At 60.3% G+C, this 57,671-nt stretch carries 43 protein-coding genes and 2 tRNA genes (1 of these 45 only partly in view); 27 read left to right on the forward strand and 18 right to left on the reverse strand.

Annotated elements, in window-relative coordinates; all coding sequences use genetic code 11:
• Positions 1-9 precede the first annotated feature (9 nt).
• From CLV45_RS20500 to coaE, 4 genes are all read left to right on the forward strand, one after another.
• The gene (locus CLV45_RS20500; RefSeq protein ID WP_100338360.1) at positions 10-537 is read left to right on the forward strand and encodes a DUF1573 domain-containing protein; all 528 of its coding nucleotides are present in this window, start codon (positions 10-12) and stop codon (positions 535-537) included.
• A gap of 162 nt (positions 538-699) precedes the next feature.
• Positions 700-1,035 (forward strand): preprotein translocase subunit YajC, encoded by a 336-nt coding sequence (yajC, locus tag CLV45_RS20505; protein ID WP_211289982.1) that lies wholly within the window; start codon positions 700-702, stop codon positions 1,033-1,035.
• Positions 1,036-1,047: 12 nt separating this feature from the next.
• Positions 1,048-2,007, forward strand: a complete 960-nt coding sequence (locus CLV45_RS20510; RefSeq protein ID WP_100338361.1) for a YbbR-like domain-containing protein — start codon at positions 1,048-1,050, stop codon at positions 2,005-2,007.
• Between the two features lie 114 nt (positions 2,008-2,121).
• The gene (gene coaE / locus CLV45_RS20515; protein ID WP_100338362.1) at positions 2,122-2,718 is read left to right on the forward strand and encodes a dephospho-CoA kinase; all 597 of its coding nucleotides are present in this window, start codon (positions 2,122-2,124) and stop codon (positions 2,716-2,718) included.
• Positions 2,719-2,913: 195 nt separating this feature from the next.
• Here the strand turns inward: coaE and CLV45_RS20520 are convergent, their stop codons facing one another.
• Positions 2,914-4,083, reverse strand: a complete 1,170-nt coding sequence (locus CLV45_RS20520; protein ID WP_100338363.1) for a GNAT family N-acetyltransferase — start codon at positions 4,081-4,083, stop codon at positions 2,914-2,916.
• Positions 4,084-4,126: 43 nt separating this feature from the next.
• The gene (locus tag CLV45_RS20525; RefSeq protein WP_100338364.1) at positions 4,127-5,743 is read right to left on the reverse strand and encodes a hypothetical protein; all 1,617 of its coding nucleotides are present in this window, start codon (positions 5,741-5,743) and stop codon (positions 4,127-4,129) included.
• A 156-nt stretch (positions 5,744-5,899) separates the two neighbouring features.
• On the opposite strand from CLV45_RS20525, the gene CLV45_RS20530 reads away from it, so the two are divergent.
• Positions 5,900-7,195: a hypothetical protein gene (locus CLV45_RS20530; protein WP_100338365.1), complete on the forward strand. Its 1,296-nt coding sequence runs from the start codon at positions 5,900-5,902 to the stop codon at positions 7,193-7,195.
• Positions 7,196-7,277: 82 nt separating this feature from the next.
• Here the strand turns inward: CLV45_RS20530 and CLV45_RS20535 are convergent.
• A tRNA-Val gene (locus CLV45_RS20535) sits at positions 7,278-7,352 on the reverse strand.
• Positions 7,353-7,373: 21 nt separating this feature from the next.
• A tRNA-Val gene (locus CLV45_RS20540) sits at positions 7,374-7,448 on the reverse strand.
• Positions 7,449-7,721: 273 nt separating this feature from the next.
• On the opposite strand from CLV45_RS20540, the gene CLV45_RS25515 reads away from it, so the two are divergent.
• Complete coding sequence (locus CLV45_RS25515) at positions 7,722-8,654, forward strand: TerB family tellurite resistance protein (RefSeq protein ID WP_100338366.1); 933 nt, start codon at positions 7,722-7,724, stop codon at positions 8,652-8,654.
• A gap of 77 nt (positions 8,655-8,731) precedes the next feature.
• Here CLV45_RS25515 and CLV45_RS20550 read toward each other — a convergent pair whose 3' ends face one another.
• Both CLV45_RS20550 and CLV45_RS20555 read right to left on the reverse strand, forming a co-directional pair.
• The gene (locus CLV45_RS20550; RefSeq protein WP_100338367.1) at positions 8,732-9,877 is read right to left on the reverse strand and encodes a mechanosensitive ion channel family protein; all 1,146 of its coding nucleotides are present in this window, start codon (positions 9,875-9,877) and stop codon (positions 8,732-8,734) included.
• A 43-nt stretch (positions 9,878-9,920) separates the two neighbouring features.
• Complete coding sequence (locus CLV45_RS20555) at positions 9,921-11,150, reverse strand: Glu/Leu/Phe/Val dehydrogenase dimerization domain-containing protein (protein WP_100338368.1); 1,230 nt, start codon at positions 11,148-11,150, stop codon at positions 9,921-9,923.
• Positions 11,151-11,388: 238 nt separating this feature from the next.
• Between CLV45_RS20555 and CLV45_RS20560 the strand changes: the two genes are divergently transcribed.
• A complete protein-coding gene (locus CLV45_RS20560; RefSeq protein ID WP_086594744.1) occupies positions 11,389-11,697 on the forward strand; it encodes an ArsR/SmtB family transcription factor in 309 nt (102 codons plus the stop codon).
• A 288-nt stretch (positions 11,698-11,985) separates the two neighbouring features.
• Here CLV45_RS20560 and hemA read toward each other — a convergent pair whose 3' ends face one another.
• The gene (gene hemA, locus CLV45_RS20565) at positions 11,986-13,257 is read right to left on the reverse strand and encodes a glutamyl-tRNA reductase (protein ID WP_100338369.1); all 1,272 of its coding nucleotides are present in this window, start codon (positions 13,255-13,257) and stop codon (positions 11,986-11,988) included.
• A 363-nt stretch (positions 13,258-13,620) separates the two neighbouring features.
• Here hemA and CLV45_RS20570 point away from each other — a divergent pair, with 363 nt between their 5' ends.
• Entirely contained in the window at positions 13,621-14,829 is a 1,209-nt protein-coding gene (locus tag CLV45_RS20570) for a sensor histidine kinase (protein ID WP_100338370.1), read from the forward strand.
• A 5-nt stretch (positions 14,830-14,834) separates the two neighbouring features.
• Here the strand turns inward: CLV45_RS20570 and CLV45_RS20575 are convergent, their stop codons facing one another.
• The 3 genes from CLV45_RS20575 to CLV45_RS20585 form a co-directional block, all read right to left on the reverse strand.
• Positions 14,835-15,938, reverse strand: coding sequence for a lipocalin family protein (locus CLV45_RS20575; RefSeq protein ID WP_100338371.1), 1,104 nt, complete (start codon positions 15,936-15,938; stop codon positions 14,835-14,837).
• Positions 15,939-16,327: 389 nt separating this feature from the next.
• Entirely contained in the window at positions 16,328-21,544 is a 5,217-nt protein-coding gene (locus CLV45_RS25240; RefSeq protein WP_211289983.1) for a DUF6443 domain-containing protein, read from the reverse strand.
• Between the two features lie 354 nt (positions 21,545-21,898).
• Positions 21,899-25,453: an RHS repeat protein gene (locus CLV45_RS20585; protein ID WP_157807684.1), complete on the reverse strand. Its 3,555-nt coding sequence runs from the start codon at positions 25,451-25,453 to the stop codon at positions 21,899-21,901.
• 456 nt (positions 25,454-25,909) lie between these two features.
• Between CLV45_RS20585 and CLV45_RS20590 the strand changes: the two genes are divergently transcribed.
• From CLV45_RS20590 to CLV45_RS20605, 4 genes are all read left to right on the forward strand, one after another.
• Positions 25,910-26,740 carry a helix-turn-helix domain-containing protein gene (locus tag CLV45_RS20590; protein WP_100338373.1) on the forward strand — a complete coding sequence of 277 codons (831 nt, stop codon included), beginning with the start codon at positions 25,910-25,912 and terminating at the stop codon, positions 26,738-26,740.
• Between the two features lie 153 nt (positions 26,741-26,893).
• Positions 26,894-27,508, forward strand: coding sequence for a hypothetical protein (locus CLV45_RS20595; RefSeq protein WP_100338374.1), 615 nt, complete (start codon positions 26,894-26,896; stop codon positions 27,506-27,508).
• Between the two features lie 54 nt (positions 27,509-27,562).
• Positions 27,563-27,802, forward strand: a complete 240-nt coding sequence (locus CLV45_RS20600; RefSeq protein WP_100338375.1) for a hypothetical protein — start codon at positions 27,563-27,565, stop codon at positions 27,800-27,802.
• 217 nt (positions 27,803-28,019) lie between these two features.
• Complete coding sequence (locus CLV45_RS20605; protein ID WP_100338376.1) at positions 28,020-29,678, forward strand: ELWxxDGT repeat protein; 1,659 nt, start codon at positions 28,020-28,022, stop codon at positions 29,676-29,678.
• Positions 29,679-29,845: 167 nt separating this feature from the next.
• On the opposite strand, the gene CLV45_RS20610 is transcribed toward CLV45_RS20605, so the two are convergent.
• The 3 genes from CLV45_RS20610 to CLV45_RS25625 form a co-directional block, all read right to left on the reverse strand.
• On the reverse strand, positions 29,846-30,589 hold the full coding sequence (locus tag CLV45_RS20610; RefSeq protein ID WP_100338377.1) for a carboxypeptidase-like regulatory domain-containing protein: 744 nt from the start codon (positions 30,587-30,589) through the stop codon (positions 29,846-29,848).
• A 48-nt stretch (positions 30,590-30,637) separates the two neighbouring features.
• On the reverse strand, positions 30,638-31,075 hold the full coding sequence (locus tag CLV45_RS20615; protein ID WP_157807685.1) for a hypothetical protein: 438 nt from the start codon (positions 31,073-31,075) through the stop codon (positions 30,638-30,640).
• Between the two features lie 103 nt (positions 31,076-31,178).
• Positions 31,179-31,976 (reverse strand): PKD domain-containing protein, encoded by a 798-nt coding sequence (locus CLV45_RS25625; protein ID WP_100338379.1) that lies wholly within the window; start codon positions 31,974-31,976, stop codon positions 31,179-31,181.
• Between the two features lie 154 nt (positions 31,977-32,130).
• Between CLV45_RS25625 and CLV45_RS20625 the strand changes: the two genes are divergently transcribed.
• The 4 genes from CLV45_RS20625 (at position 32,131) to CLV45_RS20640 (ending at position 41,018) form a co-directional block, all read left to right on the forward strand.
• Positions 32,131-33,876 (forward strand): amino acid permease, encoded by a 1,746-nt coding sequence (locus CLV45_RS20625; RefSeq protein WP_100338380.1) that lies wholly within the window; start codon positions 32,131-32,133, stop codon positions 33,874-33,876.
• 544 nt (positions 33,877-34,420) lie between these two features.
• A complete protein-coding gene (locus CLV45_RS20630; protein WP_100338381.1) occupies positions 34,421-39,217 on the forward strand; it encodes a DUF3320 domain-containing protein in 4,797 nt (1,598 codons plus the stop codon).
• A 151-nt stretch (positions 39,218-39,368) separates the two neighbouring features.
• The gene (locus CLV45_RS20635; protein WP_157807686.1) at positions 39,369-40,001 is read left to right on the forward strand and encodes a hypothetical protein; all 633 of its coding nucleotides are present in this window, start codon (positions 39,369-39,371) and stop codon (positions 39,999-40,001) included.
• A gap of 24 nt (positions 40,002-40,025) precedes the next feature.
• Complete coding sequence (locus tag CLV45_RS20640; protein WP_100338383.1) at positions 40,026-41,018, forward strand: lipid A deacylase LpxR family protein; 993 nt, start codon at positions 40,026-40,028, stop codon at positions 41,016-41,018.
• A gap of 29 nt (positions 41,019-41,047) precedes the next feature.
• Here the strand turns inward: CLV45_RS20640 and CLV45_RS20645 are convergent, their stop codons facing one another.
• From CLV45_RS20645 to dusB, 3 genes are all read right to left on the reverse strand, one after another.
• Positions 41,048-42,013: a DMT family transporter gene (locus CLV45_RS20645; protein ID WP_100338384.1), complete on the reverse strand. Its 966-nt coding sequence runs from the start codon at positions 42,011-42,013 to the stop codon at positions 41,048-41,050.
• 68 nt (positions 42,014-42,081) lie between these two features.
• Positions 42,082-43,218 (reverse strand): hypothetical protein, encoded by a 1,137-nt coding sequence (locus tag CLV45_RS20650; RefSeq protein WP_100338385.1) that lies wholly within the window; start codon positions 43,216-43,218, stop codon positions 42,082-42,084.
• A gap of 56 nt (positions 43,219-43,274) precedes the next feature.
• Positions 43,275-44,264, reverse strand: coding sequence for a tRNA dihydrouridine synthase DusB (gene dusB, locus CLV45_RS20655; RefSeq protein ID WP_100338771.1), 990 nt, complete (start codon positions 44,262-44,264; stop codon positions 43,275-43,277).
• Positions 44,265-44,334: 70 nt separating this feature from the next.
• Between dusB and CLV45_RS20660 the strand changes: the two genes are divergently transcribed.
• From CLV45_RS20660 to CLV45_RS20675, 4 genes are all read left to right on the forward strand, one after another.
• On the forward strand, positions 44,335-45,390 hold the full coding sequence (locus tag CLV45_RS20660; protein WP_157807687.1) for a CPBP family intramembrane glutamic endopeptidase: 1,056 nt from the start codon (positions 44,335-44,337) through the stop codon (positions 45,388-45,390).
• Positions 45,391-45,441: 51 nt separating this feature from the next.
• Complete coding sequence (locus CLV45_RS20665; protein WP_100338387.1) at positions 45,442-46,428, forward strand: phosphatidate cytidylyltransferase; 987 nt, start codon at positions 45,442-45,444, stop codon at positions 46,426-46,428.
• 605 nt (positions 46,429-47,033) lie between these two features.
• Entirely contained in the window at positions 47,034-48,320 is a 1,287-nt protein-coding gene (locus CLV45_RS20670) for a Glu/Leu/Phe/Val family dehydrogenase (RefSeq protein ID WP_100338388.1), read from the forward strand.
• 283 nt (positions 48,321-48,603) lie between these two features.
• Positions 48,604-49,290 (forward strand): phosphatidylserine decarboxylase family protein, encoded by a 687-nt coding sequence (locus CLV45_RS20675; protein WP_100338389.1) that lies wholly within the window; start codon positions 48,604-48,606, stop codon positions 49,288-49,290.
• 156 nt (positions 49,291-49,446) lie between these two features.
• Here CLV45_RS20675 and CLV45_RS20680 read toward each other — a convergent pair whose 3' ends face one another.
• Together CLV45_RS20680 and ribD are read right to left on the reverse strand one after the other, a co-directional pair.
• Positions 49,447-49,929 carry a GAF domain-containing protein gene (locus CLV45_RS20680; RefSeq protein WP_100338390.1) on the reverse strand — a complete coding sequence of 161 codons (483 nt, stop codon included), beginning with the start codon at positions 49,927-49,929 and terminating at the stop codon, positions 49,447-49,449.
• A 144-nt stretch (positions 49,930-50,073) separates the two neighbouring features.
• Positions 50,074-51,108: a bifunctional diaminohydroxyphosphoribosylaminopyrimidine deaminase/5-amino-6-(5-phosphoribosylamino)uracil reductase RibD gene (ribD, locus tag CLV45_RS20685; RefSeq protein ID WP_100338391.1), complete on the reverse strand. Its 1,035-nt coding sequence runs from the start codon at positions 51,106-51,108 to the stop codon at positions 50,074-50,076.
• Between the two features lie 91 nt (positions 51,109-51,199).
• Here ribD and prmC point away from each other — a divergent pair, with 91 nt between their 5' ends.
• From prmC to rfbA, 7 genes are all read left to right on the forward strand, one after another.
• A complete protein-coding gene (gene prmC, locus CLV45_RS20690) occupies positions 51,200-52,063 on the forward strand; it encodes a peptide chain release factor N(5)-glutamine methyltransferase (RefSeq protein ID WP_100338392.1) in 864 nt (287 codons plus the stop codon).
• Between the two features lie 140 nt (positions 52,064-52,203).
• Positions 52,204-52,794 carry an acyltransferase gene (locus tag CLV45_RS20695; protein WP_100338393.1) on the forward strand — a complete coding sequence of 197 codons (591 nt, stop codon included), beginning with the start codon at positions 52,204-52,206 and terminating at the stop codon, positions 52,792-52,794.
• A gap of 16 nt (positions 52,795-52,810) precedes the next feature.
• A complete protein-coding gene (locus CLV45_RS20700; RefSeq protein ID WP_100338394.1) occupies positions 52,811-54,109 on the forward strand; it encodes a nucleotide sugar dehydrogenase in 1,299 nt (432 codons plus the stop codon).
• 102 nt (positions 54,110-54,211) lie between these two features.
• Positions 54,212-55,237, forward strand: a complete 1,026-nt coding sequence (gene galE, locus CLV45_RS20705; RefSeq protein ID WP_100338395.1) for a UDP-glucose 4-epimerase GalE — start codon at positions 54,212-54,214, stop codon at positions 55,235-55,237.
• A gap of 120 nt (positions 55,238-55,357) precedes the next feature.
• Entirely contained in the window at positions 55,358-56,410 is a 1,053-nt protein-coding gene (gene rfbB / locus CLV45_RS20710) for a dTDP-glucose 4,6-dehydratase (RefSeq protein ID WP_100338396.1), read from the forward strand.
• A gap of 106 nt (positions 56,411-56,516) precedes the next feature.
• Positions 56,517-57,524: an SDR family oxidoreductase gene (locus tag CLV45_RS20715; protein ID WP_100338397.1), complete on the forward strand. Its 1,008-nt coding sequence runs from the start codon at positions 56,517-56,519 to the stop codon at positions 57,522-57,524.
• 69 nt (positions 57,525-57,593) lie between these two features.
• On the forward strand, positions 57,594-57,671 hold the beginning of the coding sequence (gene rfbA, locus CLV45_RS20720) for a glucose-1-phosphate thymidylyltransferase RfbA (RefSeq protein ID WP_100338398.1). The gene runs 801 nt beyond the window's last position; 78 of the gene's 879 nt are visible here — the first part of the coding sequence; its start codon is at positions 57,594-57,596; its stop codon lies off the right edge, out of view.

A 57,671-nucleotide genomic window follows, 5' to 3' on the forward strand; every position in this document is an offset into this window, starting at 1 on the left:
TCTACTTCTATGAAACGTACCCTGTTCTCTGCTCTGCTGCTTTCCAGCGCCCTCCTGTTTGGGGCCTGCAACAACGACAAGCCCGCCGAAGTGGGCACGGAAGGCATGAATGCCGCTGCTACCGCCGCTTCCGACGCCGCTAACCCCACCGTGGACAACCCCAACGTGGCCAGCGAAACCGAAGCGCCCAACCCCAACGCCCCGGTGATGACCTTCACCGAGAAGGAGTTCAACTTCGGTGACATCAAGCCCGGCGACGTGGTAAAGCACACGTTCGAGTTTACCAACACCGGCAAGTCGCCGCTGCTGATTGAAAACGCTACGGCTTCTTGCGGCTGCACCACCCCCAACTGGACCAAGGACCCCATTGCTCCCGGTGGCAAAGGCACCATTGAAGTGCAGTTTAACAGCCAGGGCAAAGCCGGCTTGCAGAACAAAGAGGTAGCCGTGCGGGCTAATACCCAGCCCAACATCACCCAGATTGCCATTCGCGCCAACATTCTGCCCGAAAGCACCAACGGTCCGGTAAAGCAATAACCGGCTTTCCTCGCTTTATTTCTCCTTTTGCCTCTGTCATCCTGAGCAGAGCGCAGGACCTTACCACGTTCGAACAACTCGTTCAACTTTCATAAGGTCCTGCGCAAGCTCAGGATGACAGGCGTTTTTTAGGCTGGCACTTCCTACTGCTTTTTCTTTCCCATGCTGACAACGCTTCTGTTACAAGCCCAAACCGGTGAAGGCCTGACCTCGCTCATATTCCCGGTTCTGATTGCCGTAGTGGTTTACTTTTTCATGATCCGGCCCCAGCAGCGCCGCTCGTCCGAAGCCAAGAAGTTTCGGGAGTCGTTGGTGAAAGGTGCCGCGGTGGTCACCATTGGCGGCCTGCACGGCAAGGTGCTGGAGGTCCACGAGGAGTCGGTTATTATCGAAGTCGACAAGGGCGTGCGGCTCAAGTTCGACCGGACGGCCATTGCCCGGGAAGTAGCGCCCAAGAATGCGCCGGCCGCTGCACCCACCACGCCGACCGATTCGTAAGCTTACCTCGTCATGCCGTTTGTCCGCGCGTATCGTCTGGCCCGCTGGTTTACCAGCCCGTTTTTCGGGCAGGAGCGGAGCTATTGGCGGGCGGTAACGGCGTGCTTTTTGGCGGCTTCCACGTTCTGGCTGCTCAACGCGCTGAACAAGACCTACACCACGCGCATCACGTACCCGCTCACCTGGGTCTATGATGAGCAGCGCTACATTCCGGTGAAGCCCCTGCCCACGGAAGTAGCCGTAAACGTGACGGGCCGGGGCTGGAAGTTGCTGCGCAAAAACCTGCTGCTCGACGTGAAGCCCGCCGAGGTGCGCCTGCGCCGCTTGCCAGCCACGCGCTTCGTCACGGGCCAGTCGCTGCGGCCGGCCCTGCAGGCGGCTATGGAAGGCTTGCAGTTCAACTACGTGCTGGCCGACACGCTTTGGGTGGAATTTGACCGGCTCGTGACGCGGCGGCTGCCCCTGGCCCTGAGTCCCAAGGCCGATGGGTCGGCGCTGCCGTACGCGGCCGTGTTTACGCCCGAAAGCGTGGCCTTTCACGGGCCGGCCCGCACCGTCAACAGTCTGGCCAGCCCCTATCCGGTGCATTTGCCCCAGGCCCCGGCCGGCAGCAGCGAGGGTGCCATCATCGTGCCCATCGGCGGCCCCGATTTGGTGCAGGCCCAGGTCCAGGACGTGAAAGTGCGCCTGCAGCCCCGCCCCCTGATTTCCTTCCCGATGCACGTGGTGCCCGAGCTGCGCGACTTTCCGGCCGGCCAGCACTTCACCCTGCACCCGGCCACGGTGCAGCTGCTGGTGCAGTGCTTCCCCGAAGACTCGGCCCGCCTCGACCGGACCCAGGTGCGGGTGCTGCTGCACTACGGCCAGTTTCACTCCCCCGATTCCAGCCTGCAGCCCGTCGTATCCCAGGCGCCTACCCTGGCCCGCGGCGTACGAATCCTAACCTCGCTAGTCCGGGTTTCACAGCGGTGAGATAGTGAAATGGTGAAATAGGGAGTTCGTTGTTCTTACTGCGCAGATGGCACATATTGAACGACAACTCACCATTTCACTATTTCACCAACTCACCAACTCACCATTTCACAGATGCTTCGAATTGGAATAACGGGCGGGATTGGGTCGGGTAAGAGCGTGGTGTGCCGGCTGTTTGCGGTGCTGGGCGTGCCCGTGTACGACGCCGATTCCCGGGCCAAGTGGGTAATGGCCAATGACGCGGTGCTGCGGGAGGCGCTTGTGGCGGCGTTTGGGGCGGAGGCCTTTGAGGCCAGCGGGCAGCCCAACCGGACGTACCTGGCCCAGGTGGTGTTCAAGGACCCCGAGCAGCTGACCCGGCTCAACGGGCTGGTGCACCCGCGCGTGGGCCTCGACTTTGAACAGTGGGCCCAGGCCCAGCAGGCCACCGGGGTGCCCTACATTCTGAAGGAAGCCGCCCTGCTCTACGAATCGGGCTCCTATAAGCAGCTCGACCGGATTATCACCGTATTCGCGCCCCAGGCCGTGCGCCAGGCCCGGGTGCTGCGCCGCGACCCGCACCGTACCCCCGACGACATCCTGGCCATTATCGGTAAGCAGATGAGCGAGGAAGAAAAGCTTAGCCGCGCCGACTACGTCCTGCGCAACGACGACGAGCACCTGCTCATTCCGCAAGTGCTGAAGCTGGACCGGCAGTTTCGGCAAGGGTAAAAATCCCCGGGTCATTGCAAGGCCGGAGGCGTGGCCATCCGCCCTCTGAAATGTGCGGAGTATTCTTAAGTGAAAAGCCCTTTACTCCAGCTGGAATAAAGGGCTTTCCGATAAAAGGAAGTTTGTCACGAGTAGAGGACGGATTGCTTTGGCTCACGCCTCGCAATAACACAACTTCACAAACTCACCATTTCACTACTTGATAATCGGGCAGCGCTCGAAGGGGCGGGTTTCGTCGAAGAGCTTGCGGTAGGTGACGTGGGTTTTGTGGATGCGGGCCCCAATGGAGCGAGTAACGGCCAGCATGCGAGGGTTGAAGTCGCCAATCCAGTTCATCTCGCAGTCGGTGTAGCCGGCGCGCAAGAATTCCGCACGGGCGTGCTCCATCAGGGCTGATTCCACCTTTTTGCCCTGCCAGGCCGGTACCACCCCGAAGATGACGCCGAACATCTTTTTATCGGGGCGTTGGTCGTATTTGCGCTTTTGCCAGAGGAAACGCAGCTTGTCCCAGAGGTTGAAGCGGGCTCCGATGTGCTTGAAAATCTGGTTGAGCTCGGGCAAACTCACGAAGAAGGCAATGGGCTCGTCGTTATGATAGGCAAACCAGAGCAGCCGCTCATCGGCCACGGGCTTCATTTCCTTGACCAGGCTGCGGGCCTTTTCCAGCGACATGCCCGCTACGCCGCTGTGGTTGGCCCAGGCTAGGTTATACACGTGGTGAAAGTCGCGGGCCAGCTGCTCGGCGTTGCTTTTATCAGCGTGGCGGAAGCTGAACTCGGGCTGGGCGGCGTAGGATTCCACGGCGCGGTGGAAGACCTCGTGCAGGGGCACGGCCACTTCGCGGTAGCAAGTATACTGCTTGAAATACACCTGAAAGCCGTAGGCTTCGAACAGCTGCTGGTAGTAGGGCGGGTGGTAGAACATACCGTAGTTGGGCTCGGTGAAGCCCGCCACGAGCAGGCCCCAGTACCGGTCCCGCTCCCCGAAGTTGATGGGGCCGTCCATGGCTTGCATGCCGCGCTGCGCCAGCCAGCTCTTGCCCGCCTCAAAGAGTGTATTGGCTGCTGCCTGGTCGTTGATGCACTCAAAAAAGCCCAGGCCGCCGGTGGGCAGGGTGGGGTCGGTGTGGGCCGTCTTCTGGTTAATAAAGGCCGCAACCCGGCCAATGACCTCGCCGCCGTTGTCGGTCAGAATCCAGCGGATGGCCTCCCCGTGCTGGAAGTTGATGTTCTTCTGCGGATCGAATACGGCCTCGATTTCGTGGTCGAGGGGGGAAATGTAGTTGGGCTGGTCCTGGTAGATACGGCGGGGCAGGTCCAGGAACTGCCGGATGCGTGGGGCGTCGGTTACTTCGAGTAAAGGCATTGGCAACAAAAAGCAAAGGCGAAAAACGGGCCGCGGCGGGGCATCAGGGCCGGCGAAATACCGACAAAATCTTGACTCCATTTACCCGGATGCAGTACACCTCCGGGCCGTAGCGGGCCGGGTAGGAACCCGGATGCCAGCGGTAAGTTGTCAGAAAGTAGCGCGCCTGGGCCCCGGTAGTAAGCACGAGGCGGGCCCGCTCGGCCGGAGGCAAAAGTAAGTGGTTGTTGTGAAGCATGAGTGCGGCGCGCGGGTCGGTGCCCACCATGACGCGGGCCCCGGGGTCGTGGGCCAGAATCCACTCCAGCCCGCGCCGACCCGACAGGCCCCAGTAGTCGCGCTCAAACAGCCGCTCGGCCACCGGCCCGGGCAAAAAACTGAAGTACACGTTCTGGTAGGGATGGTCCCGGATAATGCGGTACGAGGCCGTGAGCATGCCCCCGGCCAGTAGCACAAGCAGCCCGGTGCCCAGCCCGCGCCGGATCCGCCTGGGCTCCAGCTGTAAAAGTCGGGCGCTGCGGACACCGCGCAAGGCCAGCAGCAGAAAGGCCGGGTAGATAAAGTAGAGGTGGCGCCACCCATCGTAAATAACCGAGTGGAGCACGATAATGGCGCCCAGCGGGGTAAAAAACCAGACGGCGTACAGCAGGTCCTGCCGGCCGGTGCGAGTCCGCAGCCAGACCCGGGGCTGCCGGGCCGCCGCGGCCAGCAGCGCGCCGGTTCCCGTCAGAAACAGAACCGTGTAAGCCACTGGCGTGGTAATGAGCAGCCACACCGGGGCGTAGTGCCAGGGCAGGTGGCGCACCGAAAGCTGCCGGCCCCAGTACTGCACCAGCATATCGGAGCGGTAGCGGCTAAAGCTCTGGAAAGCCGCCAGAAAATGGTCGATGGGGTGTTCCCAAAGATAGGGCCAGCCCGCCACCACAATGGTCGCCGCCGCCGGCACGTACAGCAGCAGGGCCCGCAGCAAACGGCGGCGGATGGCGGGCCGGTACCACATTTCCAGGCCGGCAAAAACCGCGGTGAGGCCCAGCAGCAGTACGCCCATTGTGCGCACGTCGAGGGCCGCGCCGGTAGCCAGAGCGTGCAACAGCGCCCCACCTGCCGAGGGCCGGCGCAGCAGCCGGGTCAGGGTGTAAATGCCGAACGTGAAAAACGCCAGGAACACGAGGTCCTTGTAGTTGTAAAAGGCTTCGGCAAACAGCCGGGGCGACAACAGCAGTAAGGCTGCGCCCAGCAGCCCGAGACGCCAGCTGCGGAAGCGCCCGGCGGCCAGGACGTAAAACCCGTAGAGGCCCGCCATCACCGTGAAAAACGTGACTAGGTGACGCAGAAAGTACACGTCGCGTGGGTCTTCGGCGCCCACCAGCTTTTCCAGCACCACCAGCGGCATCTGAAAAATGACGCCGTGGTCCACATCCTCATTCTGGCTCATGTCGGGAATAGCGGCAAAGCTTTCCTGGCGCCGGGCCAGGTCCGGCGCCAGGCGCAAAGCCACGTACTTCACGCTGATAATGCCGTTGAGCCGGTCGAGCTGCTCATCCCACGACAGGCCATAGTCGCGGTGCAGCAGGATGCCCAGCAGCGTCAGGAGCGCGAAAAAGCCCAGGACTAGGGGCCGGCGCAGCGAATCGGGCAGTAGGGGAGTAGGCCGCAGCAACGGGCAGGCAGATGAGGTACAACCAAAGCGTAACAGTCCGAAAGGTAACACCGCCGCTCCAATGCCCCGGACTTCGGCCGGCGTACTTCCAGACCCGGCGTAAAATCGTAACCTTTGGCAAACCGGCCGCTCGTCCGGCCTTTAACTCTGCTGGCTGTGCTGCGTTCCGTCCCTCGTTTTTTCTGGCCCCTGGTTGTCGCGCTGCTGCTGCTGAAGCTGGCCCTGCAGCTGAGCCTGAATCCGGGCCTGGAGTGGAACTACGACGAGCGTCGCAACGGCCGCATTGCCGACCACTACCTGGCCGGCCGCGGCTACGTCAGCCTCGACCCGGAGCGGCAGCTGCTGCGCCCCGACTCGTTTCACGCCAGCTTTCCGGTGTTCATCTACATCGGCTGGCAACGAGCCGGGCTGCCCAAGCACTACTTCACCCTGCTGGTTTACGCCCTGAGCCTGGGAGCCTACGCCCTGGGAATTCTCTACGTGCAGCGCACCTTGGCCTACCTGGGCTGCCCGCCGCGCTGGGCCTGGGGCGGAGCCCTGGGCTGGGCCCTGTATCCGTCGGTGGTCTACTACGTGGGGGCCTACATGTGGTACGAAAACCTAGCTTTGCCGCTGCTGATTCTGGTCGTCTATAAGCTGCTGCGCCACCTCGGGGGCCGGCCGTTACGCCTCGCCGACGCGGTGCTTGTTGCCGGCAGCATCACGATTTCCTGCCTGCTGCGCGGGTATCTGCTGGCCGTGTACGGGTTGCTGCTGCTGGTGTGGCTTGGCCTGACATTGCACAAGCCCGCTCCAGTGCGCCGCAGCGCTGGGCGCACGGCCCTGCTGACGCTGCTGCTGCTGGCCGCCACCCACGCGCCCATCTTTCTGAAAAACCACCGCCTGTTCGGGGCCTGGACGCTGAGCAACCAGGCCGGCTTCGAGCTGCTGCAGGGGCACAATCCGGTAGCCCAGGGCCGCTTTCTATTCGGTTGGGACGAGCGGACCGGCCCGTTCGATCAGTACGTGCGGGCCCACATTCCCCAGCTCGATTCGCTGAACCAGTACCAGGAAAGCCGGGCCCGGGCCGCGCTGGCCGGCCGCTGGGTGCGCGAAAACCCCGGGGCTGAAGTCCGGCTGTGGCTGCGCAAAACCCTGCTGTTCTTTTCCCCCGAAAACTTTATTGCCGACGCTCCCCGCACCGGCTACCATCCCGTCACGGCGCTGGTGCACCTGGCCTTTGGCCTGGCCCTGCTGCTCAGCCTGGTCCGCTACCGGGGCTTGCGACTGCACCGCGCGGACGTGCTGCTGCTCATCCCGCTGCTGGCCGTCTGGCTGCTGAGTCTGGTGTTTTTCGTGGGTTTTCGCTGGCGCTACTTTGCCGAGCCGGCCCTGCTCATGTTCCCGGTTGTGGTGGGGCAGCGGCTGCGCGGCCGGAAGGCGAAGGCCATTGAGGCTACCGAGGTTTCCTAAAGTCACGGGCAGCGGAATATTCCGACTGGGCTTAAAAGCAAAAAAGCCACTTCGCTGCGAAGCGAAGTGGCTTTTTTACGGGTGGGAGATACTGGGTTCGAACCAGTGACCCTCTGCTTGTAAGGCAGATGCTCTGAACCAGCTGAGCTAATCTCCCGAGGGGTAATGCAAGAAAAAGTGGGAGATACTGGGTTCGAACCAGTGACCCTCTGCTTGTAAGGCAGATGCTCTGAACCAGCTGAGCTAATCTCCCGGGGTCCCGTTTGGGAATGCAAATATGGCGGGTGGTTTTTGATTACGCAACCATTTAGGCAAAAAACCACGCAGAAATTTCTATAAAAAAGCCGGCGGAATGCCCAACTGTTTTACAGTCAGAATTTTCCAAAACTGCGTAATAGTGCTGCCGTAGCCACTCTTTGGCGGCCCGGGCGCGGCTGGTTTTGCCCGCAGTGGCCGGCGCTTCAACCTAATCAGCCGGTTGACGTTAAGCTGTCCGGTTTGTTCTCTCACCCTTTCTCCTCTATCCATGAACGATACCCAACTCTTGCAAAACTATTCCGACCAGGAAAAGGCCGCGTATCTGAGTGTAATTGCCAGCCTGGCCTCCGCCGACCGCGAAGCTTCGGCGGCGGAAGTAGAATTCCTGCAGCAGCTGGCCCACACCGCTGGCCTCTCCGGCGCTGCTACCCAGCAGGTGCTGACCTCTGCCAAGGACTCGTCCAACGAAAGCATCAAGCAGAACCTGGACGCCCTGCGCGGCAGCGACCTGCGGTTCTCCCTCATCACCGACCTGATTAGCTTCGCCCGCGCCGACGGGGCCTATTCCAACACGGAAGAGGAAATGGTAAATAAAATGGCGGCCTACCTGGGCGTCAACCAACAGCAGACCCAGGCCCTGGAAAGCGTGGTGGACCAGGCTGCGGCCGTACCCCACGACCCCCAGGACCCCGGTAAGCAGGGCTTCCTGAGCGGCGTGACCAGCAAGCTGGAAAGCGTCGGAATTCCAAAAGGTGCCCTAATGGCCGGCTTGCTCGGTGTGGTGGCCCCGATGGTAATTTCGGGCGTCATGAACCGCGGCGGACAGTCGTCGGGTATGGGCGGCACGGGCGGTGGCCTGGGCAGCGTGCTGGGCGGTAGTGGCTCAATGGGCGGCCTGCTCGGCGGCGCGGCCAGCAGCGTCATGGGCGGCGGCTCGATGGGCGGTCTGCTGGGCGGCCTGCTCGGCGGTGGCCTGCTGGGCGGCGCTATGGGCGGCGGTGGCAATACCGGCGCCTACGGCAACTATCCGCAGCAGGGCAGCCACGTGGGCAGCGGCGGCCTGGGCTCCCTGATGTCAATTCTGGGTGGCCTGGGCGGCCAGCCCAACTCGGCCCCGCGCAGTGCCGGCGGTGGCGGCCTGGGCGGCCTGATGGGCGGCGGAATGGGCTCCTTGCTCGGCGGCCTCTTCGGCGGCCGCTAGGCTCCAACTTTCTTCTGAAAAAGTAAAAAGCCCCGGCAACACGTTGCCGGGGCTTTTTGTAAGGTCACCAACCGAGTCTACACAATGTGCTGCTCCGCTGACTGCAAGCCGCGCAGCCGGTCGGGGCTGCCGAGCTGCACGATGGTCGTGCCGGTGCTGGCAAACGTGCCGCCGTGCTTTTCGACCAGCTCCACCAGCCGGTAGTTCAGGGCTTCCTTCACGTCCAGGTATTCGTCGTAGTTCGTCGTTTCCACAAAGTACTGCACCGTCACTTCCTTGGCTGCCGGCGTCAGGGCCGAAAACTTGATCTGCGCCCCGTCCAGCGTGAGGGGGTGCTGCTGCACTTCCTGCTGCATATCGTCCACGATGCCGCGCAGCTGCTCACTGGTCGTGGCGTGGCTCAGGGCCAGCGTGAACGTGACGCGCCGGGCGGTGCGCAAGCTCAGGTTGTCTAGAGGCTTGTCAATCATGGACTTGTTGGGAACCGTCACGTAGCTTTTCTCGGCCGTGCGCAGGCGGGTGCTGCGGAAGCCGACTTTCTCCACGGTACCCGTTACGCCGCCTACTTCCACCAAATCACCCACGGCGAAGGGTCGGTCGAGGAAGATGGTGAAGGAGGCAATCAGGTTTTCCAGGCTTTCCTTGGCGGCAAAGGCCACGGCCAGACCGCCAATGCCCAGGCCCCCAATCAGGGCCGTAACGTTGACGCCAAACACCCGGCTGAGCATCACCAAAAAGGCCATTGTCAGCACCAGCACCTTGAGCAGGTCCTTGGCAAAGGGAATCAGCTGATCGTTGAGCCGGGACACGTTGGTTTCGGCCCGGCGCCGGAACACCAGCACCAGAAAGTCGACCAGGCGCAGGGCTATCCAGGCCACGCCGAAGATAATGCCCATCTGGTAGAGCCGAAACAGGGCCACCTGGGGCCAGGGCTCATTGCGCTTCAGCTCCGAGCTGTGCACCGGGTAATCAAGCACCTGAAACGCCAGGTACACCGTGACCAAAAACACCACGATGGACACGGGCTGAATCAGCAGGGCCTGAAACTGCGTCTCGCTCACGCCCTCGGTCTTACGACGGATGAAGCGGAACACCAGTCGGGACAGCAGCTTGGAGAGCAGCGTTTTGAACAGGTAGCCAAACAGCAGAATACCCACGCAGGTCAGGTAGGCCCCCACATTGTTGCCCAGAAAGCGCAGGTTCAGAATTTCGGTAACGCTCATCGGAATTTACTAGATAACAAACCAGACCGGCCGGCCCGCGGCTCTACACGAGCTGGCGCAAAGCCATTTCGAACGACTTCTGGGCAACGCCGGTCGTGTCGCTGCTTTGCTGGCGGGTACGCTCCAGGGCCCGGCGGATAATGCGGGACGTGTCGCCGAAAATAGCCTGATCGGTGATTTCAGCGTTGGTTTCCATCAGGTAGGCAAACACCCGGGCCATGCCGCAGTTGGCAATGAAGTCGGGAATGACGCTCACGTGCTGGTCGGCGTACTCGCCGGTGGCTCCAAAGAAGATTTCGGGGTCGGCAAACGGTACGTTGGCCCCGCAGCTGATGACTTCCAGGCCGTGCTGCATCATCAGCTCCACCTGCTCCCGCGTGACGAGGCGAGAAGCAGCGGCCGGAATAAAGATTTCGGCGCCCGAAGTCCACACCTGGGCGTTGATCTGCTCAAACGACAGCAGGTTGTTGGCCGTCAGCGCGTTGCCCTGCCGGTCGAGGAACAGCTGGCGGATTTCGGCCAGCGAGAAGCCCTCGGGCTTAAGCAAACCCCCGGCCCGGTCGATGATGCCCGTCACCAGGGCGCCCTGCGAAGCCAGGTAATAGGCCGCTGCGGCCCCCACGTTGCCCCAGCCCTGAATAATGGCCCGCTTGCCGGCCACGCTCCGGCCGCCCCACAGCTCGTAGTAGTGGCGCACGGCTTCGGCCACACCGTAGCCCGTAATCAGGTCGGCAATGGTGTATTTGCGGCTCAGCTCGGGCGTAAAGGCGGCATCCTCGATAACCTTAATCACGCCCTGGCGCAGCTGGCCCAGCTTCTGAATCTTCTGGGGCTCGGTGGCCCGGTAGTGCCCGTTCACAATGCCTTCCTGCGGGTGCCAGAGGCCGTAGTCTTCCGTAATTGGAATCACGTCGTGGATTTCGTCCACGTTCAGGTCGCCACCAGTGCCGTAGTAGTTCTTCAGCAGCGGAATGACGGCCCGGTACCAGCGCTCCAGCACGCCGCGCTTGCGCGGGTCCTGGGGGTCGAAGTTGATGCCCGACTTAGCCCCGCCGATGGCCGGCCCCGACACGGTAAATTTCACTTCCATCGTCTTGGCCAGGCTTTCGACTTCGCGCTTGTCGAGGCCCTTGCGCATGCGGGTGCCACCGCCGGCCGCCCCACCCCGCAACGAGTTGATGACGACCCATCCCTCGGCTTCAGTTTCAGAATCTTTCCACTCAAATACGATTTCTGGGCGTTTATTTTCGAATTTGGCCAGCAGGTCTTTCATCGGCAGCAATACGTTGGGTGAAGGGTGGGAAATAATCCCCCAAAGGTAAGCAGCCCTCAACAAGCGTTTGGAGTCTTTGGGCTCCGTCAAGAAAAAAGCGTTTCTTCTAGCGGAAATACTGTTTTAATCAAATTTTCTCCGTAAAATCCTCGCAAAGCGGAACTCTTGAAGCTAGGAATATCGTATTACGCATATTCCTGCCCGACCCACCCGCAGGATCACCGTTGTAACTTCCCCCATGAAACCATTGCTCTCGCGCGTAGAATCCAAAAAAGTAGACAAGGCCGCAGCCATGCTCAAAGTCCTGGCTCACCCGAAGCGCCTTGCCATTGTCGACTTGCTCGGCAAAGAGGATAAAATGACCGTAACGGAAATATACCGTTCGCTCGATTTACCTCAAGCTATTGCTTCGCAGCACCTTATCACGCTGAAAGACCGCGGTATCTTGTCCTCCTTCAAAGTAGGCACCAAGATCTATTACTCCTTGTCGATTCCCAAACTGCTCGACGTGATTGATTCGCTCGAAGACTGCTGCGACACGCTGTAGTGCTCAAGCCGTTTTTTCCGCCGAAAAAATGAAAAAGGACCGCCCAACGACGGTCCTTTTTTCGTGGGCAATGGAAATTAATGTGCGAATGTGGGGGAATGTGCTGATGTGCTAATACTCGTCTGTCACTGCGAGGTGTAAGCCGTAGCAACCCGTCCGCTGAAATGTGCTGAAGTGCCCTTAAATGAAAAGCCCTTTCCCACACAAGTAGGAAAGGGCTTTCCGGTAAAAGGACGAGACTACCGCCGCAGAGGACGGATGGCCACGCTTCGCTCGCCGTGACGGAGCCTAAGCGTGCGTCGTTTGATTTTCTAGATCAAACAGGTCGGTGAGGACGTCGATGAGCTGGTCGGCTTCGCCACGCTTGCAGGCGGCTTTGAGCTGGAGCACGGGCTGCTTCAGAATCTTCTGCATCAGGGAGCGGGTTACTTCGTCCATGCGCTTGGCTTCCTCGGGGCTCATCTTCTTCTGGAAGCGGTCCATTTCTTCCAGCCGAATCTGCTCCAGGGCATTCTTAAGCTTCTGAATCGTGGGCGAGACCATCATTTCCTTGGTCCAGTCGGAGAGGCCGGCAATGCTTTCGGCAATGATGGCCCGCACGTGGGGCACGGCGGCCAGGCGCTGCTCCAGGGCTGCCGAAGCCTTGCTCTGGATGGCGTCGATGTTGTAGACCAGCACGCCGGGCACATTGTCGACCTCGGCTTCGATGCTGCGCGGCACCGAGAGGTCGATGAAGAACTTGTAGCTCAGCACGTCCAGGCGCTCCACCATGTCGCGGGTGAAGAAGGGCGTGTCGCGGGAAATGGAGGAAATAACGACGTCGGCGTCCTTCATGCCCTGCACCAGATTCTCGAAATCGAGGATGGGCAGGCTGCACTCGGCGGCCAGGGCTTCGGCTTTGCCGCGGGTGCGGTTGCAGAGCGTCACGTCGGTAAAGGCTTTGCTGTCGGCGAAGTGGCGGCACACGTCGGCCCCAATTTCGCCCAAGCCCACGACCAGCACGCGTGGGTTGGCAATGTCGGCGGTCAGCTCTTCGACCAGCTCCAGCGTGGCGTAGGAAGTAGACGCGGCCCCGTCGCGGAAGCTGGTCTCCTGCTGCACGCGCTTGTTGGTGAAGAAGATAGTGTGCAGCAGGCGGTGCAAAAACGGCCCGGCTGCGTCTTCGTCGGCCGACCACTGGTAGGCCTGCTTTACCTGATTGCTAATCTGCAGGTCGCCGACGACCTGGGCGTCGAGGCCCATAGCGACTTCAAACAGGTGCTGAACGGCGTCGTGGTAGGTATCGAGGATATCGAAGTAGGGAAAGTAGGGCGCTACCTCCGTCAGGCCTTTGAGCTGCCCGAGGGCTTCAATGATGCCGGGGCTCTGGTCGCGCGGGGCGGAATAGTAAATTTCCGTGCGGTTGCAGGTACTGAGCACGAGCAGGTCGGTGAGGCCCAGGTCGTGGTGCAGGGTGTGGAGGAAGCGGCGGCAGGCGGCCTCATCCAAAGAAATCAGCTCCCGAATTTCGAGCGGCGCTTTCTTAAAGGATAGACTAACGGCCTTAAATGGATGGAGCATAGCTGGGGCTACGGCGTATTGTAGAAGGCAAAATTACAGTGTAATTCGATAGTCTGAAACAGCTGATACCGATTGGAGGTTCTCTCAAACCCGCCATCAGTTTAGAAAGTGGCTCTGTGGCCTCCCAAAGGCATGTTAGCTGCCGACTACCTGATAAAAATCATCCTAATATTTATAGCACTCAAGGCCCGTTAATAGTTAGTGCCGGGCTTGAGCGGGCTAATATAGGAGAAGTACCGTAAATAAAAACAACCGGAAGTCGAAAATAACTCCGCCCAAGTTCCTGCGTTAGGACGGCACACGCGCCGGGCAGCCCGGTGCTGCTTACCTTCGCCAAGGAGAGTTTCTCCGCTTTCTGCAGTCATGGCCTTTTTCTCGTTTTCCCGGCAAGTGCTACCCATTTACGACCAAAAATCCCGGATCAAGCTCGGCATTCTGGCCGGCGCCATTCTGATTGCCGCGGCCACGGTGGTGTATACCAACATCCTGGTTAAGCGGCTTTCGGAGCGGGAGCAGCAGCAGATTGACCTCTACGCCAAGGCCCAGCGCTTTATCATCAACTCCGAGGTGGACTCGAATACCAACTTTGTGTTCGAGGAAATCATCAACGCCAACACCACTATTCCCATCATCTTCACCGACGGCGACGCCAACATTCTGGGTACCCGCAACGTGGATATTCCCAAGAAGGTATCGGAAAAAGCCGCGCTGGAGTTTCTACACCGCGAAATTGCCGTCATGAAGCTGCAGCACCCGCCCATTGTGGTGGAGCTGGGCGCTGGCCTGCGCAACTATATTTACTACAAGGACTCCCAGCTACTGACCCAGCTGCGGACCTACCCGCTGGTGCAGCTGGCCGTTATTGCCTGTCTGGGCGTTATGGCCTATTTCTCGTTTAGCTACTCCCGCCGGGCCGAGCAAAACCGGGTGTGGGTGGGCCTAGCCAAGGAAACGGCCCACCAACTGGGTACCCCATTGAGCAGCCTGATGGCCTGGCACACTTACCTCAAGGACTCAGAAAAGTGGCAGAATGAGCCCATCGTAGACGAGCTGGGCAAGGACGTGCGCCGCCTGGAAATCATTACGGAGCGGTTTAGCAACATTGGCTCGGTGCCGGTGCTCAAGGATGAAAACATCCTGCAGGCCACCAAAAACGCCATTGCCTACCTCCAAAGCCGGGTGTCGAAGAAGGTGGTATTCGAAATCAAGACTGACCTGCCCACCGATACGCCGGCCCAAATCAACGTGCCGCTGTTCGACTGGGTTATCGAGAATATCTGCAAAAACGCCGTGGACGCTATGGACGGCAAAGGTAGCATTACCCTGCACCTGCGGCGGGCCACCAAAGGCAAGCAACTCATTGCCCTCGACATCACCGACACGGGCAAGGGCATTCCCAAGAGCAAGATTGAAACAGTATTCCTGCCGGGCTTCACCACCAAAAAGCGGGGCTGGGGGCTGGGACTAGCCCTGGCCAAGCGAATTATCGAAAACTACCACCAGGGCCGGCTGTTCGTGCGCTGGTCAGAAGTGGGCAAGGGCACCACGTTCCGAGTGGTGCTAAACGGCTAGGGCTTTTACTTGGCCTCGGCGGTAGCGGCCACCTTGCGGGCTGCCGAAGCCCCGGCCGGATTGGTGATTTCCACGTAGCTGTTGCCGGTCACGGGCCGGCCGTTGTGCGTGCCCGTCACTTTGCACATGCCTTCCCAGTAGTTCAGGTTGATGGCCTTAAACAGGCGCAAACTCAGCTCCTGGTTGGGCATGACGGGCTCAATCAGCAAATCGTAGCCCTGGCTGGGAATCCGCAGCCGCCACTTGACGGGGTAGCGCTGCTTGGAGCGGGGACTCAGCCAGTACTCCAGGGGCTCCAGCTGAAAGTCGGTGCCGGCTAGGTGCACGTTCTGGTTCTGGGCCGAGTAGTGGGAGCCGCCCCGCAGGTTTTCCCCCGTGATGTTGTTACGGAGCTGGTAGGCCATAATCTCGGTGCGGGGCTCATCGAGTTGAATGCTGAGCCAATCCCAACCGGTGTCTTTACTCATCACTGAGTTGCAATTCCACTGCCGGTCGTACCACAGTTCGCCTTCCACCTGCCGCTGCTTGCCGCCTATTTCGATGGTGCCGGCCGTGGCGAGGCGGGAGTAACTGTAGTAGCCGGCCTTAGCTACGGGCCCGTATTGCTCATAACCGGTGCCGCCGTGGAGCAGCACCGGTTTGGCAGGGGTTGTAATCAGGTTGATGGCGTGCCCGGCCTGGTCGGCCATGCGGGCCTGCAGGTGGTAGGCACCTTCCTGCCCGCTCAGGCTCCACTGCTGGCCTTTCTTCTGCATCGAGAGGTTGAGCGGCAGGGTAGCGGGCAGCAGTTCGGGTAGGCTCTCGAGCTTGTAGTCATAGCGAAACTGCTTCTGCTGCGGGTCGGTTAGGGCGAAGTTCACCATCTGCCAGTCCTTCTTGCCCGTGGGGTTGAAGTGAAAGAAAACGTATTCAACCCCGTACACTTCCCCCGTGGCTTTGTCTTTCAAATGGCCCGTGAAGTACCACCATTCCAACGAGTTGCGCAGGTGCGGGGCTTCTTCCTGGGGCAGCTGGGCCTGGGCTTGAAAAACGTCGTGCTTGTTAGTAGGCTTGAAGGCGCAGGACGTGGTGAGGCAGAGAAGGAGAGAGACTAGCAGAAGGTTCTTCATACCCCAGGAAAAGTATTTCCTGGGGTAAAAGGTTTGTACATTGAGATCAAGCCTAGCAAGATAGTGCTAGTTATTTTCTTCTATACAAGCGGTTGATGTGTCCTATTTCTGTCAAAAAAACTAAGCTGTCATTATCTAACTTCAAAACCTTGTTTTTCTTTATAAATCCCTTATATATAATTTTTAATGTATCACTTTTGAAAGTGTAATATACTTTTTCGTCGGGATGACTAGGGTAGTATATTGCATTTCTTTCAATCGAAAAGAGTGCGTCATTGTCAGGGGTATAAGCCCATACTCCCTCTATTAGGGTAGGCTTGGTGTTTCTTTTGTTTTTAGAATAATTTGCGCAATTTGTAAAAAATATGATAGCTATTAATAAAGTGATGCTACCTGTTTTTTTGAGGAATTTCAACATGGAATGCAGGGTCTGAACTATTAAGAGGCGAGAATAATCTGGAAACTCCTTTGTTGCTACTCAAAGATCTGTGAAGTGCTTTGTCTTTGCTCCCAACAGCTCTTGCTGAAAAGTCTATTACATTTACTGTTGATGGATCCGCAGTGTGTCTGGAAACTTTCGATGGCCCAACCAATAATATTTTAGCTGTCATTGCTTGAATAGTCTCCTGTTTTGAATCTCCATTCTTTTTTGACTTCTCATATACATTAATTATTTTATCTCCTGCAGCTGCATATAAATCGTATGATTTCTGAGCTCCTTTATTTTCGGCATTTGTATACATAGCGTTAGCTTCTTCCTGAGGTGTCCGCTGTGTACTTGTTACTTGCATTGTACTAACTTTGGCTTCTCGCATAGACTCTGATACAACTTCTGCGCTCTTATCAGATATATTATCTAAGTTTTTCTTAGAACCATTCAGCGAAGTTGTTTCGGATTTTGTTTCTGCATACCTATTAGTTTCTGTTTCTGTTACAGATATACTTGAGTTATCTCTCGTTGTAGTTGTACCATCTTCTTTATTTATGTGATTGGATGAGTGTTCTGGCCCAACTGTTGCATTTGGCCCTAATCTATCCTCGCTTACTCTGCCGTCCGGGTCTATAAATCTTGTTGGGTCATCAAATCCATATACATATGGGCTGAATCTACGCATCAAATCCGCCAGCGGATCAACAGCATGCCAACGTCCTAACTGTGCATCATACATACGGGCGCCGTAGTCCTGCCAGTTAAGACCTAGTTCTAGCTGTTTCTCTTTGCCATTATACTGAAATTTATTCTCAAAAGCACCACCACTCCGCTCGATTCCGGCTAGGTTCAGGCCCCAGGGGTCGTAGTGGTTCTCTTGAACTAGTAGAGCGGGCTTGTGTTTTATTTCCACGTCGTCGAAGCCTACGTCGACGTCACTTTCGTTGCCGACGTAGGCCTGGATGTAGCCATCGGTGGGGGAGACGACGCTAAGGTGGAGTTCCTCGTAGTTATTCTGGGCGGCACTGGAGAGCTGCTGGGTGCGGGAGTCAACCAATACGGAGTCCTGATTGAAAACCAGCAGGCGGACGTAGCCTTTAGGAACCCGACCGAATTGCTGCAGCGTGGGCAGAACCGATAGGCTGAGGCCCAGGAACGGCACAGGGCGGAATTTGCGCGGAGATTCGGGATTAGTGGATGTGGTGCCCGAGGATTGCTGCTGGAGCAGCGTGGCGACGAAGCCTATCATGGAGAAGCCGAAGTTGAAATTCCGGACTTCTTGCTGGTAGATACCCGGGGCCGTAACCTGCACTGTGTCGCCTTTTTGGACCCGTAGAATTTTCAGGGGGCCCAGGGGCTGACCCGAGGCAGCATTGAGGCGGGACACGTAGGAGCCGGTACGGGCCACGGGGCCGGCCAGGAAGCGGGTGCTGGCAATGCTCGCCGAATCGAACTGTTGCTCCTCACGGTGGGCCCGGCTGGCGGGATCTACTTCCATAGTGGCCCTAAAAGTGGCTGGCTCACCGGTGCGGTAAGCGACCCGCAAATTGCCCAAGTGGTCTTTCAAGCTAAATTCCCGGCTGTAGCGAGTATGCGCCTGGCCATTACCGTCGCGCTGCACAAACTGTAGCACCCGGCCCTCGGCGTGGGGGAAAAAGCGCAGGGAATCCTGCTCGTACTGGAAGCTACCGGCGTAATCTGTTTGCTGAACGGGCTTGCTAGCTTGGTACACCAGCTTAGCAACCTTCTGGCCAGTGGCGCTGTAGCGGAATACGATAGAATCGTTGCCGAAAGCAATACGGCTGGGTAGGTTCAGGTGATTGTAACCAATGGCCGTGATACCCTTGTTGCGGTCGGCGGTGAGGTTGCCGTTGGCATCGTAGATGTATTCGTCGGAGCTAGTTTTGACGGCCGTAGCGGGCTGGTCCTGAAAGTCGCCGGCCAGGGAAGGGCCACCGGTGGCGGATCGGTTTGCAGTAACGCCGTCGTCGACGGTGGTCAGTTGGTTGCCTTTGTAGGAATACGCCAAGGCATCAATGGGACCGTACTGCTTGGGGGTGGTGCGGGTGGCAGCGGCCACCAGGCCACGGCGCTGTAGGGTAAGAATATTGCCGTTTTCGTCGTAGCTGACGTAGCGCAGGCCGAAGTTTTGCTTTTCGGCCGTCCAAGTGCCGGTGGTGGCGCGGGCCACGTAGTCGCCCTGTAGCAGGCGGCTGCTTTGGTCGTAGATGTAGCCGTAGGCGCGAGTTACGGAGTCTGCTTTGCTGCGCCACTTTTGCCCCGTAATGTTGCCGCCGTACTGATTATAGTCGCGGGTGAAGCCGTGATTGTAGTACAGTTCCATACCCCACAGGTCGTTGGGGTCATGCTGTTCGGTATCGTTGACGTGGGTTAGCCAGCCGCGAATGTTATACCGATAATCTACGCTCTGAGAGCCCAGAGCCAGCTTTTTCTGCTGTAGCTGGCCTACTTCATTATACTGCAGCGTGGCCAAGACCGTCGGCTGAATTTCGCCGGGCAGCTGCTGAGCATCGGTGAGCAGACGGCCGGCATGGTCGTAAGTGAAGATCTCGGCCACGGTTACGGGTGCTGGCAAGGAGCGAGGGTCGGAATGGACAGTGTAGCTTTTGAGCACCTTACCGGCGAAGTCCAGCTGGGAGGTGCTTACGTCTTCTCCACCCCGAGCATTGGTGCTGCGTACCTGAATAGGCCGCCCTTGAGCGTCGTAAAAGCTGGTGGTCGTGAGCCAGGCGCCGGGGACTGATTCGGCCACATCCAGTACCCGCACGCACGTACGCGTTATCAAACCCGCCACGCGAAGATCGGGAGCCGGAGCCGCTCCCTGAAACTGGCTGTTGTATTGGGCGTCGTAGGTGGCGTCGGGCTGGCCTGCTAGGTCGCCATCGAAATTATAATCATCATAGTAAGAAGCGGTTAAAATCTGATAATGAGTAAACTGGCCTTGGGTCGAGAGCTTTGGATAAGCTTGATGCAGAGTATAATGCTGAGGGCTTGTGGAAGCCGCCGTGCGCTGTTCAAATTGGGTGGGCGTTTGGTTGGCTTCAGCCTGCAAAACCTCCCGGTCGGCCGGGTGGGTGCACAGGCCCGTAACCACGGGACGGCCCAGGGCATCATACTTTGTGAAAGACCATTGATGCTGTTGGCGTTGGGCCGCGTCCTGGCTCAGAACCACACGGTCCAGCTGGTCGTACACCAACTGGGTTTCGCCTTGGGTGCCTGGGGTTTGCTTGGCTATTAGCCGGCCGCGGTCATCGTAGCGGTATCGGAAAAGTAAGTTGTCGAGGGCTGCCGTGACCTGCCATTGTTGCTGGCGAAGCAGAGCCACGGCTTTAGGCGGTATCACGGCCCGTAAATGGTTGAGCTCATCATAGACGTAGTACGTGTCCAGCCATTGCGGCTCTGCCTGGCCCTGCTTCGGAATTCCGGTCTCCACCCGCTTCAAAACGACTTGGTTTTGTTTGTCTTCAAACTCGAGGGTGCGGGCGTGCTGCTCGTTGCGGGTTTCTTTTACCCAGAGCTCACCGGCTGCATATACTCCGTGCGGTAGGAGGTCGGTGGAGCGGCTGCCGTAGCCGGCCGAGTAGCGTTGCACGGCATCCGCGGCCGTGCTGGGCCGCTCAGTCAGCGTCACCACATGGTCGGTAGCCAGCTGCCAGGCTTCTCCGGGAGCGGCCTGGGCTACAACTCGGTTCAGAGGTGAGGCCTCAAAGGCCGACTCGCTGTAGGGGACTCCGGTGCGCGCTACCGCATCCATGGCGGTACCGGGCCCGGATGGGCTGTCGTGGTAAAAATCGTATTGTTCCCGCAGAGCATTAATTCGGTAGCTGCCTAGGTTGTTAGTGGAATTTGCCGCCGTGTAGGGCAAGTACAACTTAGGTTGCCGCCCCAACGCGTCATAGGTCACGGGCTGCACAATGTCACGGCGCTGGGGCGACTCCTGCCGCAGCACCATCTGCATTGGTCGCGCCAAACCATCTAGGTATTCAGTCTTGATTTGGACCGAATCGACACGGGCAGTGGTCAAATCCCGTGGCGTCCGTATTGCGACGCGGGCCTGGTAGGTGCGTACATAATTCAAATACAGGGAATCCGACTGACCACTAAAGAGGCTAGGGGCTAACAGGCCGGTCAGTGGTGCGTCCTTTTCCGCATCCACCGGTAGATTTTCGGCTAAGGGCTGATAGGGTAGAATGGCCAGGTATTGCGGGCGGGTATAGAGCGAATAGTAGTGCCCCCAGGAGGTGACCAAGTCGTTCCAAACCCGAATACGATACATACCACCTTGGGCCGTAGAGAGGTGGGGTATAAGCAATGTGGTGTCGGTGGCGCCGGGAATCTCAACCCAAGTGCTACCAATCTGCCGCTCCCACTGATAGTGGTTGCGGGTGCCGGCCATACTTCTATGGAGAACTTTCGTGGTTCCGGGTAGGCCGGCGAGAGTGTCGGCTGGTAGGCTTTGCTGATTACTGTACTCGAATTGAGCAGACCAAGGCTGGCCCACATCCCGGAAGTTTGGCTCCAGGGAGCCAAAATCCAGAAAGTTGTCTTGTACGCGTAAATAACCGGGAATATTGACTTGTCCAGCCCAGGAGGGAATTGCGGTTAGCGCATTATGGTCGACAACCAGATGGCTGAGCTGCGGGAGAGCCGCTAGCTCTACCGGCAGCTTACCCCGCAGTTGGTTGTGGCTCAAATCAAGCTGCGTTAGAAATTGGCAGCGACCTAGTTCGGCGGGAATGTAGCCACTGAGTTGGTTATTGTCTAGGTAGCAATAAGTCAGGTTTTCAAGTAGGCCTATTGAATTCGGTACACGGCCGGATAGCTGGTTTTGTCGTAGGCTCAAGAGGGAGAGAGTCGTCATCCGACCTATTTCATCGGGAATGGAGCCGCTAAGCTGGTTGTCGCCTAACAGGAGGTGGCTGAGCGGTAGCGCTGTCAGCCCAACGGGGATAGAACCTGTAAGCTGATTAGAGTTAAGATTGAGCCCTACAAGATCATGGCAATAGCTCAGTTCACGTGGCACGCTCCCGGAAAAGTGGCAGGCATTTAATTCTAAAAGGAATAATTCGCTTTGCCCCAAAGCAGCTGGAATAGGTCCGCCCAAGTCCTTATTGCCACTTAGAATCAAGTAGTGCAGCTTGGTAAGCTGACCCAAACAGGCGGGCAAGGAGCCAGCCAAACCATTAGCAGGCAAGCGTAGGCTTACAATGTCACCATTGCCTACCTGAACCCCATGCCAAGTACTAGCCGCCGCCAGCGTGGTTCCCGTGAGCCACTGGTCATGACGGTCCCAGCCCGGACCGTTGGTGGCGTAATAAAACTGGCGAAGCACTCGTAATTCGGTGCTGTCGGCTACCTCTCCCTCGTAGGGAGTGGCTTGGGCTAATGCGTGCTCAACGCCCATAGTCAGGCTGAGCAAGGTTAGCAGAAAAACGAAAGTAAAAGGTATACGCATACAGGCCACAGATTAAAAGGAGGCGATAAAACCGAAAAAGAAGGGGCTGAATAGCTACGGCCGGGCGTAGTGATACTCTTGCTGCGTCAGGATATTGCCTTGCTCGTCCCGAACGCGCTGCAGGCGACCCAAGGCATCGTACTCGTAGCTGGCAGTGCGGCCGTTGACATCGGTTTGGGAGGTCATTCCCGTGAGCGGGTCGTGAGTGTATGTCGTGAGTTGAGATCCTACAGGGTGTAGCCGAAGCTCATCCAGGCGTGTCGTTGGCGTGCCAGATACTGCTACCCGGTTGCGCTCTGCCATCATTTTCAGGATTCCAGAATACTGTTGGAAACCACTGGGGTCGAGAGGCCCTACTGGGCTGACGGCATTGGGCACTATCAGGCTGTTGAGGTAAATGTCGGGTTTGGCGGTGGCCCAACAAGAGAACTGATACTCGCCGGCCGGCAGCGAATCACAGGCCACAGGGCTGAGCAAGGGGTAACACTGCTGACCGGTGTGGCCGCCCGGCGTCGGGTTGGTGAGAGGATGCCGCCAGCGGCTGGGGCAGTTTGGTTCAAAACTGGTATAGGCCAGCTGGTTGTACTCGGCATTCAGAGCCCGGGCAATGGGCTGCGTGGCTGAATAGCCCCACAAGAAGCTTTGCGGGCCAGCCCGGTAGTGCCGCGCCTGCAGAATATTACCTAGCCCATCAAACAACTCATAGCCTAGGGTGGGGCGGTAGCGCGAGTCCTGCAGGAAGCTACCGTCGCTGATAGCAGATGCCGTAAACTGTGCCGCTGGAATCGGGCTGGCCGGCTGCAACACAAAATCGTGGGTGGGCAAGATGCCGCGGTACTGCGCTATTCTTCCGCCCAGCAAGTAGTTGCTGCCCTGTTTGGTCAGCCACTGCTGCTGCTCAACGATATTGGTTAGGATATGGCGTCGGGCAAGCGTGGTGAGCCCGAAGGCTACGGCGCTTGAAGCCGCGGCCGTGTCGTAATCCAGGGCGTAGCGCTGTTGGAGAGTGAGTGTGTCGCCGGCGCTGGTCAGGGTTTGGGTGCGCGTCAGCTGGGCGTGAGTGGGGTTATCGTATTTATAAAAGGTCCTGACTACCCGATACTTCGTACTATCAGAAGGGTTGTAGGCATATTCATCTTTCTGGTATAAATAGCTCCAAGTGGATAGATACTTAAATGACTGAATAACAAATTCGGAAGGAACTACCGTGGGAATTCTGGCACCGGGGAGAAAAAACTCGGGTCGTAGAATAACGATATTAAGGCCCACGGCGTGGGTTTCATTCGGCCGGTTTGGCAAGGTAAAGTTGCTACAGTCCTCGCACTGCCCCCGGCCCGGTGGGGTATAGTTGTGGTAGTAGTGACTGACCGTCCGGGCCAGGGGCTGATAGACGGCCGCACCAGTCTTACGGCTATACTGCGTCACCTGTAGTGGGAGCCCGCGCTGCCAGTCGAAGCTGGTGGCCGGTGTAAAGGGGAAGCCATGACCGTACGGTGCCTCGTCTTCCTTCCAGGAGAAAGTGTGGTGCGTCAGGCCATGCTCGCCGGTCTTGTCTTTAAACACCAGCACGGAGGTGTAAGCTACGTTGCCACCCTGAATGTTGCCCAGGGGCTCAATGCTGTTCGACGACTGGGCAATGTAGCGGCACTCCCCTTCAACGGCTGTTTGATTCAGATTGGAATAGCGGTTCTCAGTCGTGTAGTACGAGTACGACGGCAGGGACTGAATGCGGCCACTGGACTGAGTAGAGTCCTGCAAGGGGCTGTAGCGGTAGTATTGCCGCAGGGGCTCCGGGTCATTTTTGCTGGCGAAGCTGCGGATTTCCCGGATGCGTAGGCCCCCGGCTAAGCGGGTGGTGTCCGGGGTTTGTTTGGTAACCACTTCCGTCCACATCAGGCGGAAATAGTCATCGGGACAGTAGCCATAAGTGGTAGCCGTCAGGGTGTACTCGCCCGGCGCTAGCTCCAACTTCTCCGTAAAGTCTACCTTTGGATCAGTAGTGCCACCAAAGGTTCTGCGAAAATTATCCGGCCCTTGCAGTTCCACCCGAAACTGCGGGGTGACTTGGGGTGTGCGGAAGCCGCAACCCGTACGCAGAATAGCCTGGGTAGAATAGGGTTGAATGTTGTGGGGCACGGTGAAGGTTATCGTCGTATCCTTGCGGTCATTCGGACCCGGCGTTAAGTCACTGTCGCGGCCCGCGAAAATCGAAATGGGCTGTTGCTTAATTTCGTAGCTGGTGGTACCGGCGGCGTGGCGGTACGTGTTGGGCTCAAACTCGTACTCCGTCCAGCCCCCGGTAGGATAGCGCAACGATTGAATAATGCCCGTTTGCATCATTTCTACGTGGGGCTCCCGGTCGCCGCCGGTATAGAAGCCTTTGCTCAGGTCCTTCGGGAGCAAGGTGCCAGTTTGGTTGTTGAAGTAGCCCCAGTGGTCCTGGGCCTGGCTCAGGCGGGAAGGAAACGGCAGGTCCTCCCGGTATTTGATAACGTAGCTGGGCTTCCCGCTTTCGGTGACGCTGGCCAGCTTGAGGCGGCATTTCGGCGGACCTTCGACGAAAGTGGCCCGGTCGCAGTCGGAACGAGCTTCGGGGATGTTGAAATACCCAAAACCTAGATCAAAACGCTGAATGGTGCTGCCCTTATGCACCAGAATCTGCTTGAGTGCCTTGGTGCGGGGCAGGTCGGTTCGGTCGCAGGAGCTGTAGCGAAATTCTACAAAGTCGCCACGGCTGGAGCGAATGGCGCTCAGGCGCAGGCCCTGGACCCGGGTCAGGTTTTCGGTATGTGTTTCTACCTTATCGGCGCAGCCCAGCGTGGAGCCCGAGGTGCGGTAGCGGGTATAGCTGCCTAAGCTATTGTAGCCGTAGGTGAGCGTGTCGTAAGAGAGCGTAATACTTTCGTGGGTGGGTGTCTCGACCCGCGACAGATAGAATACCGTGGAGCGGGGCGCATAGTCATCTTGAGGTGATGAATGGCCGCCGTACCGGATAATGTAGGTGGTAGCTATTTCCTGCTTTTGGAAAAAGAACTGGTTGCCTTTCTCATCCACGATGGTGTAGCCATTGCCCCGTTCAATGGCAACGGGCTCGTACGGTACGGGATGCGCCTTGCCTTCCTGGGTGTGGAAAAACTTGCCGCTTCGGCCGCACATGCTGTAGTAGTACAAATCAGGCTGGGTGTCGAAGCTGGACGTGTACACGTAGGCTGGAGTCCCCGCCGGCGACGTACCAGTAGCCCGCATGCAGTACAGGTAGTCGTTGCTGGTATACAAGGGGCTCAGAGGCCGGTCGTGCGGAACGGGCCAGGCCCCGTTAGCGTAGCCCGTTGGCGCAAAATCATCCTTGCCCAGGACCGTCGAGGAAATACTGCCGCCCGCTTGCAACGCCCAGCCCAGGCCCACGGAGCTGGCTATTTCCGAAACCCGTACCCCGCCGGCGTGATAATTCAGGCTGATGGGCAGCGTCAGGCCCCGTAGCTGCACGTCGTAGATAGGAATTGTGATGCTGGGAACACCGGAGTATAGGCTTACCGGGATTTCGGCAAACTTGCCGAGCGCCGCTGCTTCAGGCGGCGGGGGCGTACCGGCACTGAGTCGCTCCGTCATTTGGGCTAACGCCGGGTGCTCGAAGACAGCAAGCAAGAGAAGAAGGAGCCAAAAAGGTCTGGCTGTGAATCGGTTGCGGTAGAAATGTGTGCTCATAAGATGCTGTAGTAAGGACAAACTGATTTGGCCTAAGGCTTATGCCAGAGGAATAGCTGCAGGTAGGTAAAGCGGGAGGGAGCAGGTACGACGCACGAATCGTCGCGGGGCCCGGCTGGCCAGGCCGGGGGGATAGGGTATGATTATTTATCTGCTGCCTCAACAGCTGAGCAGATAAAGGAAGGGCGATAGAAAAGGCCTTGGTGCAGCAGACCTTTTCAAATAAAACACCTAGCAGTAGCGGGCTAACACTTGCATAGGGGTAGGGGGATAAGCATATTTGTTAAGAGTAATGGATACAATTTTATTCTTAATTTGAATAGTATCCAAATTTTCAATTCTTTTTTTGAATAAATTTTAATGGACTGGATTCCGGCCAAGCTGCGCACTATTCGTCAGGAGTTCAACATGACGCAGCTAGAGTTGGCCCAAGCCAGCGGATTATCCCAGCGCGACATCAGCCAACTGGAGAACGGACGCAAGGAAGGACTGCCCAAAGAGTTTATTCATTTTCTGCATAATCGGGGTGTCGACCTGAATTGGCTCTTCACGGACCCGGAGGCCGCAGAGGTCACTACTACGGTGGCGGGGGGAAAGCCGAAAAAATATCTGACCCAGGAGCCTTCGGTAGCGCTGGCCGCCGAAGAGCCGGCCGGCTACGGCCTGAGCCGCCCAAGTCGCCCGGCCGCCGAAGCTGGGGCCACGCTGCGGCTGGTGGCCCGGGAGCAGCTGGCCGAGTACCCGCGGCGCTGCTCCGAGCAGGTCTTTCAGCAGCAGCTACCGGTCTGGAGTTTACCCTTACCGCAAGTACAGCAGGGCCTGTTTCGGGCGTTTCAACTACCCGACGCGGCGCTGGAACCCGCTTTTGCTTCGCTCGACTGGGTTATTGCCCAGGCCGAAGCTCCTGATGCCGCGCTGCCAAGCGGGGCCCTGTACGTGGTAGTCACCCGGCAGCAGGTGTGGGTGCAGTACGTGTTTGTCGTGGCTGAGCAGCCCGGGCAGCTAGAGCTACGAGCCGCGCCTGATGCTGCCCCGACGGTTCTAGTACCCCAGGCTGCAGTGCTTGAGCTGTGGCGGGTAACGGGCCGGTTGAGCTTTCAGCTGCCCCCGGCGGCGCCCAAAGCCACTACCGTAGAAGCCAGCCTGCAGGACCTGCTCAATCGGGTGCAGCGCCTGGAGCAGGGCCGCTAGGGGGCTAGCTGTTCTGTCTTAACTTACCGGACAGAGCGCCAAACCAACTCCGGACCGGTATTTCCGGATGGGTCTGTCTTCTTCGTCGGAGGGCGGCGTTTTGTGCTTCCCGCCCGATTTCTATTTCCATTGCTCCTTTTGCTTTGTCAACGCATGAAGCTGCCGCCGATTCTGCTCTTTGTCAGTAGCTTGTTAACGGCAGACTACGTGCGGGCTCAGCCAACGGTAAAAAGCACGCCCTTGCACCGGTTCTTGCAGCAGCACTACGACAGCACCAGCATCTACCACAGCGGCTCGAGCTGGAACAACTCTCCCAACTATCTGATTCTGGCCAAGCACCAAAACCAGGTGGATTTTTTCACCTACACCAGCCCGTACCGGGGAATAAAAGGGCGATACTACCCCGGCCAGCTGGCCAGAAAGTTTGCCCGAGAAGACCACGCCTTCCGGGCCGCCGCTCCTGATACCAACCGCTACCTGCAGCCGCAGCCGGCACGCCCCGCTGCCCTGCAGCAAGCCTGGCAGCAGCTCGACGCCCGCCAGCTGTGGCGGGTGAAGGACGACCAGGAAACGATAAGCAAGCCCGGAACCTGCGTTGTGGAAGATGCCGACGACAACGTTTTCTACCTGATAGACCGGCGCACCATTCGAGTAGCTTCCTTTTACGCGCCCGATTTGCAGCAGTGCCTGGGTCCGGACTCGGGTCGGCGACACGCCCTGGCCGCCCGTAAGATTCTGCGCGCCCTGCTCACGAGCCGCCCGCAGTAGCCGTTTTGCGCGCTGCCGCGTACCTGCCTGTTAGACCTTTAGTTTGTAACCGCTATGCTTTATTTCCACGATACCCTGCTTCGCTACGGCTTTATCCAGCAGCGCCCTGGCTTTTATAAGCGCCCGACCAGCGCGGCCATCGGCGGCACCATGTTTTGCACCACGGGCGAAGACGGCCGGCCCCGCAAGATGCTGCTCTGGCAGCGGGGCCGCATCCTGGCGCAGGGCGACGTGGTGACCCTCGATGCCCTGGAGCAGGTGCTGCGGCGGGTGCTGGGCAATACGGTAGCCTGAGCCGGGAAATAATCCGCGTGATTGAATCATCTTGCCGATGGTGCCAGCCGGGCGTGCACGTAGGGCATCGGCCTGTAAAAATGGCCTCGTCGGCGGGCCGTATTCGAGTCAAAATACCTAGTTCCGGGTATTGCCGACCTCTGCAAAGGTGTGGACCTTTGACTACCTGAGTCGTCTTCGGCCACAGTTGTTTTTCTACACGTTTACCTTCTGATCTTTGAAAAAAACGGCTACCCTACTTCTGGGCCTTTGCACGCTGCTTGGCCAGGCTGCTTCGGCCCAAACCCTTCTTAAGGACATTATTCCGGGCGCCAATGGCGGCTACCCCAGCAGCTTTGCCGCCGCCTCGGGCGGGCTGCTCTTTGCCGCCCAGGACCCTTCCCTCGTTTTTGGCGACAATCAACTATGGAAAACCGACGGCACCTCCGCCGGGACGACGCTGTTGAAAGCTTTCAAGGTTAATCCAAATGGAGAAGACCGTTTCGTAAGCATGGGCGGCAATGTCTACTTTTCGGCATATGAGGCTGCCACCGGCTGGGAGCTGTGGAAAAGCGACGGTACTGCTGCCGGCACTGTGCTAGTGAAAGATATCTGGCCGGGCGGCGGCAGCGCGGCGAGTAGCACTCCCAGCAATCTGGTGGTGATGAACAACAGCCTGTATTTCTATGCCGCGGATGGCGTCAGTGGCCGGGAACTTTGGGCGTCGGATGGCACGGCGGGGGGCACGCGCCTGGTAAAGGATATCCGACCGGGCAGTCTGCCCGCGCTTACGGCTACCCACCTCGATGACATAGCCGTCGTGGGCAATACCCTGTACTTCAATGCCCAGGATGGGGCGGGCGGCAACGAGCTGTGGAAAAGCGACGGCACCGCCGCCGGTACCGTGCTGGTCAAAGACCTGCGGGCCGGTAACAATACGGGCAGCAATCCTCACCACCTGGCGGCGTGCAACGGCAAAGTCTTTTTTACGGCCGACGACGGAACTGTAGGAGAAGAGCTCTTCGTCAGTGATGGCACGGTAGGCGGGACCGGACTAATAAAAGACATTGCTGTTGGTGGGAATGCTTATCCGAGCGGTATGACGGCCTTAGGCAATACGCTGTATTTCACAGCGTACACCCAAACCGAAGGCTCGGAGCTGTGGAGAACGGATGGTTCCGCGGCCGGCACCATGCTGGTGAAAGATCTTAGGTCCGGAACGGGCAGTGCATTCGGGATTGTCGGGTCGTCTAATCCGGAAATGATGCCTTACAAGGGCAGCTTGTATTTTGCCGCCTTTGACGGAGTAGACTATCGACTCTACAAAACCGATGGTACCGCTGCGGGTACGGTGCTGATGACTCCCAGCACTAAATACAATGAGTTTGACTACATCGGAGCCTTTAGCGTGGTAGACGATTACCTTCTCTTTAGCGCCGGCAGCCAGTATGATCAGACGGTTGGCGTCGAGCTGTGGCGTAGCGACGGGACCGTAGCCGGTACGACTCGCTTTAAAGATCTGAACACGGGTCGGGGAAGCTCCTATCCCTCCCGGATGGTACCCTACAATGGCGCCTGGTACTTTGCTGCCGCCGATGACGCCCATGGTGCTGAGCTCTGGCGCTATGCTGGCACATCTAGTAGCGTGGCCGCCTCGCAGCAGCAGTTGGCCACCGCCTGGCCCAATCCCGTGACGGACCGGCTCTACCTGACGAAGCGCCTGCCGCAGCAAGCAGCCCTGACCTACGAGGTGCGCAATGCCATTGGGCAGGTAGTAGCCCAGGGCACCATGGGCGCAGCCACAAGTATTGGGGTTAGCCACTTGCCGGCCGGGGTATATTTCCTGCACTTGCAGGCGGCCGCCGGGCAGCAGACGGTAAAGTTTATGAAGCACTAAAGAAGCAGCTGCCCAGCTTTGCTCAGGCTGCACAATGTGCCCGTTGGCTTCGGCTGGCGGGCACATTGCTGTATATGGGTCGTCCGGGTGCAGGCTGCTTCCCACGGGGCGAATGACGCGTTGGGGCACTACTGACGGCCCGGTAGGCCCACTGCCGGGCCGCCGGGCTAACGAAACTTGCCGGCGAGTACCCGCCGCCGGCCCCAGCTTTTCAGGAACACGTGGTAGCGGTGCGAATCAGGGCTGGCTACTTCTACCCAACTGCTCCGGTGCCCGGGGCGGCTAACGCGGAGCTTGGTTGATCCGGCAACGGCCGAAGCCGGGACTTCCAGGTAAAAATGCCCCAGGGCATTCGTCGTCGCCTTAAGCTCCGGCATGTCCACTACGACAACTCGGGCCTTGCCCAGGGGCAGACCCCACCTGTTGTGAACCGAGCCGCGCAAGATTACCCGCCCCCCGGGAGCGGCCATTTCCTCGGCCTGCTGCTGCCGGGCTTCCTGCTGGGCCAGCTCGTCGGGAGCCGTATAGGTGTAGGGGGTAAACCGGGCGGCCGCTTCGGGCCGCGGAATGTCGGCTACTTCCTGATTAACTTTTTGAGCCCGGCTTTCCAGGGCCGTAACTTCGCGCAGGCCCAGTACGGTAGCGGCCGCGGCTAGCCAGGTGCGCCAGCGCGGAGTAGCCTCCGGGGCCCGCCGCAGTTCCCGGTCGAGCTGCTCTTCCGTGAAACGCCCGCAGGATACGGCCGGGTTATGCCGCAGAAACCGCAGGATTTCCGCATCGGTCATCTGAGTGAAGTCGGTGACTGTCTCGCGGCAGGCGGCGCAGTGCCGGCCGTTGGGCACTGGCGTCATCTGCTGCCACAATTCGGCGCAGGGTTTGGCAATAGTGAGCGTGGTAGCGGTGCGGGGCATAGGCAGCGGGATGAAGCGACAAAATAGCTGGTTACAAATGAATTCCGGCTACGGGCGGCTCCGGCTTCTGCGGGCTTCCTGGCGCAGGCGGCGGGCCCGCTCCTTACCAAAGATGTCTTCGGCGCTACACTCGACCCCAACCGGCGACGACTCGCACACCATAATGTGGATTGGGCCCGCTGCGAAAAGATTTACGGCTTTGCGGTACTGCCCGCAGTTAGGGTGCGTGAGCAGGAGCTCGTCTTTAGTAATCCGGCCGGCGCGGCGGAGCGGAATAGCAAAGAAAAACTCGCCGTTGGAGTCGGTTTGGGCGGCCAGCCCGAGGCGACGGAACGCAAGGTGTAGCCCGGGCTGCTGCTCGCCGGTAGCGGTGTGCACGGTGCCCCGGAGGTAAAGGGAATCGGGGGGCACAGGAGCAGGGTGCGCGGTAATAGCTGCCGCTGGCTCGGCGGCCCCGCCGGGCAAGGGCGGTTCAGTAAGCAGCATCGTGGCCACCAAGCTTGCAAATCGGCACACGAAAAGCATCGGGAAGTGAAAAAGGCCGTTTGGCAGGATGATATTGGGGTGCTTTACTCGGAGTTAGGCCAGGTTACCGCTGCCGGCCCCCAATATATACTTGCTCTTGATAAGGCGCGGTAGGTCCGTTGCCCAAAGAGATGTTGTTCGTGATTTGAATACTGTCGCCCGGATACTGAATTCTTAAGTGATTAGAACGCCGGGACGGAGAATAATATAAATGACCAGGGCCATGAATGGTGCCGGCGGACTGCTCAAAAGAGCGGGCTCTCAAAATGTAACCAGAGCCGGCCAGCTGTAGTTCGGAACCCGAGCGAACGGCTGTGAGCGTTGCTGAGGGCAGAGGAGTGATTACCTGTTGCCCATCCGAATAAACGATACGGTAATATATTTTGCTGAAGAAGTAGGTTCCCCTATAGCGTTCGGCCAAAAGCACGGCCGTATCGGCCTGAACCAGAGTGAGCGTTCGGCTACATGTGGCGGCACCCTTGGGCCCAGTGGTATTCAAGGTAACAGTGTACGTGCCGGCTTTACGAAACGTATGGCTGGGGTTAGGCAGGGTAGCGGTACTGCCGTCGCCAAACTGCCAGGCATAGGTGGCAGCATCCGTGGCCTTACTGGTGAAGTCAATGGGGGTAAAGTTCTGAGTCGAGCCGCTGTAGCTGAACTCAACCGTGGGCGGCGGGGGCGGGGGCGTTGCCTCTTCATCCGACGACTGGCAGCCGGTCAGGCCCAGCGCTACCGTAAGGGTTACAAGAGAAGTGCTTTCACTGGAGCTGCAAGGTGTGGTATCAAAAAAAGGAGCAAGATGAATAGGCCAGTTCCGGCCGAACGAAGGCCGGAGATGCCACCGCCGAACGGTGGGAAGCAGGGCTGATAGGGAGGCGGGCTGTTGCCGGGCCTAAGATAGAAGATACTGGGGCGGGGCCAATGGACAAACGTTGTTTTGCAGCGGCATCGGTAACCCCGCCGCAATATTCTTTATCTTTTGGGCCTCAAACCCCCCGCTCCCTCACAACCCATAAATGAGTTCTTTCTCTAATCTGTTTCGCCGCAAGGATATCGGCGCCATTCTGCAAAACCCGCCCGCCGATGTGGAAGGCCACAGCCACGGCGGCCTGGAGCGTAACCTCTCGGTGCGCGACCTGACGGCCCTGGGCATTGCCGCCGTCATCGGGGCCGGCATCTTCAGCACTATCGGCAATGCCAGCCACGACGGCGGCCCGGCCGTGTCATTGCTGTTCGTCTTCACCGCCATTGCCTGCGCCTTCTCGGCCTTGTGCTACGCTCAGTTTGCCGCCACCATCCCCATCAGCGGCTCGGCCTACACCTACGCCTACGCCTCGTTTGGCGAGCTTACGGCCTGGATTATCGGCTGGGCCCTCATCATGGAATATGCCGTGGGCAACATCGTGGTGGCCATTTCCTGGTCCGACTACTTTACCGGGCTCATGGAGGGAATCGGGGTGCACATTCCGACTTACCTCACCATGGGCACCCAGAGCGCCTACAAGGGCTACCACGAAGTGCTGGACCTGATGCTGGCCGGCAAGCCCCTGGCCGACGTGGCCCCGGCCACCCTGGAAGCCTACAAAACCTGGAACTCAGCCCCCGTGCTCTTCGGCGACTTCCGCCTCGTCTGCGACCTGCCCGCCTTCCTGATTACGGTGCTCATTACGGCCGTGGTCTACGTGGGCATCAAGGAATCCAAGACGGCCTCTAACCTGCTGGTGCTGCTCAAGCTCATCGTGGTGGCCGTCGTTATTGCCGTGGGCGTGTTCTACGTGCAGCCGGCCAACTGGAGCCCGTTTGCCCCCAACGGCATCAGCGGCGTGCTCAAGGGCGTGTCGGCCGTGTTCTTCGCCTACATCGGCTTCGACGCCATCAGCACCACCGCCGAGGAGTGCAAAAACCCCCAGCGCGACTTGCCCCGGGCCATGATTTACGCCCTCATTATCTGCACCGTGCTCTACGTCATTATCACGCTGGTGCTTACCGGCATGGTCTCGTACAAGGAGCTGGGCGTGGGCGACCCGCTGGCCTTTGTGTTCCAGAAAGTAGGCCTGCCCCAGCTGGCGGGCGTGGTGGCCGTGAGTGCCATTTTCGCCATGGCCTCGGTGCTGCTCGTGTTCCAGATCGGCCAGCCCCGCATCTGGATGTCGATGAGCCGCGACGGGCTGCTGCCTCCCATCTTCGGCCGGGTGCACCCCAAGTTTCACACGCCTTCGTTCAGCACCATCGTCACGGGCTTCTTCGTGGGCGTACCGGCCTTGCTGCTCAACATGGACCTGGTCATTGACCTGACCTCCATCGGGACGCTGTTTGCCTTTGCCCTGGTGTGCGGCGGCATCCTGATTCTGGACCCCCACGGCACCTCCGAGGCCCGCTTCAAGGTGCCCTACATCAACGGCCAGTTTGTGCTGCCCGTGCTGATGGTCATCGGTATTGCGCTGCTGTTCGTCTACAACGGCGCGGCCGTCAGTGAAATGGGCCGGGTCGTGACCGGGGCCGGGGGCTACGAGGCCTTCCGCCACTACATCCCGATGCTGGTGTTCTTCGGCTTCTGCATCTACCTGACCATTGCCTCGGTGCGCCGCCGCCTTTCGCTGCTGCCCACGCTGGGCTTGCTCACCAACCTCTACCTGATGACCCAGCTGGGCATCAACAACTGGCTGCTGTTCTTCGGCTGGCTGGTACTCGGTTTGGCTTTGTACTTCAACTACGGCTACAAGCACAGCAAGCTGAACGCCAGCCCTGCGGCCAACAGCTAGCCGCCGGTGCTTCGCCAGGCGCTTCGCCTTATCCTGTCTGGACGCTGGATTCCGCCCGCCGCCCCCTCGCAGGGCCGGCCGCCGCGGCATCTGGCGTCCAGCCTGCGTTTGAAGCCGTGGTAAGGCGGCCCCAAGCCCTGCCCGTAGCCCCCGAAACGGCCGCTACAACTCCCGAAGTCTCGGCCGTAACGACCGAAGCAGTGAAATTAGCTACCGGATGCCTCTTCGGTTGCTACGGAAACCGCTTCGGGCGCTACGGATAATGCTTCAGGAGCTACCGCCGGTGCTTCGGACGCTGCCGTTGGGGCTTCGGTTGATACAGTTGGCGCTTCGGTTGCTACGGGTGCCGCTTCGGTTGCTAAGGATGAGGTTTCGGGCGCTGCCGCGGGGCCTACCGCCGGGGATGGCCGAGTTGGGGTGGCGGGTAGGATTTGTGTGCCCGGGCCAATAGCTTCGTTGCGGCCCAGCTGGGCGGCCCGCCCCGCCGCTTACCCCGCCGGGCGCTCTGCTCTTACACCCGGTATTTTCTCCGGCTTACCTGCTTATGTCAACTGAACCCCTCCCCGCCCCGGCCAGCCTGCTTTCCCGCCTCCACGCCTCCCGCGAAGAGCTGCTGGATCTGGGCCTGCGCAACCCGCTGCTCAACTTCCGGCCCTCCCCGGCCCGGGGTGTACTAGTGGTGCAGGAAGAGTCGGCGGCGGTGTACGAAGGACTGGTGCGCCAGGGCAAAACCATGTACTTTCTAGCCGCGCCCGAGGCAAAGTCTACAACGGGCAAGCCAGGGCAAACCGAACAAGTAGAGCCCCCGGAAGAACCAGCCGCAGCCACTACGGCCCCAGCCGCAGAAACTGCCGACAACCAAGCGCCGACGCTAGCCGAAGCCGAGCGCCAGCGCCTGCTCACCGATAATAAGCTGCAAACCGCCGAGCCGCTGGAGAAGCTCGAAAAGCGCCTGCTCAACACCTACTACACGGCCCGCACCAGCCTGGAAGAACAGGGCGTTAATATTCTGTATCTGGCGTTGGGCCAACTGACGTGGTACGAGGCCGACAGCAGCCCGGAAGCGCGGCAGGCCCCGCTGCTGCTGGTGCCGGTACTGTTGGAGCGGGGCACGGCCGCCGAGCGGTTTAAGCTGCGCCACACCGGGGCCGAAGTGGAGGGCAACCTGAGTTTGCAAGCCAAGCTGCGCACCAGCTTCGGGCTGGGTCTGCCCCTGCCCGAGGCCGAGGATGAGCTGCGCGTAGCCGAGTATTTCGCGGCCGTAGCCCAGGCTGTGGCCGGGGTGCCGCGCTGGCAGGTGCAGCCCGACGCCATAGCCCTGGGCTTCTTTTCCTTCGGCAAGTTCCTGCTCTACCGCGACCTGGACCCCAGCACCTGGCCCGCCGCGGGCGGCCTGCTGGAGCACCCCGCCATTGCCGCCCTGCTCGGCCCCGACACCGGCTTCCAGGATGCCGCGCCCACCCTCGACGACTCGGCTTTTCTGGACACCGAAAGCCAAGCCCACGCGCTGCACCAGGTGCTGGATGCCGACTCCTCGCAGCTGCTGGCGCTGCTGGCCGTGCAGGAAGGCCGCAACCTGGTGATTCAGGGTCCGCCCGGCACGGGCAAGTCCCAGACCATTGCCAACCTGCTGGCCGAGGCCATTGGGGCGGGCAAAAAGGTGCTGTTTGTGGCCGAGAAAATGGCGGCCCTGGAAGTGGTGCAGCGCCGCCTCGAAAACCTGGGTCTGGGCGCGGCCTGCCTGGAGCTGCACAGCCACAAAGCCAACAAGAAAGCTCTGCTCGACGAGCTGCGCCACACGCTCAGCCTGGGCCGCCCGGCCGCCGCCCCCGACCTGGCCGACCAGATGGCCCAGCTGCCCCGCTACCGCACCGCTCTGAACGACTACGCTCTGGCCGTCAATGCCCCCATTGGCCGTAGCCGCCGCACCGCCCAGCAAGTGGTGGGCGAGTTGCTGCGCCTGCGGGAAGAGTCGGGGGCGGTAGAGCTGCCCCGCCTGGCTTTTGCCCGCTTGCCCGAGTGGACCGATGCCGATGCTACCCAGGCCGAAACCCAGGCGCGACGCGTGCAGGCCGTTTTGCAGAAGATTGGCCGACCCAAAAACCTGCTCTTCTGGGGGAGTGAGCTGTTCGTCCTGCTGCCCGCCGACCAGCAGGCCCTGACGCGGCAGCTGCGGGAAGCCGCGGCGGCCGTAGCCGATTTGCAGGCGGCGGCTCAAACCCTGGCGCAGCGCCTGGGCCTGCCGGCTCCCGCCGCCCGCGCCGCGGCCGAAGCCCTGCTGCCCGCCGCCCGCCACGCCCAGCTGGCCCCGCCGCTGCCCGGAGTAGCCGTGGCCGACGCCAGCTGGGTGCAGCGTGCCACGCAACTCAACGAAGTGCTGGGGGCCGGGGCCCGCTATACGGCCTTGCACCAGCAGCACGACGCGGCCCTGCTGCCCGAGGCCTGGAACCAGGAGCTGCTGGTGGAGCGGGCCGCCCTGCTGAGCTACGGCGACAAATGGTGGAACTTCCTCAGCTCTGACTTTCGGCAGGCCAAAAAGCGCCTGCAAAGCCTGTGGCGCGGCCCCTTGCCCACCGAGCCGGTGGCCGTGCTGCCCGTGCTGGATGCCATTCACGAAGCCCGCCGCCACGCCCAAATGGTGCAGGAGGCGGGTTCCTGGGCGGAACCGTTGTTTGGGTCCGCCTGGCAAAATCTGCGCTCCGACTGGCCCGCGTTGCGCAAAGCCGCCGACTACCTGACCCAGACGCACCAGCGCATTGCCCAGCGCCAACTGCCCGCCGAGCTGCTGCAGTATTTGGCCCAGGCCCCTAATCCGGCGACGGTTGCGGCTCCACTAGCGGCGCTGGAAACGGCTCTGGCTCAGCACCGGGCGGCTCTGCAGGCCGTGGCTCAGGCCTTGCAGCTCAACGAAGCCCGCCGCTTTGGTCCCGAGGGCCGGCTGGAGTTTCAGCCTTTTGCCGCCCAGCACGCCACGCTCAGCGCTTGGCTCGCCGACGTGCCCGCCCTGCGCCTGACCACCGAATGGAACAACGTGGCCGCGGCCGTAACAGCCGACAACCTGCCCGAGCTGCTGACGCTGGCCGAAACCTGGGAGCCGGCCGCCCAGCACCTGGCCGCGGCCGTGCGCCAGACCTGGCTGGAGTTTTTGCAGAAGCAGGCCTACAGTCAATTTCCGGCGTTGCGGCAGTTTGAGCGGGCTAGCCACGAGCAAACCGCCGCCCATTTCCGCGAGGCCGACGAAGACTCGCTCTATCACAACCGGGTGCGGGCCATGCAGCAGCATTTCAGCCAGTTGCCCAACGCCCAGGCCAGCGGGCAGATGCTGCTGCTGCGCAACGAGTTTGCCAAGAAAACCCGCCACTTGCCCCTGCGCAAGCTCATGCAGCAGGCCGGCCGTGCCATCCAGGCCATCAAGCCGGTGTTTATGATGTCGCCGCTGTCGGTGGCCAGCTACCTGCCCCCGGGTGCCGCCGAATTCGACCTGGTCGTCTTCGACGAAGCCTCACAGGTGAAGCCCGTCGATGCCCTGGGCGCCATTGCCCGCGGCCGGCAGCTGGTGGTGGTCGGCGACTCGAAGCAGCTGCCGCCCACTTCCTTCTTCGATTCCCTGACCGGGGCGGGGGAGGAGGCCGACGAGGAAAACGTGACGGCCGACATCCAAAGCATTCTGGAGCTGTGCAAAGCCCGGCAAATGCCCGAGCGGATGCTGCGCTGGCACTACCGCAGCCAGCACGAATCGTTGATTGCGCCGTCCAATCACCTGTTTTACGACGACAAGCTGGTCAGCTTTCCCAGTCCGGGCGGGCAGGGGCCGCTGGGCTTGGTTTACCATCATTTGCCCGATACGCACTATGAGCGGGGTACTACCCGCACCAACCCGCTGGAAGCTGCCGCCGTGGCCCAGGCCGTGCTGCACCACGCCCGCACCACGCCCACGCTCACCCTGGGCGTGGTGGCCTTCAGCCAGGTCCAGCGTCAGGCCATTGAGGATGCCCTGGAAAAGCTGCGCCGCCAGCAGCCTGAGACGGAAGACTTTTTCAACCGCCATGCCCACGAGCCTTTCTTCGTGAAGAACCTCGAAAACGTGCAGGGCGACGAGCGGGACGTGATTCTGATCAGCCTCGGCTACGGCCGCACCCGGGAAGGCTACCTGAGCATGAGCTTCGGGCCCCTGAACGGCGAGGGTGGGGAGCGGCGCCTCAACGTGCTCATCACCCGGGCCAAGCAACGTTGCGAAGTCTTCACCAACCTCGCGGCCGACGACCTGGACCTGACTCGCACCACGGCCAAAGGCGTAGCGGCGCTCAAGACCTTTCTCAACTTTGCCCAGCACAGGGTGCTCAACCATAACCAGGAAAGCGGCCGGGCCCCGGAGTCGCCATTCGAGGAGGCCGTGTACCGCGCCCTCACGGCCCGGGGCTACACCGTGCGTCCCCAGGTCGGCTCCCAGGGGTTTTATATTGATCTGGCCATCGTTGACCCCGACCAGCCCGGCCGCTACGTGCTGGGTATCGAGTGCGACGGGGCCATGTACCACGCGGCCCGCTCGGCGCGCGACCGGGACCGGCTGCGCCAGCAGGTACTCGAAAACGTGGGCTGGCAGCTGCACCGCATTTGGAGCACCGACTGGTTTCGGGACCCGGCCGGCGAAACCGAGCGGACGGTGCAGGCCATTGAAAACGCCCGTCGTGGGACTGCTTCAAAGGAAGTAGAAGCGGAAGAACCCGCCGAAATCGAAGCACTGTTGGGAATAACCCGGGAAGACGCTCCTGCCGGCCCCGCGCCCCTGGCCGAGCCGTATCAGCTGACCCAGCTGCCCGCCGCCGCCCGGCAACTCGAAGTGCACCAGCACCCCATGGCCCGCCTGGCCGGCTGGGTGGCCCAGATTGTGGCCATCGAAAGCCCGGTTCACCTGGATGAGGTAACGCGCCGCATTGCCCTGGCCACCGGCGCCACCCAGGTCGGCGCCCGGATCCGCAAAAGCGTGGCGGCGGCCGTGCGGCTGGCCGTGAATCTGCGCCACATCCGGCTGGAAGGCGACTTCCTCTGGACCCCGACGATGACGGCGGCTACCGTGCCACTGCGGGACCGGAGCGCCCTGCCTGCCGTGTCGCGCAAGCCGGGCTTCGTGGCGCCCGAAGAGCTGGCCCGGGCCGTTCAAACTATTGTGCAGCACAGTTTTGCCCTGGAACGGCCGGCCGTGGTGCTGCCCGTGGCCCGGCTGCTAGGCTTTGCCCGCCCCGGTGAGGAAATGCGCCAGCTCATCGACGCGGCCGTGCAGCAGCTGCTGGAAGCCGGGGCCGTGCTGGAATCCAACGGGGTGCTGCAGCCCGTCGGCTAGCGCGGCTGGCGGCATGCCGGCCAACGCGTAACGATACGGCAGCAGGGCGCTGGCGGAAGTTGGGCCAAGGCTTTGATTCCCGGCCGCTCGGGTCTTGACTATTTCGGCTACCTTGATTCGATAAATGATAGTTATCAGATAGTTATCGGCCATGAACCCTGTTGCTAGCCTTATCACCGGTTCAAACTTACCGGCGGGCGAAACCCTGTTTGTTACGTTTCGGTTGGCGGGCTCGGTGTCTACGCGGGCTTTTCGGGCGCTGTATCAGGAGCGGCAGACGGCGCAGGACGCGGCCCGGCTGCTACCCGCCCCGGAGCTGCCGGCTGCCTTTCGCCGGGCCGAAAAACTCTTTTTCCTGGGTTTCGACGCCCTGCTCGATGCTGCCACGGTGGGGCCGGTATTTCTGGAAAAGGAGAAAATAGCCGACATCGTGGCTGCGGAGCTGCTACTACTCGAGGAGCTCGGGTTTCTGGTCGTGGCTTTTGTGCTGCTGCCCAACCACGTTCATGCCCTGCTTCACTTGCCGGCCGGTAGCGGGGTTTCCTTCTACAAAGCCTTGGAACTGCTCCAGCAGCGCACCGCCGCGCAGTGCCGCCGGCTGCTGCAGGCCACTCTGCCGCCCGAGGCCGACTTCTGGCAAACCGGCAGCTACGACTACCCCGTACATGATGCCACCGAGCTACGGCGCCTGCTGACCTACCTGCGCACCCACGCCACCCGTACCGGCCACGCCGGCCGCTGGCTCGACTGGCCCTACCGCTACGTGGCCCCCGCCTACGAGTAAGCCGCTGCCCTCTTCCTGACTCCAATGAAGCCTGTTTTTCACTTTGTTTATACCGGGCTTCTGTTTCTGCCGCTGCTGCTCGGCCTGCCTGCCGCGGCCCAGTCTCCCGCCGCCGACAGCGTCAGCACCGACCGGCTGCTGTTCTACACCTTCGCCAACGACGCCTTTTTCCGCACCGATTACTACTTCACCCAGGGCATGACCCTGAACGTGGTGCTGCCGGTGTTGCGCAAGTCGCCGGTCAACCGAATCCTGTTGCCCGCCCGCGCGGGGCAGGTGCAGCACTACGGCGTAAAGCTGTTCTACGACGGCTTCACGCCCCTGCGCATCCAGGACGATACCATCCGGCGCGGCGACCGGCCCTACGCATCCTACATCTACGCCACGCTCTACCGCACCGCCACCAACCCCGCCGCGAAGCGCCGCCTGACTTCGGGGCTCAACATCGGCTTCATCGGTCCGGCGGCCGGGGCCAAGGGCTTCCAGACCAAAGTCCACGAGCTGATTGATGCGCCCACGCCCCGGGGCTGGAACTACCAGATCCGCAACGACCTGGTATTAGGCTACGAAGCAGCACTGGAACAGCAGCTGCTGGCCGCGGGCAACGCCGTAGAGCTAATCGGGCAGGGGCAAGCCTCTCTGGGCACGCTCAACACGTTTGCCGGGGCCGGCCTGCTGCTGCGCGTGGGTAAAATGAATCCTTACTTTCAGAACCTGGGCCTGGCCTCACGGGCCAACCGGGTGGGGCTGCAACGGCTGCAGCTGTACGCCACCGGGCAGGCAGAGGCCCGGGTAGTGGGCTACAATGCCACGATGCAGGGTGGCCTGTTCAACCGCACCAGCCCCTACACCCTGGCCGCTGCCGATATCAAACGGGTGGTGGCCCAGGGTACGGCCAGTGTGGTGGCCGCCTACGGCGGCGTGAGCCTGCGCACTTCCGCCGTCTGGATTACGCCCGAGTTCAAAGGCAGCCGCCACCACGCCTGGGTGCAGTTTGGGCTGGGCGTGGCGTTGTAAACTGGTGAGCCTAGCCGGTTGTCAAGTCTTTACTTGGCCCGGTGAATAATGGCCACGCTGACCAGGATAATCACCATGCCCAGCAGGTGCCACAGGTTGAAGTCCTCCCCGTCCAGAAAGCCCCAGGCCAGGGCCATAATGGGCACGATGTACGTGTTGGAAGCCGCAAACAAAGCCGTCGACTGCTGGATAAGCTTGTTGAAGAGCACCATGGCCACGGCCGTGCTCATCGTGGCCAGCAGGGCAATGTAGCCGAAGGCCGTCCAGGCGCCGGGCACGTGCTGCAGCTTGTACAAAAACTGGGTGCCCACGAGCAGGTACACCACTGCCGGTCCGCCGATGTAGAGCAGCAGCAGACCCGTCACGGCCAGGGGCGGAATGCCGTGCAGCCGGTTCTTAATCACGTTCACGCTCACCCCGTAGCCCATGGTGGCCAGCACGATGTAGAGGCCGTACCAGGCGTTGCCTTCCCCAGTAGGCGTGGCCGCGCCCCCGCTGCCGCCCAGCAGCATCAGCACCACCGTGCCCACCAGCCCCAGCACGATGCCCAGTACCCGCAGCGGCGTGAGCTTCTGCCCGAAAAACAGCGCCCCGACCAGCAAGGTAAACACGGCCGTCAGGGCGTTGAGCACGCCGGCCAGGCCCGAAGCCAGCTTGGTTTCGGCGTAGGCAAACAGAAACGCCGGCACCAGGGTGCCCACCACGCCGCTTAGCACCAGCCACTTGACCCGGCCCCGCTCCAGCTGCGGCAGGTGCCGCACGGCGAAAGGCAGCAGAATCAGGGCCGCTACCGTGACGCGGGTGGCGCCCAGCTCCATGGCCGAAAACACCACCAGCCCCTTTTTCATCAGAATAAACGACGTGCCCCAGATAGTAGCCAGCGTGAAGAGCAGCACCCAGGCCGAAGCCGGCGTACGGTGGGGCGGGGGCGAGGCTACCGGCGTGGTTTCGGGAGCAACGGTAACGGCCGGGGCGGGAGAAGTAGTGGAAGGCATGCGGGGCGAAGTAAGCGGAAGGCTGCAAAGATAGCCGAACCAGTAGTGGCAGCCGGGGCGGCCCGGCTTTAGTCGTAGTAGTCGTACTGCCAGCGGGTGGCGCTCTGCACGTCGGGCGTCCGGAAAATAGTGTCGGGTCGGGAGTTGCTGGCCTCGGTGCGCTGCGCGAGGTAGCCACGTGCGTTGTAGCGGTAGGTGGTGCGCTCTTTCTTTATATCCGGCACTTGGTAGGCGTAGCGGGCCGGGCGGAAAAGACTGTCGGGCGGGTACTGCACTGCCAGGTTGGCTTCGGCGGCCAGGTAGAGCAGGCGGGTAGCGGTGTACTGCGTTTCCTGCCGCGGCTGCCCGTCAGGGCGGTAGCGGATTCGGATGATTCGCAGCCCGTATATGTTAGGCTGTTCGGGGCCAGTGCGCGGCGTATAGCGGTTTGCACCATCGTAGCGGGAAAGCTCCCGCACCTCGCTTAGCCAAAGGGAATTATCCGCTACCAGCCGCTTTTGCCCGTCGAAAGCTCTGGTGTCCAGACTGAGAAGATGACTCCCGCCCCGGCGCAGGTTGTAGCTTGCCCGGCGCGTCATGTTGCCGGCGGCATCGTAGTACATCGAGTCCAGCTCGACGGGTACTATCAAGTCGTCGTAGCGCAGCTTGGCTACCAGTCGGTGCTGCGCGTTGTACCAGTACCGGTAGCGGGTGCCCAAGGTGAACCGGTCGCAGCCTTCGCACCTGGGATCTACCTGCTCGGTGAAGTTGCCCTGCTCGTCGTAACTGTAGAAATTGGTGGCGTAAAAGCTGGCTGGATCGGTAGAATCGGCCGGTGCCTCGCCGTATTCCCGAAGCTTCTGGCCCCGGTCGTTCCACACGGCGTGGTGGGTGTAGTACCACTTGCCATCCTGATAAAACCGCGTGGCAATTACGCGGCCCAGCGCATCCTTCACGGCCTTTATGCGGGGCAAGACCGTAGACTGATTGGCTTCGGCCTGGGGCCGCGGACTGTCGGCGGAGTAGATGGGGGTACCCGAGCGCGCAAACCGGTTGACGGTCCGGTAGCGCACCCGCCGGCCGTCCTCCTCGTCGTGGTAGTCGGAGACTACGCGCACGGCCCGCAGGTGGGCGCGCCGCACCGCGGCCGAGTCCTCGAAGCTGGGTTGCTGGGCCGCCGCCGTTAGGCCAACCAGCAGAAGGGTGAGGAAGAAACACGCGCGCATATAACCTTGAAACGGTGCTTCCACCAGCCAGACGGACAAGAACGAAATCCAGGAATCTACCCGACCAGCACCGGCTCGGCGGCCGAAATTTCGGCCAGAATAGCGTGCACCTCGTCCACCGAGTAGGTGTCGACCAGGCGCATACGCCACTGCTTGGCGCCTTCCAGGCCGCGGAAGTACTGGGCGTAGTGGCGGCGCATTTCCAGAATGCCGGACCGCTCACCCTTCCACTCGATGCTCTTCTCGAAGTGCATGCGGCACATGGCCACCCGCTCCTCCACCGTGGGCGGGGCCAGCTTTTCGCCGGTGGCCACGAAGTGCTTGATTTCCCGGAAAATCCAGGGGTAGCCGATGCTGGCCCGGCCAATCATGATACCGTCCACGCCGTAGCGGTTTTTGTACTCCAGCGCTTTTTCGGGCGAGTCGATGTCGCCGTTGCCAAAAATGGGAATCTTGATGCGGGGGTTTTCCTTGATTTTGGCAATCAGGCGCCAGTCGGCATCACCCTTGTACATCTGCACCCGGGTGCGGCCGTGCACGGTGAGGGCTTCGATGCCGATATCCTGAAGCCGCTCGGCCACTTCCTCCACGTTCAGGGTATTCTCGTCCCAGCCCAGGCGGGTTTTCACCGTCACGGGCAGGTGAGTGGCTTTTACGACGGCCGAGGTCATCTGCACCATCTTCGGAATGTCGCGCAGCAGAGCGGCGCCGGCGCCCCGGCAGGCCACCTGCTTCACGGGGCAGCCGTAGTTGATGTCAATCAAATCGGGGCCGGCCAGGGTGCTGATGCGGGCACACTCGCCCATCGTGTCCACGTCGGAGCCGAAGAGCTGGATGCCGATGGGCCGCTCGTAGTCGAACACGTCGAGCTTCTTGCGGCTTTTGGCCGCGTCCCGGATCAGGCCTTCCGAGGAAATAAACTCGGTATACATCAAATCGGCGCCGTTGGCTTTGCACACGGCCCGGAACGGCGGGTCCGACACGTCCTCCATGGGGGCGAGTAGCAACGGGAAATCAGGCAGGGCAAGGTCGCGGATGTGTACCACAGAGAAAGGCTATTACAGGAATTTGCGCAAATTTACGACTCTTCCAAGTTTCCGTAACCGCCTGCCCCCTATGAAAGGTTTCGTGTCCAGCCGCTTGCACCCTTTTGCCAACCTGCTGCTGCTCGTGGGCCTGGCGCTGGCCACGCTCTGCATTGCCGGCTTCGTGACGGTGGTGTGCAGCTACCTGTTCTTCGGCGTGGGCCTGCTGGAAGTTGGCAACGTGACCCAGCACCCGCAAAGCCACCCCCAGGGCTGGGGCCTGCTGATGCTCACCCAGGGCCTGACGCTGTTTATCATGCTGGCCGGCGCGGCCCTGGCCTTGGTCAAGCTCACGGGCCGCTCGGCGCGCGAGTATTTTGCCCCCCGCCGGCCCGTACCCATCATCTGGGTGGTGGCCGCCATGGGCCTGATTATTCTCAGCCTGCCCTTTATGGCCTCCCTCATTGAGTGGAATGCCAACGTGCACGTGCCCGGCTTTTTGCAGCGCTTCACCTGGCTTACCGACTTCGGCACCTGGGCCCGGGCCAAGGAAGAGGAGCTCAAAGATCTGACCGCCTACCTCACCCGCTTCAACTCGCCCCAGCGCCTGCTCGTGGGCTTGGTCGTCATTGCCGTAGTGCCCGCCATCAGCGAGGAGCTGTTTTTCCGGGGGGTATTGCAGCGCAATCTGGTGGAATGGTTTAAGTCGCGGCACGTGGGGGTGTTTCTGGCCGCTGCCATTTTCAGCGCCATTCACATGCAGTTCCTGGGCTTCGTGCCGCGCTTCGTGCTGGGTCTGATTCTGGGCTATTTGTACGAGTGGAGCGGCAATATCCTGGTGCCCATGGCGGCCCACTTCACCCAGAACGCCTTCCAGCTCGTGCTGCTCTACCTGCAGCAGCGGGAGTGGACCGCGCCCGATTTCAACCCCGACTCCACCGAAACCATGCCCTGGTACCTGGTGCTGCTCTCGGTGCTCTTCACCGGGGCGGTGCTCTACTTCCTGCACCAGCGCAGCCAGCAGCCCGACGAGCCCACCGAGATGCACACGCTCAGTGCCGCCGGGGTGGCCGTGGTAGCCGCCGAAACTGCCCCCGCCGAAACCCGTACCCTCGGCAGTAAGGGCGTCGAGGCCGACGGTAAGTAAGCCCCCGTGCCCCGCCCAGTTTTTTCTCCCGTCCCGAATTCTCGCTTTCCGTTGTCAGAGCCCTCACCCTCGCCCGCTACCACCGCCCCCGAAGCTGCTCCTGCCGACGGTAAAAAGCCCATGTCCAACCTCGCCCAGCGCGTCATCTTCGGCGTCATCGGGGCCGTGCTGCTGCTGGGCAGCGTGTGGTTTAGCGCCTGGTCGTTTGCCTTATTCTTTGCCGCCGTGCAGGCCAAGATGCTGCTGGAGTTTTACCGCATGATGCGGGCCGGAGGCTACCAGCCCGCCAAATGGCTGGGGCTACTCGTGAGCTTATTGCTCTTCTTGGGGGCCAGTTGTATTGTGTTCGGTACCACCTATTTGGCGTCAACGGGAGATGTTCCGCATGTAGTTGGTGGAGAGGTCATCTTTCAAAGCCGGATGAATGCTGAGCTATACGGCGCGGGGCTGTGGTTGAGAAAACTGCTGCCGGCTGTATTGCTGCTGACACCTATCGTTCTGGTGGGAATAGAAATGCGCCGCTGGCCGAAGGTCGAGCAGCCATTCGTGAACGTGGGTACCACCTTGCTTGGGTTAGTATATGTGAGCCTGCCCATGACGTTGCTGAACGTAGTGGCAGATGGACCCAACGGCTACGATTACCGCCGCATCTTCGCCCTGCTCTTCCTGGTCTGGTGCTCCGATATCGGGGCCTACGCCGCCGGCAAAACCTTCGGCAAGCACAAGCTGGCCCCCAGCATTTCGCCCGGCAAAACCTGGGAAGGCGCCATCGGCGGCTTCCTGCTCACGCTGGTGATGGGCTGGGCCCTGGGCTTCTGGCTTCTCGACATGACCCTGGCCTACCGCCTCGTAGCGGCCGGCACCGTGGCCATCTTCGGCCCCCTCGGCGACCTGGCCGAGTCCATGCTCAAGCGCAGCGTCGACGTCAAGGACTCCGGCACCATCATGCCCGGCCACGGCGGCCTGCTCGACCGGTTCGACGCCTTCCTCTTCATCCTGCCCGTGCTGGCCCTCTTGCAGCTACTCTTCGGGGCGTAGAGACGCATATTTGCGTCTCAATCGTTGCTGAAGTTGTTGGGTTTGCGCGGTTCCGTTCGTTCAACGATTGAGACGCAAGTATTCGTCTCTACACTCCTCAAACGACTTTCCGCATGTCAAAAGACCTTTGAGGACGCCTCAAAGGTCTTTTGACTTTCCAAACCTGCTTTGAGGAATCCTCAAACGAGTTTTGACATTCCAAAACAGGTTTGAGGATTCCTCAAACGAGTTTCCGCGAGTAAAAACAGGTTTGCAGGACCCTACAAATGCCTTTCCGCCGGTAAAAACAGGTTTGCAGGACTACCCAACGCCTATAATTCCTGCAAAAACTGGTTTGGGTAGCTACCCAACCGGCAGAAATCCGGAAATCTGTGGTTTGGGTAGTGCTCCGAAGCCCTTATTTCTGGAATTATGCCGGTCGGGCAGCGCCACTCCGGCCCGGCGGCGGCGGGCCTGGCAGGGCCTAAGCTGCACCCTGCCGCATTTTCCTGCGTATGGCATAAACTACTACCTTTGAGCCCTCAATTCCGGCGTCCGGTTCCGGCTTCCCACCGCTGAGCCCCGCCTTTTTTTATTACCCACCCATCACATTTACCTCTTCCCGTATGGCTGCCACCACGGTGTACAAAGAGCCGGCTCCAATTATGGACCGTGAAAATCCCCTGGAATCAATGATGTCGCGCTTCAACATCGCGGCGGAGATCCTAGGGCTCGACGATTCAACGTATAACGTCCTCAAAGCGCCCGACAAGCAGGTTATCGTCAACATCCCCGTGACGATGGACAACGGCAAGGTGCGCGTATTCGAAGGCTACCGCGTGGTGCACAACACCATCCTGGGCCCCTCGAAAGGCGGTATCCGCTACGACATGAACGTGCACATCGACGAAGTAAAGGCCCTGGCGGCCTGGATGACGTGGAAGTGCGCCGTGGTTGACATTCCCTACGGCGGTGCCAAAGGCGGTATCATCTGCGACCCGACCACGATGAGCCTGGGCGAAATCGAGCGTCTGACCCGCGGCTACACCCTGGCCATGAAGGACGTTTTCGGCCCCGACCGCGACATTCCGGCGCCCGACATGGGCACCGGCCCCCGCGAAATGGCCTGGCTGATGGACGAATTCAGCAAGACGGTAGGCGCCACTTCGCCTGCCGTGGTTACCGGCAAGCCCCTGGTAATGGGTGGCTCGCTGGGCCGCACCGAGGCCACCGGCCGCGGGGTAATGGTATCGGCGCTGGCCGCCATGGGCAAGCTGGGCATGAAGCCCGAGGAGTCGTCGGCCGTGGTGCAGGGCTTTGGCAACGTAGGCTCCTGGGCCGCCAAGCTGCTGGCCGAGAAAGGCGTGAAAATCAAGGGGGTGTCCGACATCAGCGGCGCCTACTGGAACGACAACGGCATCAACATCGACGAGGCCATTGCCTATAAAAACGTGCACAACGGCCGCCTCGAAGGCTACACCGGCGCTACCCTCATGAACGCCGATGAGCTCCTGCTCGCCGACGTGGACGTGCTGGTGCCCGCCGCCGTGGAAGACGTTATTACCGAGCACAACGCCCACGACATCAAGGCCAAGCTCATCGTGGAAGGCGCCAACGGCCCCACCTCCGCCTCCGCCGACCCCATCATCAACGAGAAGGGCATCATGGTGGTGCCCGACATCCTGGCCAACTCCGGCGGCGTCACGGTTTCCTACTTCGAGTGGGTGCAAAACCGCCTCGGCTACAAGTGGAGCGAAGACATGGTCATCGAGCGCGCCGAGCGCATCATGACCGACGCCTTCGAGAAAGTGTACGCCACGAGCCAGAAATACAACGTGCCGATGCGCATCGCCGCCTACGTGGTAGCCATCGATAAAGTCGCCCAGACCTACAAGTTCCGCGGCGGTTTCTAAGCGGTGAACTTGTGAAATGGTGAGTTTGTGAAATGGTGAGTTTGTTCAAACTGCGCAAACCGCGCCTCTGGAACGAAAACTCACCATTTCACAAACTCACCATTTCACTGCCGCAAAGCGGCTATATTTGCTTTCGGATAGCCCGGGCCGGGAGGCTCGGGCTATCTTTGTGTAGTTTAACACGTAAGGATTAAGCTGGGGAATAGTTTTCCGCCAGTCTCGGTTTCTGAACAAGCGCCTGAATCAGCGAAAATCAATTCCTAATCAGCGCAATCTGCGATTTATGAAGATTCACAAAGAAGGACGACGCATACTTTTCTTCACGTTGCTGGCCCTGTTGGCCCTCAACCTGCTGCTGTTCCAGTTCAACGCCCGCGCCGTTACCTTCAACCGCATCTTTGCCGGCGCCTCCGTCATTGCCTTCCTGCTGCTGCTGCAGTTTTTCCGGAGCCCCTTCCGCAACCTGCTCACCCACGAAGACCTGCTCATTGCGCCCGCCGACGGCAAAGTGGTGGTAATCGAAGACGTGCACGAGCCCGAGTACTTCGACGACATGCGCAAGCAGATCAGCATCTTCATGTCGCCGATCAACGTGCACATCACCCGCAACCCGATTTCGGGCATCGTGCGCTACTTCAAGTACCACCCCGGCAACTACCTGGTGGCCTGGCACCCCAAGAGCAGCACCAAAAACGAGCGGACGACGGTCGTGGTGCAGTCGGAAGCCGGCCCGATGGTGTTGTTCCGCCAGATTGCCGGGGCCATGGCCCGCCGCATCGTGTGGTACGTCAATGAAGGCGACGAAGTAAGCCAGGGCGAAGAGTTCGGCTTTATCAAGTTTGGCTCCCGCGTCGACCTCTTCGTGCCCCTCGACACCGAAGTAAAGGTGCAGATCGGCGAAAAGGTGAAAGGCGGCCAGACCGTCATTGCCCAACTCAAAACCAACCAGGGCACGCTGTTCGGCAGCTAGGAATTTTCGCTTTTATGGTCAAATAAAAAGGCCCGCAACATCGTGTTGCGGGCCTTTTTATTTGGTTGGGTAGTAGCGCGAACTGTGTAGTTCGCGTGGCCCGCGCCGTTAGAATCGTTCAGGCCCGCGAACTACACAGTTCGCGCTACTGCCTGTCTAAAACCAGCTGGCCGCCTGCTCCATGAGCTGCTCCAGAGCGGCTTGGTCGTCCTGGTCAAAGTCGTTGAGCTGGTCACTGTCCACGTCGAGCACGGCCACTACCTGCCCGTCTTTGAGGATGGGCACCACAATTTCGGACTTGGACTCGGAGCTGCAGGCAATGTGGCCGGGAAACTGCTCCACGTCGGGTACGAGCAGGGTTTGGGCCTGGGCCCAGCTGCTGCCGCACACGCCTTTGCCTTTGCGAATACGGGTGCAGGCAATGGGGCCCTGGAACGGACCCAGCACCAGTTCGTCGTTTTTGACTAGGTAAAAGCCGACCCAGAAAAAGCCGAAGGCCTGGCGTAGGGCGGCGGCAGTATTGGCTAGATTAGCCACCAAATCCGGCTCCCCGGTAGTCAGGGCTTCAATCTGGGGCAGCAGCTGGCGGTATTTTTCGGCTTTGGTAAGCGTAGTATCGAGGATGAGTTCTTCAGCCATGCAATGGTGAAATTGTGAAGTGGTGAAATGGTGAGTTGCAGTGAGATGGTGAAATAGAGAAATGGTGAGTTTTGTTCAATCTGCTTAAGTAGCGCGGTCCTGCGCCGCTAAAACGACAACTCACCATTTCACAAGTTCACCATCTCACCGGTTGTAGTACACAAAAACGTCGTCTTCGCCGAGCGGGAACTGCTCGTGCAGGCCTGAAAGGCCGTGCTTGGGGGCGGCAATACCGCCGCCGAGCTTGTTACGGCTGCGCAGAATCCGCATTTCGTCCCACAGCCCGTCGCGCAGCAGGGAGCTGAGCACGGTGGGGCCGCCTTCCACCAGCACCGACTGCACGTTGCGCTGGTAGAGGTTGGCAAAGAGCTGGGGAAACAGGTCGTCGGCTTCCGAGAGCGTGATGTAGCCCAGGTTGTCTTTGGTGGCCCGCTCCCGGTAGGTGTACACCAGCGTGGGTTGCTGGCCGTCGAACAAGTGGTGGGTGGGCGGCAGGCTCAGGTTTTTGTCGATAACGACCCGAATCGGGTTTTGGCCCGGCCATTCGCGGGCGTTGAGGCGGGGGTTGTCGTGCAAGGCCGTGCGGGTGCCAATCAGAATGGCCTGCTCCTCGGTGCGCCACTGGTGCACGGCGGCCTGGGCCAGTGGCCCGCTGATGCGCACGGGCTGAAAGTAAGGACCGGCCAAATAGCCGTCGGCGGTTTCGGCCCACTTGAGCACCACGTAGGGCCGCTTCTTTTCCTGAAAGGTGAAAAAGCGGCGGTTCAGCCAGCGGCCTTCGGCTTCCAGCAGCCCGGTTTCAACGTGAATCCCGGCGGCGCGCAGCTTTTCCAGGCCCCGGCCGGCCACCAACGGGTTGGGGTCCAGGTTGCAGACCACCACTTCCTTTACGCCCTTGGCAATAAGCAAATCGGCGCAGGGCGGGGTTTTGCCGAAGTGGGAGCAGGGCTCCAGCGTGACGTAAACGCGGCTGTGGGCCAGCAGGCGTTGGTCGGCTACGGCGGCCACGGCATTGACCTCGGCGTGGGGGCCGCCGTACTGCCGGTGCCAGCCTTCCCCGATGATGCGGCCTTCGTGGGTGATTACGCAGCCAACCAGCGGGTTGGGCCGGGCGTAGCCGGTACCCAGGCGGGCCAGGTCCAGGGCGCGGCGCATCATTACAGTGTCAAAGTCGGTCATGGTGGGTTAGAGCGTAGCTTTGCAGTGGCCGAAGGTACGCAGTTGCCGCCGAGCCGCCGTACTGGTTGCGCTTCCCCGAACCCCGTTTTCTATGCCCACCATTCGCCAGCTGACCACTGAGCTTGCCGCCGCCCTGCTTGCCATTTATCCGGCCCCGGAAGCCGACAGCATGGCGGGTCTGGTGGTCGACCATCTGCTGCACCTCTCGCCCTTGCAGCGCCGGATGCGGGCCGCCGAAGAAGTGCCGGCCGAGGTAATGGCCCAAGTGCCGCCAATTCAGGCCCGGCTGCTCCGGCACGAGCCGGTGCAGTACGTGCTGGGCGTGGCCTACTTTGCCGGGCTGGAGCTGGAAGTCACGCCCGCCACGCTCATTCCCCGACCCGAAACCGAGGAGCTGGTGGCTTTAATTGTAGCCGAGCAGCAAGCAACGGCTGATTTAACTATCGTCGACATCGGTACCGGCAGCGGCTGTATTCCGCTGGCGTTGCAGCAGGCGCTGCGGCCAAAGCGCGCGGTGGGCGTGGACATATCGGAAGCTGCCCTGGCCGTGGCCCGCCGCAATGCCGCCCGCTACCAGAGCCCGGTGGAGTTTGTGCAGGCCGATATCCTGACTCAGGAACCCGCCGAAATTGTCGCCGGCTCGGTGGCCGTGCTGGTTAGTAACCCGCCCTACGTGCTGGAAAATGAGCGGCCCCTGATGCGGCGCAACGTGCTGGACTTCGAGCCGGCCACCGCCCTGTTTGTGCCCGACCACGACCCGCTGCTGTTTTACCGCCGCATTGGGGAGCTGGGCCGGCGCTGGCTGCAGCCCGGCGGCGGCTTGTATTTTGAAATCAATGAGCAGTATGCCGCTGAGCTGGTGGCGCTGCTGCAAAGCCAGGGCTACACTACGGTTGAGCCGCGCCAGGATATTTTCGGCAAAGACCGGCTGGTGCGGGCTACCTGGGCGGGGTAAGAACCAGGTAAAGTTCTCATTCCCAAACCGCGTGCAACGACGGGGCGCCTAAACTTCTCTGACGCTTAACCGACAAACCTTCGAAAAACCCTACCTTTGCGGGCTCAAAAACTGCCGACCTTCCCCCAAGCTGCACCCCTGTGACTGATGCTCCCGCTTACTTTGCGCACCCTACCGCCGTCCTCGACGAAGGCTGCCGCATTGGCGACGGGTGCCGCATCTGGCACTTTGCCCACCTGATGCCGGGCTGCGAGCTGGGCGAAAAGTGCAGCATTGGCCAGAACGTCATGGTGGCCGACGGCGTGAAGCTGGGCCGCAACGTGAAGGTGCAGAACAACGTGAGCCTCTACACCGGCGTAGAGTGCGCCGACGACGTGTTTCTGGGCCCTTCCGTGGTGTTCACCAACGTGCGCAACCCGCGCAGCGCCGTCGTGCGCCGCGACCAGTACCAGCCCACGGTGCTGGAAAAAGGCGTGAGCATCGGGGCCAACAGCACCATTGTGTGCGGCGTGCGGCTGGGTGAGTACGCCTTTGTAGGCGCCGGCTCCGTCGTGACTAAGGACGTAAAGCCTTACGCCTTAGTGTATGGCAACCCCGCCCGGCAGCACGGCTGGATGAGCGCCTTTGGTCACCGCCTGCAGTTCGACGCCGCCGGCCAGGCTACCTGCCCCGAAAGCGGCGAAGAATATTTGCTTACCAATCATCAGGTTTCCCGTATTAGCATCCGCTAACTCTGAATTTCGCAACGTGTACGAGCAACTCCTCCAGAAACAGACCAAACTGGCCGTCATCGGCCTCGGCTACGTGGGCCTGCCCATCGCCCTCGAATTTGCCCGCAAGCTCAGCGTTATCGGCTTCGACATCAACGCGGCCCGCGTGGACTTGATGCGCAACAACATTGACCCCAGCGGCGAGCTGGAAGCCAAGGACTTCGAAGGCTGCGACATTACGTTCACCGATTCGCTGGAGGTGCTGCGGGAGGCTACGTTCTTTATCGTGGCCGTGCCCACGCCCATCGACGAGCACGCCATGCCCGATCTGAAGCCCCTGCTGGGCGCTTCGAGCAGCGTGGGCAAAGTGCTCAAGAAGGGCGACTACGTGGTGTTCGAAAGCACCGTGTACCCCGGCTGCACCGAAGAGGACTGCATTCCGGTGATGGAGAAACTCTCGGGCCTAAGCTTTGCCAACGGCGACTTCAAAGTGGGTTACTCGCCCGAGCGTATCAACCCCGGCGACAAAGAGCACACGCTGGCCCGCATCGTGAAAGTGGTGAGCGGCTGCGACGCAGAATCCCTCGACATCATTGCCAAGGTCTATGAGCTGGTGATTACGGCCGGTGTGCACCGGGCCAGCAGCATCAAAGTAGCCGAAGCCGCCAAGATCATCGAAAACACCCAGCGCGACGTCAACATTGCGTTGATGAACGAGCTGTCGATGATTTTTGACCGCATGAGCATCAACACCTACGAGGTGCTGGAAGCGGCCGGGACCAAGTGGAACTTCCTCAAGTTCTCGCCCGGTCTGGTGGGCGGCCACTGCATCGGCGTGGACCCGTACTACCTGACCTACAAGGCCAAAGAGCTGGGCTACGACGCGAAAGTTATTCTGAGCGGCCGGACCACCAACGACAACATGGGAGCTTACATCGCCCGCAAAACGGTGCAGATGATGATTAAGCAGGGCAAGGACGTGGCCAAGAGCCGGGTGCTGGTGATGGGCGCCACCTTCAAGGAAAACGTGGAAGACATCCGCAACTCTAAGGTGGCCGACGTAATCCAGGAGCTCAAGAACTTCTCCGTCAACGTGGACATCGTGGACCCGCACGCCGACTCCGACGAGCTGCACCACGAGTACGGCTTCCGCCTGACGCCCGAAAGTGAAATCCGTAAGGACTACGACGCGGTAATTGTGGCCGTGAGCCACAAGCCCTACCTGGCCCACGACGAAGCGTATTTCCAGTCGATTACGTCCGAAAACCCCGTGCTGGTCGACATCAAGGGCCTGTACCGCGGCAAGATGAGCAACATCCAGTACTGGAGCCTGTAATGTGAACTGGTGAGATGGTGAACTGGTGAGTTGTCGTCCTGGCGGCTCCATCAGAACAGCAAACTCACCAGTTCACCATCTCACCATTTCACCACCTTGAAGATGGAAAGAACGAAGATCGTCGTGACGGGCGGGGCGGGCTACATTGGCTCCCACGCGGTAGTAGAGCTGTTTGAAGCGGGCTACCAGCCCATTATTATTGATAATTTCAGCAACTCCCAGGAGTCGGTGCTCGACGGCATCAAGGACATTCTGGGCCAAGCGGTTCCCTGCTACAACATCGACTGCGGCGACGAGGCAGCCCTGCGCGGCGTCTTCGACCAGGAGGCCGACATTCGGGGCATTATTCACTTCGCGGCCTACAAAGCCGTGGGCGAATCGGTGCAGCAGCCGTTGAAATATTACCAGAACAACGTCGGCTCGCTCATCACCCTGCTCAAGGTAATGCCCGACTATGGAGTGAGCAACCTGGTTTTCTCCTCCTCCTGCACCGTGTATGGCGTGCCCGACCAGCTGCCCGTCACCGAGCAGACGCCCACCAAACCGGCTACTTCGCCCTACGGCAATACCAAGAAAATCTGCGAGGACATCCTCAACGACGTAGCCTCGGTGTCAAACGGCGCTATCCGCACCATTCTGCTGCGCTACTTCAACCCGATTGGCGCCCACGCCTCGGCCCGCATCGGGGAGCTGCCCCTGGGCGTGCCCAACAACCTGGTGCCCTTCATCACCCAAACGGCGGCCGGCATCCGGGAGAAGCTGACGATTTACGGCGATACTTACGACACACCCGACGGTACCAACATCCGCGACTACGTGCACGTGGTAGACCTGGCCAAAGCCCACGTGGTGGCCGTGCAGCGCTTGCTCGATGCCAAAGGCGAGGCCGTAGAAACCTTCAACGTAGGCACCGGCCGCGGCAACAGTGTGCTGGAAGTAGTCCAAGCCTTTGAGCGGGCCACGGGCCAGAAGCTGAACTACGTCATCGGCCCGCCCCGCGTAGGCGACGTGCCCGCCATCTACGCCGACGTAACCAAAGCTACCCAGGAACTGGGCTTCCAAACCACTGCCACCCTGGACGAGGCCCTGGCCAGCTCCTGGAAGTGGCAACAGTCTTTGGCGAAATAGTGAACTGGTGAGCTGGTGAGTTGTCGTTCGGTATGCGCCATCTGCGCGGCTAGAACATAAAACTTACCATTTCACTATCTCACCATTTCACTACCTCACAACTTCACAATTTCACCGATCATGAAAATCATCATCACCGGCGGGGCCGGCTTCATTGGGTCGCACGTGGTGCGCCTGTTTGTCACGAAGTATCCCGAGTATCAGATTCTGAACCTGGATGCACTGACCTACGCCGGCAACCTGGAAAACCTGCGCGATATTGAGAATGAGCCCAACTACCGCTTGGTGAAGGGCGACATTACCGACCAGGCTTTCGTGGACCAGCTTTTCGCCACCGAAGAGCCCGACGCGGTGATTCACCTCGCGGCTGAGTCGCACGTGGACCGCAGCATCACCGATCCGCTGGCGTTTGTGAAAACCAACGTGCTGGGCACGGTGCACCTGCTGAACGCGGCCAAGAACCTGTGGAAAGCCTCGGGCTACGAAGGCAAAACCTTCTACCACGTCAGCACCGACGAGGTGTACGGCTCCCTGGAAATGGGCCCAGAGATGTTCACCGAGGATACGCCCTACGACCCCCGCTCGCCGTACTCGGCTTCGAAAGCCGCTTCCGACCACTTCGTGCGGGCCTGGTACCACACCTACCACATGCCGGTGAAGCTCAGCAACTGCTCGAACAACTACGGCCCTAACCACTTCCCCGAGAAGCTCATTCCGCTGGCCATTCACCGGATTCAGCACGGGCAGCCCGTGCCGGTGTACGGCAAAGGCGAAAACGTGCGCGACTGGCTGTTCGTGAAAGACCACGCCACGGCCATTGATGCCGTGTTCCACAAGGGCAAAGTGGGCGAGACCTACAACATTGGCGGTGTGAATGAGTGGCAGAACATTGAGCTCATCAACCTGCTCTGCGACGTGCTCGACGAGAAAACCGGCCGCGAAAAAGGCACTTCGCGCAAGCTCATCACCTACGTAACCGACCGCGCCGGCCACGACCTGCGCTACGCCATCGACTCCAGCAAAATCATGAACGAGCTGGGCTGGAAGCCTTCCGTGACCTTCGAGCAGGGCCTGGCCCAAACCGTGGACTGGTACCTGGAAAACACCGAGTGGCTGGAGCACGTAACCAGCGGCGCCTACCAGCAATACTACCAGCAGCAGTACAATAGGTAATGTGAATAATGTGGAGAATGTGAGTAATGTGGGCAATGCTGCCACACTAGCAAGCATGTAATTCTTCACATTTCTCTCATTCCTCACATTCCAACACATTAGTATCGTGTACGAAACTCCTTTTCACGACCAGCCGCTCGACAACCTGACATTTCTGGTGACGGGCGGAGCCGGCTTTATCGGCTCCAATCTGGTTGAATACCTGCTAAAGTACGGCGCCAAGAAAGTGCGCGTGCTGGACAACTTCTCCAACGGCTTCCGCAAGAACCTCAACCTCTTTGCCGGCAACCCCGCCCTGGAAGTCATTGAAGGCGACATCCGGGACCGGCAAACCTGCATCGACGCCTGCGTGGGCGTGGACGTGGTGTTGCACCAGGCGGCCCTGGGCTCGGTGCCCCGCTCCATCAACGACCCGATTACCTCCAACGACGTGAACGTGGGCGGCTTCGTGAACATGCTCGTGGGTGCCAAGGAAGCCCAGGTGAAGCGTTTCGTGTACGCGGCATCGTCCTCGACCTACGGCGACCATAAGGCCCTGCCCAAGGTGGAAGACCGGATTGGCAAGCCCCTGTCGCCCTACGCCGTGACCAAGTACGCCAATGAGCTGTACGCCGACGTGTTTGGCAAAACCTACGGCATGGAAATCATCGGGCTGCGCTACTTTAACATCTTCGGACCTCGCCAGGACCCGAATGGCGCTTACGCGGCCGTTATTCCGCTCTTTATCGACGCCGTACTGCAGGGCAAGCCCCCGCGCATGAACGGTGACGGGGGACAGACCCGCGACTTTACCTTCGTGGAAAACTGCGTGCAGGCCAACATCAAAGCCGCACTGGCCCCCAACCCCGAGGCCGTCAACCAGGTGTACAACGTGGCCGTGGCCGACCGTACCTCGCTCAACGACCTGTTCAACATTCTGAAAGAGGAAGCCGGCTCCGACATTACGCCCGAGTACGGCCCCGACCGCGCCGGCGACATCCGCGACTCCCTGGCCGACATCAGCAAGGCCAACAACCTGCTCGGCTACGACCCCCAGATCCGCATCCGGGAAGGCCTGCAGAAAACCCTGGCTTGGTTTAAGGAAAATCAAGCATTTATTGCCGAGCGCAATTAAGTAGCTTCGTTCGCCCAAACGCTCCTGCGGTTCGAACTCTCACTAAGTCACTCAATCACCATTTCACCGATGAAAGGTATTATCCTGGCCGGCGGCTCCGGTACCCGCTTGCACCCGCTCACGCTGGCCGTCAGCAAGCAGCTCATG

It is taken from the genome of Hymenobacter chitinivorans DSM 11115 (assembly GCF_002797555.1).
Lineage (GTDB): Bacteria > Bacteroidota > Bacteroidia > Cytophagales > Hymenobacteraceae > Hymenobacter > Hymenobacter chitinivorans.

What these genes read in the sequence shown, in the direction of transcription:
- CLV45_RS20670 (WP_100338388.1), top strand. Translation starts at nt 47,034, where the DNA reads ATGGCTGCCACCACGGTGTACAAAGAGCCGGCTCCAATTATGGACCGT.
- CLV45_RS20560 (WP_086594744.1), top strand. Translation starts at nt 11,389, where the DNA reads ATGAAACCATTGCTCTCGCGCGTAGAATCCAAAAAAGTAGACAAGGCC.
- galE (WP_100338395.1), top strand. Translation starts at nt 54,212, where the DNA reads ATGGAAAGAACGAAGATCGTCGTGACGGGCGGGGCGGGCTACATTGGC.
- CLV45_RS20640 (WP_100338383.1), top strand. Translation starts at nt 40,026, where the DNA reads ATGAAGCCTGTTTTTCACTTTGTTTATACCGGGCTTCTGTTTCTGCCG.
- rfbB (WP_100338396.1), top strand. Translation starts at nt 55,358, where the DNA reads ATGAAAATCATCATCACCGGCGGGGCCGGCTTCATTGGGTCGCACGTG.
- CLV45_RS20500 (WP_100338360.1), top strand. Translation starts at nt 10, where the DNA reads ATGAAACGTACCCTGTTCTCTGCTCTGCTGCTTTCCAGCGCCCTCCTG.
- CLV45_RS20660 (WP_157807687.1), top strand. Translation starts at nt 44,335, where the DNA reads ATGAAAGGTTTCGTGTCCAGCCGCTTGCACCCTTTTGCCAACCTGCTG.
- CLV45_RS20635 (WP_157807686.1), top strand. Translation starts at nt 39,369, where the DNA reads ATGAACCCTGTTGCTAGCCTTATCACCGGTTCAAACTTACCGGCGGGC.
- CLV45_RS20675 (WP_100338389.1), top strand. Translation starts at nt 48,604, where the DNA reads ATGAAGATTCACAAAGAAGGACGACGCATACTTTTCTTCACGTTGCTG.
- CLV45_RS20610 (WP_100338377.1), bottom strand. Translation starts at nt 30,589, where the DNA reads ATGCCCCGCACCGCTACCACGCTCACTATTGCCAAACCCTGCGCCGAA.
- CLV45_RS20625 (WP_100338380.1), top strand. Translation starts at nt 32,131, where the DNA reads ATGAGTTCTTTCTCTAATCTGTTTCGCCGCAAGGATATCGGCGCCATT.
- coaE (WP_100338362.1), top strand. Translation starts at nt 2,122, where the DNA reads ATGCTTCGAATTGGAATAACGGGCGGGATTGGGTCGGGTAAGAGCGTG.
- yajC (WP_211289982.1), top strand. Translation starts at nt 700, where the DNA reads ATGCTGACAACGCTTCTGTTACAAGCCCAAACCGGTGAAGGCCTGACC.
- CLV45_RS20570 (WP_100338370.1), top strand. Translation starts at nt 13,621, where the DNA reads ATGGCCTTTTTCTCGTTTTCCCGGCAAGTGCTACCCATTTACGACCAA.
- CLV45_RS20650 (WP_100338385.1), bottom strand. Translation starts at nt 43,218, where the DNA reads ATGCGCGCGTGTTTCTTCCTCACCCTTCTGCTGGTTGGCCTAACGGCG.
- CLV45_RS20595 (WP_100338374.1), top strand. Translation starts at nt 26,894, where the DNA reads ATGAAGCTGCCGCCGATTCTGCTCTTTGTCAGTAGCTTGTTAACGGCA.
- CLV45_RS20680 (WP_100338390.1), bottom strand. Translation starts at nt 49,929, where the DNA reads ATGGCTGAAGAACTCATCCTCGATACTACGCTTACCAAAGCCGAAAAA.
- CLV45_RS20510 (WP_100338361.1), top strand. Translation starts at nt 1,048, where the DNA reads ATGCCGTTTGTCCGCGCGTATCGTCTGGCCCGCTGGTTTACCAGCCCG.
- CLV45_RS20550 (WP_100338367.1), bottom strand. Translation starts at nt 9,877, where the DNA reads ATGAGCGTTACCGAAATTCTGAACCTGCGCTTTCTGGGCAACAATGTG.
- CLV45_RS20600 (WP_100338375.1), top strand. Translation starts at nt 27,563, where the DNA reads ATGCTTTATTTCCACGATACCCTGCTTCGCTACGGCTTTATCCAGCAG.
- CLV45_RS20590 (WP_100338373.1), top strand. Translation starts at nt 25,910, where the DNA reads ATGGACTGGATTCCGGCCAAGCTGCGCACTATTCGTCAGGAGTTCAAC.
- CLV45_RS20615 (WP_157807685.1), bottom strand. Translation starts at nt 31,075, where the DNA reads ATGCTGCTTACTGAACCGCCCTTGCCCGGCGGGGCCGCCGAGCCAGCG.
- CLV45_RS20555 (WP_100338368.1), bottom strand. Translation starts at nt 11,150, where the DNA reads ATGAAAGACCTGCTGGCCAAATTCGAAAATAAACGCCCAGAAATCGTA.
- CLV45_RS20630 (WP_100338381.1), top strand. Translation starts at nt 34,421, where the DNA reads ATGTCAACTGAACCCCTCCCCGCCCCGGCCAGCCTGCTTTCCCGCCTC.
- CLV45_RS20645 (WP_100338384.1), bottom strand. Translation starts at nt 42,013, where the DNA reads ATGCCTTCCACTACTTCTCCCGCCCCGGCCGTTACCGTTGCTCCCGAA.
- CLV45_RS25515 (WP_100338366.1), top strand. Translation starts at nt 7,722, where the DNA reads ATGAACGATACCCAACTCTTGCAAAACTATTCCGACCAGGAAAAGGCC.
- CLV45_RS20520 (WP_100338363.1), bottom strand. Translation starts at nt 4,083, where the DNA reads ATGCCTTTACTCGAAGTAACCGACGCCCCACGCATCCGGCAGTTCCTG.
- hemA (WP_100338369.1), bottom strand. Translation starts at nt 13,257, where the DNA reads ATGCTCCATCCATTTAAGGCCGTTAGTCTATCCTTTAAGAAAGCGCCG.
- CLV45_RS20585 (WP_157807684.1), bottom strand. Translation starts at nt 25,453, where the DNA reads ATGACGGAGCGACTCAGTGCCGGTACGCCCCCGCCGCCTGAAGCAGCG.
- CLV45_RS20575 (WP_100338371.1), bottom strand. Translation starts at nt 15,938, where the DNA reads ATGAAGAACCTTCTGCTAGTCTCTCTCCTTCTCTGCCTCACCACGTCC.
- prmC (WP_100338392.1), top strand. Translation starts at nt 51,200, where the DNA reads ATGCCCACCATTCGCCAGCTGACCACTGAGCTTGCCGCCGCCCTGCTT.
- ribD (WP_100338391.1), bottom strand. Translation starts at nt 51,108, where the DNA reads ATGACCGACTTTGACACTGTAATGATGCGCCGCGCCCTGGACCTGGCC.